The organism is Pantoea alfalfae (genome assembly GCF_019880205.1).
Lineage (GTDB): Bacteria > Pseudomonadota > Gammaproteobacteria > Enterobacterales > Enterobacteriaceae > Pantoea > Pantoea alfalfae.
On sequence record NZ_CP082292.1, the window covers coordinates 3,904,971 to 3,962,641 of the forward strand.

General features: G+C 56.5%; 41 protein-coding genes, 1 tRNA gene, 3 other RNA genes and 2 pseudogenes (2 of these 47 cut by a window edge). 15 read left to right on the forward strand and 32 right to left on the reverse strand.

Translation table 11 applies throughout. From position 1 onward, the window contains the following. From bcsA to K6R05_RS18230, 15 genes are all read right to left on the reverse strand, one after another. A protein-coding gene (bcsA, locus tag K6R05_RS18160) for a UDP-forming cellulose synthase catalytic subunit (protein WP_161734195.1) crosses the window boundary here: on the reverse strand, window positions 1-1,186 show its 5' portion. Its footprint begins 926 nt before the window's first position; only the first 1,186 of its 2,112 coding nucleotides appear in the window; the start codon lies at window positions 1,184-1,186; its stop codon lies off the left edge, out of view. A gap of 48 nt (window positions 1,187-1,234) precedes the next feature. Next, window positions 1,235-2,038 carry a cellulose biosynthesis protein BcsQ gene (gene bcsQ / locus K6R05_RS18165; RefSeq protein WP_222924773.1) on the reverse strand — a complete coding sequence of 268 codons (804 nt, stop codon included), beginning with the start codon at window positions 2,036-2,038 and terminating at the stop codon, window positions 1,235-1,237. After that, window positions 2,029-2,628 carry a cellulose biosynthesis protein BcsO gene (gene bcsO, locus K6R05_RS18170; RefSeq protein ID WP_161734191.1) on the reverse strand — a complete coding sequence of 200 codons (600 nt, stop codon included), beginning with the start codon at window positions 2,626-2,628 and terminating at the stop codon, window positions 2,029-2,031. Before bcsO ends, bcsQ begins: the two co-directional genes overlap by 10 nt. Window positions 2,629-3,310: 682 nt before the next feature. Next, window positions 3,311-4,333, reverse strand: a complete 1,023-nt coding sequence (gene dppF / locus K6R05_RS18175; protein WP_013359641.1) for a dipeptide ABC transporter ATP-binding subunit DppF — start codon at window positions 4,331-4,333, stop codon at window positions 3,311-3,313. Next, window positions 4,323-5,309 carry a dipeptide ABC transporter ATP-binding protein gene (dppD, locus tag K6R05_RS18180; protein ID WP_033784396.1) on the reverse strand — a complete coding sequence of 329 codons (987 nt, stop codon included), beginning with the start codon at window positions 5,307-5,309 and terminating at the stop codon, window positions 4,323-4,325. Before dppD ends, dppF begins: the two co-directional genes overlap by 11 nt. Window positions 5,310-5,321: 12 nt before the next feature. Then, window positions 5,322-6,224 carry a dipeptide ABC transporter permease DppC gene (gene dppC, locus K6R05_RS18185; protein WP_013359639.1) on the reverse strand — a complete coding sequence of 301 codons (903 nt, stop codon included), beginning with the start codon at window positions 6,222-6,224 and terminating at the stop codon, window positions 5,322-5,324. A 9-nt stretch (window positions 6,225-6,233) separates the two neighbouring features. Beyond that, window positions 6,234-7,253, reverse strand: a complete 1,020-nt coding sequence (gene dppB / locus K6R05_RS18190) for a dipeptide ABC transporter permease DppB (RefSeq protein ID WP_013359638.1) — start codon at window positions 7,251-7,253, stop codon at window positions 6,234-6,236. A gap of 171 nt (window positions 7,254-7,424) precedes the next feature. Beyond that, a complete protein-coding gene (gene dppA, locus K6R05_RS18195; protein WP_033734771.1) occupies window positions 7,425-9,035 on the reverse strand; it encodes a dipeptide ABC transporter periplasmic-binding protein DppA in 1,611 nt (536 codons plus the stop codon). Window positions 9,036-10,617: 1,582 nt separating this feature from the next. Further along, window positions 10,618-10,747, reverse strand: a non-coding RNA gene (locus K6R05_RS18200) — RtT sRNA. A gap of 33 nt (window positions 10,748-10,780) precedes the next feature. Continuing rightward, a non-coding RNA gene (locus K6R05_RS18205) (RtT sRNA) lies at window positions 10,781-10,910 on the reverse strand. Between the two features lie 33 nt (window positions 10,911-10,943). Beyond that, a non-coding RNA gene (locus K6R05_RS18210) (RtT sRNA) lies at window positions 10,944-11,073 on the reverse strand. Between the two features lie 33 nt (window positions 11,074-11,106). Continuing rightward, window positions 11,107-11,183 (reverse strand) — tRNA-Pro (locus K6R05_RS18215). Window positions 11,184-11,308: 125 nt separating this feature from the next. After that, the gene (gene eptB / locus K6R05_RS18220; protein WP_161734188.1) at window positions 11,309-13,000 is read right to left on the reverse strand and encodes a kdo(2)-lipid A phosphoethanolamine 7''-transferase; all 1,692 of its coding nucleotides are present in this window, start codon (window positions 12,998-13,000) and stop codon (window positions 11,309-11,311) included. 311 nt (window positions 13,001-13,311) lie between these two features. Beyond that, window positions 13,312-13,740 (reverse strand): organic hydroperoxide resistance protein, encoded by a 429-nt coding sequence (locus K6R05_RS18225; protein WP_013359635.1) that lies wholly within the window; start codon window positions 13,738-13,740, stop codon window positions 13,312-13,314. 95 nt (window positions 13,741-13,835) lie between these two features. Further along, on the reverse strand, window positions 13,836-14,300 hold the full coding sequence (locus tag K6R05_RS18230) for a MarR family winged helix-turn-helix transcriptional regulator (protein WP_161734186.1): 465 nt from the start codon (window positions 14,298-14,300) through the stop codon (window positions 13,836-13,838). A gap of 62 nt (window positions 14,301-14,362) precedes the next feature. Here K6R05_RS18230 and K6R05_RS18235 point away from each other — a divergent pair, with 62 nt between their 5' ends. Continuing rightward, window positions 14,363-14,956, forward strand: coding sequence for an HD domain-containing protein (locus K6R05_RS18235; protein ID WP_161734184.1), 594 nt, complete (start codon window positions 14,363-14,365; stop codon window positions 14,954-14,956). Between the two features lie 41 nt (window positions 14,957-14,997). Here the strand turns inward: K6R05_RS18235 and K6R05_RS18240 are convergent, their stop codons facing one another. Continuing rightward, a complete protein-coding gene (locus K6R05_RS18240) occupies window positions 14,998-15,294 on the reverse strand; it encodes an HTH-type transcriptional regulator (RefSeq protein WP_010257438.1) in 297 nt (98 codons plus the stop codon). Window positions 15,295-16,030: 736 nt separating this feature from the next. Between K6R05_RS18240 and K6R05_RS18245 the strand changes: the two genes are divergently transcribed. From K6R05_RS18245 to K6R05_RS18270, 6 genes are all read left to right on the forward strand, one after another. Next, window positions 16,031-17,629, forward strand: a complete 1,599-nt coding sequence (locus K6R05_RS18245) for a gamma-glutamyltransferase family protein (RefSeq protein WP_222924774.1) — start codon at window positions 16,031-16,033, stop codon at window positions 17,627-17,629. A 225-nt stretch (window positions 17,630-17,854) separates the two neighbouring features. Next, window positions 17,855-18,571: a DUF3053 domain-containing protein gene (locus K6R05_RS18250; protein ID WP_161734180.1), complete on the forward strand. Its 717-nt coding sequence runs from the start codon at window positions 17,855-17,857 to the stop codon at window positions 18,569-18,571. 433 nt (window positions 18,572-19,004) lie between these two features. Continuing rightward, on the forward strand, window positions 19,005-20,939 hold the full coding sequence (locus K6R05_RS18255) for a PTS mannitol transporter subunit IICBA (protein WP_033734707.1): 1,935 nt from the start codon (window positions 19,005-19,007) through the stop codon (window positions 20,937-20,939). Window positions 20,940-21,035: 96 nt separating this feature from the next. Beyond that, entirely contained in the window at window positions 21,036-22,184 is a 1,149-nt protein-coding gene (mtlD, locus tag K6R05_RS18260; RefSeq protein ID WP_222924775.1) for a mannitol-1-phosphate 5-dehydrogenase, read from the forward strand. Window positions 22,185-22,200: 16 nt separating this feature from the next. Next, on the forward strand, window positions 22,201-22,794 hold the full coding sequence (mtlR, locus tag K6R05_RS18265; protein ID WP_202604956.1) for a mannitol operon repressor MtlR: 594 nt from the start codon (window positions 22,201-22,203) through the stop codon (window positions 22,792-22,794). Window positions 22,795-22,897: 103 nt separating this feature from the next. Further along, a complete protein-coding gene (locus K6R05_RS18270) occupies window positions 22,898-23,260 on the forward strand; it encodes a YibL family ribosome-associated protein (RefSeq protein ID WP_013359626.1) in 363 nt (120 codons plus the stop codon). A gap of 8 nt (window positions 23,261-23,268) precedes the next feature. On the opposite strand, the gene K6R05_RS18275 is transcribed toward K6R05_RS18270, so the two are convergent. The 3 genes from K6R05_RS18275 to K6R05_RS18285 all read right to left on the reverse strand — a co-directional run bounded on the left by K6R05_RS18275 (window position 23,269) and on the right by K6R05_RS18285 (window position 26,679). Beyond that, complete coding sequence (locus tag K6R05_RS18275) at window positions 23,269-24,237, reverse strand: VirK/YbjX family protein (protein ID WP_161734175.1); 969 nt, start codon at window positions 24,235-24,237, stop codon at window positions 23,269-23,271. Between the two features lie 201 nt (window positions 24,238-24,438). Further along, complete coding sequence (gene sodA, locus K6R05_RS18280; protein ID WP_135910493.1) at window positions 24,439-25,056, reverse strand: superoxide dismutase [Mn]; 618 nt, start codon at window positions 25,054-25,056, stop codon at window positions 24,439-24,441. Between the two features lie 282 nt (window positions 25,057-25,338). Next, window positions 25,339-26,679 carry an aspartate aminotransferase family protein gene (locus K6R05_RS18285; RefSeq protein WP_161734173.1) on the reverse strand — a complete coding sequence of 447 codons (1,341 nt, stop codon included), beginning with the start codon at window positions 26,677-26,679 and terminating at the stop codon, window positions 25,339-25,341. Window positions 26,680-26,885: 206 nt separating this feature from the next. Here K6R05_RS18285 and K6R05_RS18290 point away from each other — a divergent pair, with 206 nt between their 5' ends. Continuing rightward, window positions 26,886-27,662: a DeoR/GlpR family DNA-binding transcription regulator gene (locus tag K6R05_RS18290; RefSeq protein WP_222924776.1), complete on the forward strand. Its 777-nt coding sequence runs from the start codon at window positions 26,886-26,888 to the stop codon at window positions 27,660-27,662. Here the strand turns inward: K6R05_RS18290 and fdhD are convergent. Beyond that, window positions 27,659-28,483, reverse strand: a complete 825-nt coding sequence (gene fdhD, locus K6R05_RS18295; protein WP_161734169.1) for a formate dehydrogenase accessory sulfurtransferase FdhD — start codon at window positions 28,481-28,483, stop codon at window positions 27,659-27,661. The genes K6R05_RS18290 and fdhD overlap by 4 nt on opposite strands. Before the next feature lie 395 nt (window positions 28,484-28,878). Here fdhD and fdnG point away from each other — a divergent pair, with 395 nt between their 5' ends. Genes fdnG through K6R05_RS18320 form a run of 5 tightly spaced genes read left to right on the forward strand, consistent with a single transcriptional unit; the run spans window position 28,879 to window position 35,038 of the window. Then, complete coding sequence (gene fdnG / locus K6R05_RS18300; RefSeq protein WP_161734167.1) at window positions 28,879-31,929, forward strand: formate dehydrogenase-N subunit alpha; 3,051 nt, start codon at window positions 28,879-28,881, stop codon at window positions 31,927-31,929. 12 nt (window positions 31,930-31,941) lie between these two features. Beyond that, the gene (gene fdxH / locus K6R05_RS18305) at window positions 31,942-32,841 is read left to right on the forward strand and encodes a formate dehydrogenase subunit beta (RefSeq protein WP_222924777.1); all 900 of its coding nucleotides are present in this window, start codon (window positions 31,942-31,944) and stop codon (window positions 32,839-32,841) included. Beyond that, on the forward strand, window positions 32,841-33,482 hold the full coding sequence (gene fdoI, locus K6R05_RS18310) for a formate dehydrogenase cytochrome b556 subunit (protein WP_150013375.1): 642 nt from the start codon (window positions 32,841-32,843) through the stop codon (window positions 33,480-33,482). The genes fdxH and fdoI overlap by 1 nt, the downstream gene beginning before the upstream one ends. After that, window positions 33,482-34,405 (forward strand): formate dehydrogenase accessory protein FdhE, encoded by a 924-nt coding sequence (fdhE, locus tag K6R05_RS18315; RefSeq protein ID WP_222924778.1) that lies wholly within the window; start codon window positions 33,482-33,484, stop codon window positions 34,403-34,405. The genes fdoI and fdhE overlap by 1 nt, the downstream gene beginning before the upstream one ends. A 21-nt stretch (window positions 34,406-34,426) precedes the next feature. After that, entirely contained in the window at window positions 34,427-35,038 is a 612-nt protein-coding gene (locus tag K6R05_RS18320) for a glutathione S-transferase (RefSeq protein WP_222924779.1), read from the forward strand. 137 nt (window positions 35,039-35,175) lie between these two features. Here K6R05_RS18320 and K6R05_RS18325 read toward each other — a convergent pair. After that, window positions 35,176-35,474: pseudogene (locus tag K6R05_RS18325) on the reverse strand (type II toxin-antitoxin system RelE/ParE family toxin). Continuing rightward, window positions 35,471-35,755 (reverse strand): damage-inducible protein J, encoded by a 285-nt coding sequence (locus K6R05_RS18330; RefSeq protein WP_222925509.1) that lies wholly within the window; start codon window positions 35,753-35,755, stop codon window positions 35,471-35,473. The pseudogene K6R05_RS18325 and the gene K6R05_RS18330 overlap by 4 nt, the downstream one beginning before the upstream one ends. A gap of 368 nt (window positions 35,756-36,123) precedes the next feature. Here K6R05_RS18330 and K6R05_RS18335 point away from each other — a divergent pair, with 368 nt between their 5' ends. Next, window positions 36,124-36,348 (forward strand): SymE family type I addiction module toxin, encoded by a 225-nt coding sequence (locus K6R05_RS18335; RefSeq protein WP_222924780.1) that lies wholly within the window; start codon window positions 36,124-36,126, stop codon window positions 36,346-36,348. Between the two features lie 375 nt (window positions 36,349-36,723). Here K6R05_RS18335 and K6R05_RS18345 read toward each other — a convergent pair whose 3' ends face one another. The 8 genes and pseudogenes from K6R05_RS18345 to glyQ form a co-directional block, all read right to left on the reverse strand. Continuing rightward, entirely contained in the window at window positions 36,724-36,963 is a 240-nt protein-coding gene (locus K6R05_RS18345; protein WP_222924781.1) for a hypothetical protein, read from the reverse strand. 4 nt (window positions 36,964-36,967) lie between these two features. Beyond that, on the reverse strand, window positions 36,968-37,375 hold the full coding sequence (locus tag K6R05_RS22505; protein WP_508618511.1) for a tRNase toxin domain-containing protein: 408 nt from the start codon (window positions 37,373-37,375) through the stop codon (window positions 36,968-36,970). Window positions 37,376-37,629: 254 nt separating this feature from the next. After that, window positions 37,630-39,082: pseudogene (locus tag K6R05_RS18350) on the reverse strand (hemagglutinin repeat-containing protein); the annotation flags it as partial. A gap of 129 nt (window positions 39,083-39,211) precedes the next feature. Further along, window positions 39,212-39,562 carry a hypothetical protein gene (locus tag K6R05_RS18355; protein ID WP_039390400.1) on the reverse strand — a complete coding sequence of 117 codons (351 nt, stop codon included), beginning with the start codon at window positions 39,560-39,562 and terminating at the stop codon, window positions 39,212-39,214. Further along, the gene (locus tag K6R05_RS18360) at window positions 39,562-49,725 is read right to left on the reverse strand and encodes a hemagglutinin repeat-containing protein (RefSeq protein WP_262390879.1); all 10,164 of its coding nucleotides are present in this window, start codon (window positions 49,723-49,725) and stop codon (window positions 39,562-39,564) included. The genes K6R05_RS18355 and K6R05_RS18360 overlap by 1 nt, the downstream gene beginning before the upstream one ends. A 58-nt stretch (window positions 49,726-49,783) precedes the next feature. Further along, window positions 49,784-51,514 carry a ShlB/FhaC/HecB family hemolysin secretion/activation protein gene (locus tag K6R05_RS18365; protein WP_222924782.1) on the reverse strand — a complete coding sequence of 577 codons (1,731 nt, stop codon included), beginning with the start codon at window positions 51,512-51,514 and terminating at the stop codon, window positions 49,784-49,786. Window positions 51,515-51,893: 379 nt separating this feature from the next. Beyond that, complete coding sequence (gene glyS / locus K6R05_RS18370; protein ID WP_222924783.1) at window positions 51,894-53,963, reverse strand: glycine--tRNA ligase subunit beta; 2,070 nt, start codon at window positions 53,961-53,963, stop codon at window positions 51,894-51,896. A gap of 9 nt (window positions 53,964-53,972) precedes the next feature. Beyond that, window positions 53,973-54,884 carry a glycine--tRNA ligase subunit alpha gene (gene glyQ, locus K6R05_RS18375; protein WP_003849680.1) on the reverse strand — a complete coding sequence of 304 codons (912 nt, stop codon included), beginning with the start codon at window positions 54,882-54,884 and terminating at the stop codon, window positions 53,973-53,975. A gap of 220 nt (window positions 54,885-55,104) precedes the next feature. Here glyQ and K6R05_RS18380 point away from each other — a divergent pair, with 220 nt between their 5' ends. Next, window positions 55,105-56,100, forward strand: coding sequence for an acyltransferase (locus tag K6R05_RS18380; RefSeq protein WP_161733202.1), 996 nt, complete (start codon window positions 55,105-55,107; stop codon window positions 56,098-56,100). Here the strand turns inward: K6R05_RS18380 and K6R05_RS18385 are convergent. Together K6R05_RS18385 and yieH are read right to left on the reverse strand one after the other, a co-directional pair. Further along, window positions 56,085-57,017, reverse strand: coding sequence for a GlxA family transcriptional regulator (locus K6R05_RS18385; RefSeq protein WP_161733204.1), 933 nt, complete (start codon window positions 57,015-57,017; stop codon window positions 56,085-56,087). The two genes, K6R05_RS18380 and K6R05_RS18385, sit on opposite strands and share 16 nt — an antisense overlap. An 11-nt stretch (window positions 57,018-57,028) precedes the next feature. Then, window positions 57,029-57,671 carry the 3' portion of a 6-phosphogluconate phosphatase gene (gene yieH, locus K6R05_RS18390; RefSeq protein WP_161733206.1) on the reverse strand. 17 nt of this gene lie beyond the right edge of the window, so only the last 643 of its 660 coding nucleotides appear in the window; the start codon falls outside the window, past its right edge — the gene reads right to left on this strand; the stop codon is at window positions 57,029-57,031.

Below are 57,671 nucleotides of genomic sequence, written 5' to 3' on the forward strand. Positions count from 1 at the left end.
TCAGGAAGGCAACGCGTGGCAGGCCAAACTGGAAATGCAGCATGGCGTTGAGGTAGCAAAGACGCTGCTGCCAGTTCAGGCCACGGCCAAACAGCGGATTATCGACGCGGAAAATCTGCGTCATGCCGCGCGCCCAGCGGGTACGCTGGATGATATGCAGACCCAGACGTTCGGTCGCCAGACCGGCCGCCAGCGGGATCGACAGGAAGGCTGAGCCCCAGCCCAGGCGCTGCATTTTCAGGGCGGTGTGTGCATCTTCGGTGACAGTTTCAACGGCAAAGCCGCCAATCTCTTCCAGCGCCGAACGACGGATCACCGCACAGGAGCCGCAGAAGAAGGTAGCATTCCAGTTGTCGTTCCCCTGCTGCACCGGGCCATAAAACAGCGCGCCTTCGTTGGGAATGCTGCGCGCAGCGCGCAGGTTACGCTCAAAGGGATCGGGCGAATAGAAGTAGTGCGGCGTCTGCAACAGCGCCAGCTTCGGATCTTTCAGAAACGGCCCCACCGTCGCCTGCAGGAAGGTGCGGGTCGCCACGTGGTCGCAGTCGAAGATGCAAATCAGCTCACCTTTGGTGATTTTCATTGCATGGTTGAGGTTACCGGCTTTGGCATGTTTGTTGTCGTCGCGGGTGATATACCCTACCCCGACATCCGCCGCAAATCGGGCAAATTCGCTGCGCTTGCCATCATCCAGCAGATAGATTTTGAGTTTGTCACGCGGGTAGTCGATACACTGCGCCGCCAGCACGGTATCGCGCACCACATCCAGACTTTCATTATAAGACGGCACATAAATATCGACCGTCGGCCACAGACGGGTATCGTCCGGCAACGGCTCAATGGTGCGCTTTAATGGCCAGGTGGTTTGCAGGAAGCCAAGAATTAAGATCAGCCAGACGTAAAGCTCCGCAAGATATAAGCCAATCCCTAATATCGCCTCGATTTCGGAATTAAAGTGCAGCGTCTCAGTGGTGCGCCACCAGATATAGCGGCTGGACATCAGGGCAGAGAGAATCACCATCACCACGGTTATTTTGCGGCTCTTGCTGAAACCCAATAAAAACATCATGCCGATGCTGATCAGACCAAAAATATACTGTTTCTGGCTGTCCATCGGCGTAATGATGATCACCGCGGCAACGGGTGCAAGCACCAGCAGCAGCAGGTAAAACCCGATTTTACTCATGATTCACCCTGAGAAGAGCTGTTTAAGTCAGTCGCCTGCAATAGCCGACTAAAAATGATTTGTGCGGATGGGAGCCTGAACTTCGCCATTTCCCACGGTGATATTCAGAATGCTGCCGACCCGTTTGGCGATCAGTTCAATATCAAATGCCGCTGCTGAGGCAGGGCTGAAATCATATACGGACTGCTGCGAAGCATTGGCTTCACCCACACTTTCATCACGGTGAACCACGCCCAGTAAATTATCGCCCAGACGCTGCTGCATAAATGCAGTGACATCGCGATTAATATTCCGGCGGTTATCGCACTGGTTCAGGATAAAATAGTGCCCCTGCTTATTATTGAGCGGTTTCCCGGTCATCCGGTTCTCTTCAATCTGCGGTAATAACGACACAGAGGCGGTATCCGCTAACATCACCACTAAATGCATATCGGCCAGCGCCGTCATTGCTTTAAGGGCCGGACCCGGACCAGGCGGAAAATCAGCGACAATCACCAGACCGGGATAATTAAGTACTGTATCCAGACCACGCTTAATAAAGTGGGGATCTTTCATCAGGTTCTCTTCGAACCGTTCGCGCTGTGGCTCGGTGACATTGCCATAGGGCAGGACAAAGATATTGCCGCCGGTGGTAAGAATCGACTGGCTCCAGTCCGCCTGCTCTTCTGAGCGCGCCACAAATCCGCGGCCATCATGCAGCGGCACGCCAAAATGAAGACGCAGTGCATTCTGCACATCGAAATCAATGGCCAGAACTTTGCTACCGGAACGCGCCAGACTCCAGGCCAGATTCGCCGCCAGCGTGGTTTTCCCCACCCCTCCCTTCGGCGAGCACACACAAACTAACGGCATAGCGCAATCTTCTCCAGTAACGGTTTGAGTAAGGTTTCTTTTGGCAGATTCGACGGTTCGCTGTTGCGCGAGCGGAACAACGCACCAAACCGTTCCGGTTCAGAATGGGGTGTAGCAGGCGTGATGGTGGGCTTTAAATCCGCCACCATGGCGGGCCGGACTGGCTCAGCATGTGATACAGCAACAGGATCAGCCGCAACCCGTTTTTGCGGTGGCGGCGGTGGCGGAAACAGTGCTGAAGGGTCACGTTCAGCGGTGCGGGCCGTGGGCAGGTTGCTGCCTGACAGACTATCGAGAATTGCGCTGCGGGCGGATGTCGTCGGTTGCGCACTGAGTGTGGCAGGCCTTGCCGGTGCCTCAGGTGGTGGTGCGGTAAATTCATCTCCACGCAGCGGCTGTGGCTGCGGCAGGTCGATACGCTGACCGCCACCCAATGAGGTCTGATGCTCCTCTTTCGCCAGTTGACGAATTAAAGCCCATTTACTGTGTTCCGCCGCTTCCTGCGCCTGGCCAGACATATCTTTAAAGTCGATGTCGAGCGTTTGCGTTTTCTCTTTAAAACGCTGCAAATCATCGTAATTATTCTTCATTGGCCGTGGCCTGCAACAAGGGAGGATTTTTCCTGGAATATAACACATCCCTTTAATGTCAGTCAGAAAAACCTGATTACAAATAAAGCATATTCAATAAAATAGTTTAATCATAAAGATTCACTTACAGCAAAATAAAGCCAATATAAGATAAGTAACCCCTATAATTAATAAGTGATGTTTAAGTTAAATTAATCTGCGATGTTTCAATAATTTTTAAGACTTAGCCGCTCTGACAACCCCTGGCACAACCAGACGTGACATGATAAACGCAATGTTAAGCCACGATCGGGCGGCCGCAGGCGCAAAAAAAACCGATCGCTGTCATAAGGGATTGAGCCTGTTTATCTTTTTTCGCTGCGAATTTCGTCAGAAGAAAAACAGATTAAATCTGATAACGGAAAAAGAGGGGAAATAACCGAAACGTGATGGCGGTCCGCCAGCGGTGCGGTTTGCAGCAGAATTGAGATAAAAAAAGGCTCCAATAAGGAGCCTTCAGCTTAAGAAATTGTACTGGCTCAGGGTGTATTGCATTACCAAATCAGAACCACAGACGGCTAACTCTCTTCAGGAGATGGGAGCATACGCCTGTAGCTAAGCATCGCGGGCCATGGATGGCGTTTTTGCGAAGAGCATATGCTCCCTGGGCCATCACTGCATTAACGGCCTGAGCTGCCAATCGTCAGCTGACCTTTTCTGCCACACCCACCGGCTGATTCTCGTCCTGATCGACCGCGAAGCAGGCAATCTCCTGGCCACCGTAGTTTTTCAGCTTCGGTTGCAGTTGCACGCAGGTGCCAAAACGTCGGTGGCAGCGCGCATTGAAGGCGCAGCCTGGCGGCGGATTGAGCGGGCTGGGCAGCTCGCCGGTCAGCTTAATGCGCTCACGACGGTCGTCAGGATTAAGCCGCGGCGTCGCTGACAGCAAAGCCTGGGTATAAGGATGGCGCGGGTTGGCGAAAATCGCCTCTTTGCTGCCTTTCTCTACGCAACGGCCGAGATACATCACCATCACCTCATCGGCAATGTGTTCCACCACCGACAGATCGTGCGAGATAAAGACGTAAGAGAGGCCCATATCCTGTTGCAGATCCATCATCAGGTTCAGCACCTGGGCGCGCACCGACACGTCGAGCGCCGAAACCGGCTCATCGGCAATCAGTACATCCGGATCGAGCATCAGCCCACGCGCAATCGCGATACGCTGACGCTGCCCGCCTGAGAACATATGCGGATAGCGGTCGTAGTGCTCGGTTTTCAGGCCGACTTTCGCCATCATCTCCAGCGTCTTCTCGCGGCGTTCCGCTTTCGTGAGCTGGGTATTGATCACTAGCGGCTCTTCCAGAATCTGGCTCACTTTCTTACGCGGATTGAGCGAGCCATAGGGGTTCTGGAAGACGATCTGGATTTTCTGGCGACGCAGCTTCTGCGCCTGGGGATCGTGTTTCAGCAGATCCTGGCCGTGCCAGTAAAGCTGGCCTTCAGTCGGGGTTTCGATCATGGTCAGCAGGCGTCCCAGGGTGGATTTGCCACAGCCTGACTCGCCGACGACCGCCAGCGTTTTGCCGCGCTCCAGATTAAAAGAGACGCCATCCAGCGCTTTGACCAGACGCTCCTGACCAAACAGACCCTTCTTCACCGGGTAGTGCTTCTTCAGATCAATCGCCTGCAGCAGGAACTGATCTTTGGTGGTTTCATGACTCATAAGTGGGTCTCCCGGCATCGTCCAGCGGATAGTGACACTTGGACTGGCGTCCTGGAATGGTGCGCAGTTCAGGTTCTTCCTGACGACAAAGGTCAGTCGCATAAGGGCAGCGTGGGTTAAGCAGACAGCCAGCCGGGCGGTCATACTTGCCCGGCACCACGCCAGGCAGTGAAGCCAGACGCGCTTTGTCGGCCGCAAACTCCGGCAGCGCGCGCAGCAACGCCTGCGTATAAGGATGGCGCGGCGCTTTGAAGATATCGGTCGCTTTACCGCTCTCCACGACCTGACCGGCATACATCACGATAATGTGGTGCGCCGCTTCTGCCACTAACGCCAGATCGTGCGTAATCAGGATCAGCGCCATGTTCTCCTGCCGCTGAAGATCCAGCAGCAGTTCAATGATCTGCGCCTGAATGGTCACGTCGAGCGCCGTTGTCGGCTCATCGGCGATCAGCAGCTTAGGCCGACAGGCGATCGCCATCGCAATCATCACACGCTGGCTCATGCCGCCCGACAGCTGGTGCGGATAGACATCGAGCCGTGACGCAGGATCGGGAATCCCGACCTGATTCAGCAGGTCAATCGCCCGCTGACGCCGGGTGCGCTTATTGCCGCCCTGATGCACCTTGATCGCTTCCATAATCTGGAAGCCCACGGTGTAGCAGGGATTCAGGCTGGTCATCGGGTCCTGAAAAATCATCGCCACTTCTGCGCCCACCAACTGGCGGCGCTCGCGTTCGGAGATGCGTTTCAGATCGCGCTGGTTGAACTCCAGCTTCTCCGCCATCACTTTGCCTGGGAAGTCGATCAGTCCCATGATCGCCAGTGAACTTACCGATTTACCGGAGCCGGACTCGCCCACGATACCCACAACCTGGCCCTGCTCAACCTGATAACTGATGCGGTCAACCGCGCGGAACGGTGCTTTATCGTCGCCGAAATGCACCGACAGTTTGTCTACATTTAATAACGCCATCTCGGTGCCTCTTTACTGCTTGAGTTTCGGGTCGAGGGCATCACGCAAACCATCGCCCATCAGGTTAAATGCCAGCACGGTAAGCAGAATGACCAATCCAGGGAAGGTCACGACCCACCAGGCACTTTGCGCATACTGCAGAACGTCGGAGAGCATGGTGCCCCACTCCGGCGTTGGCGGTTGCGCACCCATACCGAGAAAGCCCAACGCCGCCATATCAAGAATGGCGTTGGAGAAACCTAATGACGCCTGCACGATGAGCGGTGCCAGGCAATTAGGCAGAATATTCACAAACATCTGGCGCAGCATACCGGCACCGGCCACGCCGGAAGCGGTCACATAGTCGCGGTTCACTTCCACCAGCACTGCGGCGCGGGTCAGACGGATATAGTGCGGCAGCGCCACAAACGTCAGCGCGATAGAGGCATTAACGATTGAGGGACCGAAGATGGCGACCAGCACCAGCGCCAGCAGCAGACTTGGCAATGCCAGCATGATATCGACTACGCGCATGATGATGGCATCGACCACGCCACCGAGATAACCGGCCAGCAGGCCAAATATCACGCCGAAAATCAGCGACAGTACGACTACAAGACAACCCACCAGCAGCGACAGGCGCGCACCGTACATCAGACGCGATAGCACATCGCGGCCCACATCGTCGGTGCCCAGAATGTAGCTCCAGTTACCGCCTTCCTGCCAGACCGGCGGATGCAGCAGCGCATCGCGGAACTGCTCAGCAGGGGCATGCGGGGCCAGCACATCGGCAAAGATGGCGCACAGCAGCACAATGATGATGTAAACCAGACCGACGACCGCGCCTTTGTTACGTTTGAAGTAGTGCCAGAATTCCTGAAACGGGGTCATCGGCTTGGGTGCAACGGTAACGCTGCCGGGATCAACAACAGACATGATGCCCCCTTATTTCTTGTGACGTATGCGCGGGTTAACCACGCCATACAGCAGATCAACCAGCAGGTTGACCACAATAATCAGCACTGCGGTCAGCAGCACACCGCCCTGCACCACCGGATAGTCACGGCGCTGCAACGCTTCAATCAGCCAGCGACCCAGACCCGGCCACGAGAAGATGGTTTCGGTCAGAATCGCCCCGGCCAGCAACGTGCCGACCTGCAGGCCGATGACCGTAACCACCGGCAGCATGGCGTTTCGCAGCGCATGCACCACGATCACGCGCATCCGCGTCAGGCCTTTGGCACGCGCTGTACGGATGTAATCTTCACCCAGCACTTCGAGCATTGCCGATCGCGTCATACGCACAATCACCGCCAGCGGAATAGTGCCGAGCACGATGGCAGGCAGGATCATGTGCATCACCGCATCATGGAAGTCGCCTGGCTCACCCCAGAAGAAGGTATCGATCAGCATAAAGCCGGTCAGCGGCATGCTGTCATCCAGGAAGACGGTGTCGCCGACCCGCCCGGAAACCGGTGTCAGATTGAGCTGCACCGAGACCAGCATGATCAGCATGATGCCCCACCAGAAGATCGGCATGGAGTAGCCGGTCAGTGAGATGCCCACGGCGGTGTGATCGAAAATCGAACCACGCTTTACCGCCGCCAGCACACCAACCGGGATACCAATGGCAACGGCAAATATCATGGCGCAGATGCCGAGTTCCAGCGTCGCTTTGAAGCGGGGAACAAACTCATCCCAGACCGGGATGCGGCTCTTCAGTGAAATGCCCAGGTCGCCATGTAATACGCCATTAATGTAGTTCAGGTACTGTTTCCACAGCGGCTGATCCAGACCTAACAGCGCCATTAACTGAGCATGACGTTCAGGAGAAATACCGCGCTCACCGGCCATGATCAGCACCGGATCACCGGGGATCATGTGAACAAACGCGAAGGTGAGTAATGTAATACCGATAAACGTTGGGATGACAAGGCCCAGACGTCGGAGTATGAACTGCAGCATAATCCGGGTTCTCTCTTGTCCGCGCGACCGTCGCCGCGAGGGTTGTTATTGCTTACATCTGACGATCGGGTAGGCCCGACCGCGACGCAGACAGGCTGCGCCTCTACCGTTTCCAGTAAAACAGGGAGATAAAGCCGGGGCGACGCGCAGCCGCCCCGGAAAAGGCGACAATTATTCTTTAATGTCTACCTGAGCAAAGTAGTGTCCGCCCAGCGGATCCACTTTGTACCCGGAGACTTTCTTGCTGACCGGTTCGTATACCGTTGAGTGCGCGATCATCAGCGCCGGTGCCTGGTCATGCATCACAACCTGTGCCTGCTTGTAGTACTCGATGCGCTTCGCCTGATCGGCGGTGGCGCGCGCGGGCTGAATCTGATCCTCAAAGGATTTATCACACCAGCGCGAGTAGTTTGAGCCATCTTTGGCCGCTGAGCAGCTGAACAGGGTGGCCAGGAAGTTATCCGGATCCCCATTATCACCGGTCCAGCCCATCATGACGGTCTGGTGCTCGCCCGCTTTGGCGCGCTTCAGATATTCGCCCCACTCATAGGTGACGATTTTGGCTTTGACGCCAATCTTCGCCCAGTCGCTCTGAATCATCTCAGCCATGCGGCGCGCGTTCGGGTTGTACGGACGCTGAACCGGCATCGCCCACAGGTCGATGGAGAAACCGTCTGCCATGCCCGCTTCTTTCAGCAGCGCTTTGGCTTTCTCAGGATCGTAGGCGTAGTCTTTTACGTCGTCGTTATAGCCCCACATCGTTGGGGGGATCAGGTTTTTAGCAGGCTGACCTGCACCCTGATAAACGGCGTCGATAATCGCTTTTTTGTTGACCGCCATGGTCAGTGCCTGACGCACTTTCAGGTTATCCAGCGGTTTTTTCTCAACGTTGTACGACAGATAGCCGACGTTCAGGCCAGCCTGCTCATACAGGTTGATGTTTTTGTCCTGCTTCATACGCGCAATGTCAGCCGGGTTTGGATAAGGCATCACCTGACATTCGCCCTTCTGCAGCTTGGCGTAGCGCACCGACGCATCCGGGGTAATGGAGAAGACTAAGCGATCGATTTTCGGCTTGGTGCCCCAGTAATCCGGGTTAGCTTTGTAAAGGATGCGCGAATCTTTCTGGTACTGCAGCAGCTGGAACGGACCGGTCCCGACCGGGTTCAGGTCAACGTTTTGCGGGGTACCCGCTTTGAGCATGTTATCTGCGTACTCTTTCGACAGAATCGAGGCGAAGTCCATGCCGAGGTCGGCGAGGAACGGCGCTTCAGGACGCGTCAGCACAAAGCGCACGGTATTCTCGTCCACTTTTTCGATTTTGCTGATCAGCTTCGGCATGTCCATGCCTTCGAAATATTCGTAGCTGCCGCCAGAGACGCCGTGATAGGCGTTGTTTTTATCCAGCTGGCGCTCAAAGGTGAACACGACATCATCCGCATTGAAGTCGCGTGTCGGTTTGAAATCTTTGGTGGTCTGCCACTTCACACCTTTACGCAGGTGGAAGGTGTAGGTTTTACCGTCTTCACTGACATCCCACTTCTCTGCCAGCGCAGCGTGCAGTTCGGTGGTGCCGATAGTGAACTCAACCAGTCGGTTGTAGATCTGACGTGAGCTGGCATCGTAGGTGGTGCCCGAGGTGAACAACTGCGGGTTAAAGCCTTCCGGAGAACCTTCAGAACAGTAAACGAGGGTTTTTGCCTGAACACCGGCGGCGACAGTCATAGCAATCAGGCTCAGACCGACCTTCAGCATCCCGGATTTAGCCAGGGAGTTGATCATGCTTTTGCTCCATTGTGATGTGATGTTGTGTGTATTGCCCGACCTCTGATTTTTTTATGCGGTTCAGGCGTACCACCGAACAGGTGGTTAACGCGCGCTGCGTTTTTTTTGTTTTTTCTGACGCAGATTGTGCATTCAGAAAATTCCGTAACTGCGCGTTTATTGACGCATCAATTTGTCAACAGTTGCAAAGAACGTCAATACAACGGTTACTTATTTACACAGAGTGTGAGGAATAGCATGCAACGGTAATAAAAACCGTTTCTGTCTAAAAGCCATACAATGCACAGCGTAGCTGACCTGAATTCCGTGCATTGTGCTGGCTTGCTGCTCTATCGCTAGTGATTCTCACCGCTAAAAAACTTAAAACTTTTACCGGCAAATGTTGAATAACTGAACGATTCATTGTGCGTTATGACGTTCAACCAGCGGAATATGCTGGCAAAGAAGCATAAGAAATCAGCATGTTGCCGCTTTCGGTCATAAGAAGAATGTGTCGCGAATTATGATCGCATCTCTTATATGGCAAGGCCTGCCAGCGGGTAAGTGACAATAACAGGGCTGGTAAGTGGAACACGCCGCGGATGGGGGTTACTGGAACTTTCTGGAAGATAGCGAAGATGGCAAGCGGGAGTAGCGTTAAGATCGAGATTGCTTTGGGAACACGGGCAGATCGGAAAGGCGCTTAAACCCTCCCTGGACGCTCGGCCCACGCCGTCCATGGCGTGGGACGCTTTCCTCCTCTGCCCGTGTTCCCTCCGCCTTGAGTTTATGCGCTGCGGTCAGATGCACTCTGATTTGGATCTGTCAGTTGTCTGAGATGCTTCTGTAAGTACCTGATGCGTCTGACAGACGTGAAGCGAAGGTAGCATACGCCTGTAGCAAAGCATCGCGGGCCATGGACAAAAACGCCGGGAGCGTTTTTGAACAACGCAAAGCGTTGGCCCGGCTACGGGCGCACCTCAGGGATGAGGTGCGTAATCGCCCGCGCTGAGCCCGCCAGGGATGGCGGTTTTGCGTCTTTGCGGAAGGCGTATGCTCCCTGAAGCCCACTCAGCGGTAAGAATGTGAATGCTTAGCGGTCAGATCGAGACTGCTTCGGGAACACGGGCAGATCGGAAAGGCGCTTAAACCCTCCCTGGACGCTCGGCCCACGCCGTCCATGGCGTGGGACGCTTTCCTCCTCTGCCCGTGTTCCCTCCGCCTTGAGTTTATGCGCTGCGGTCAGATGCACCTGACTTTGGGTCTCCCAGCCGTCCGAAATGCTCATGTGAGTATCCGATGCGTCTGCCAGACGTGAAGCGGAGGGAGCATACGCCTGTAGCAAAGCATCGCGGGCCATGGACAAAAACGCCGGGCTACGGGCGCACCTCAGGGATGAGGTGCGTAATCGCCCGCGTTGAGCCTGTCAGGGATGGCGTTTTTGCGTCTTTGCGAAAGGCGTATGCTCCCTGAAGCCTGCTAAGCGGTAAGAATGTGAATGCTTAGCGGCCAGATCGAGACTGTTCAGGAAAAACCGTCCCTGTCGGTGGTTTTCTACAGACGAAAAAAAACCTGTCTTTTCAGACAGGTTTCTTAAATATGGTCGGCGAGAGAGGATGACTCTGCTCTGCGAGCAGCGCCCTTCGGGCCGTTGCTGAAGCAACGTTGTCTCGCTACGCTCGGCTCAAACCTCCTCTGTCGGTTCTCATCCTCTTTTCTTCAGACGAAAAAAAACCTGTCTTTTCAGACAGGTTTCTTAAATATGGTCGGCGAGAGAGGATGACTCTGCTCTGCGAGCAGCGCCCTTCGGGCCGTTGCTGAAGCAACGTTGTCTCGCTACGCTCGGCTCAAACCTCCTCTGTCGGTTCTCATCCTCTTTTCTTCAGATGAAAAAAAACCTGTCTTTTCAGACAGGTTTCTTAAATATGGTCGGCGAGAGAGGATGACTCTGCTCTGCGAGCAGCGCCCTTCGGGCCGTTGCTGAAGCAACGTTGTCTCGCTACGCTCGGCTCAAACCTCCTTCGGAGGTTCTCATCCTCTTTTCTTCAGACGAAAAAAAACCTGTCTTTTCAGACAGGTTTCTTAAATATGGTCGGCGAGAGAGGATTCGAACCTCCGACCCACTGGTCCCAAACCAGTTGCGCTACCAAGCTGCGCTACTCGCCGATGGGGGCGCATGTTACTGCTACCCCCGATCAGCGTCAACCGCTTTTTATGCTTTTGACGTCAATCGCCTGGAAAGCACGCGGTTGCCGGAAATCAATCGCCGGCATGTCCCTTTCAGGCCACTATTACAGCGCTTTAGCCTGACTTTTAGTCGGTGCCTGACACCAGTTGTTAGCCGGGTTAATGCCGCCATCTGGCGAGGTATAACCCAGACAGCCCAGAATGGTATCGAACAACTCAACGTGACGATGGGTCCGGCCCACACGTTGCTGCGCCTGCAGGCGTTCGAAGTTACTGCGGTTCTGACTGTCTTCCAGATACTTATCTGACGCCCAGACCATCATCGGTACGCGGAACTGCTCCGGCGGGGCCATCTCACGCGGCGTGCCATGCAGATGCATATTCTCGCTGATCGACTCACCGTGGTCGGCAGCATAGAAAACGATCGCCTTCTTATCACGCAGTTGATCCAGCACGCTATCCAGCATGCTATCGACATAGAGCACTGAGTTGTCATAAGCGTTGATCAGCTGCGCTTTACTGCAGGTCTCGTCGACGCCCATACACTCTGGCTGATACTTCGCGAAGCTGCGCGGATAACGCTGTGAATAAAGATAGTGTGAACCTTTAGTGTGCAACACCACCAGATGCTTACCTTTCGGGAAACGATCCAGTGACGCTTTCATCTCCGGCACCAGCAGCATGTCGTCTACCGATTTACCCTGATTACGCTTTTCTGAACCAATCTGCTCACGGAAGGCAAAGTTGTTGGCATTGATGTTGTCGTAGAACCAGACTTCGCTCTGCATCGCAAACAGCTCAGAGGTGAAGCCCAGCTCTTTCATCACCGCAAACACATTCTGCTCTTTCAGCGTGCGGCCAGGGTTATCCATGGTGCCGCCTTCGCGCACGAACATGCAGCGCAGCGACAGCTTAGTCGCGGTATCACAGGACTCGCCGCGGAACGCGACCAGATTCTTCTCTTTCGACAGCTTAGGCGTCGTGTCGCGCTCATAACCCAGCATCCCCATGTGATCCCAGCGGGTGGTTTCGCCAATCACAAACACCACATAGGTGTCATCCAGGCCGGCAGGCGCAACGTAGGTAAACTTCTTCGCCGGATCCAGCAGTTCCTCGCTTTGCAGCGACTCATCCACGCGAGTCCAGGCAAACAGACCTACAGCCGCCAGCCAGTTAGAAGGCAGATACGAGTGGGCGACCACACCGCCGTAGCTCGGCAGATCGATGTTAGTAATCTCTTCATTATGCTTCTGCAGCTTGTCGAAATAACGGATCGGCAGCCAGACCAGAGCTACACAGAGCAGCATAATCAGGGTCGGTTTCAGGCGCTGTCCTGGCGTACGCAGCTGCTCGTTCAGCGTCATGCTCAGCCTGTTGCGCCAGATCATCAGCAGCGGCAGCGCGCTGACCAGCACCATCCACAGGATGAAATGGTAGCCAACCACTTCTTTAGAAAGATCGGTATCGGTCGTCATCACCGACGCCACAATACCGTAGCCAATCACGACGTTAAAAAACGCCATGTAATAGGCGGCGGCAACAGATATCAGAACAATCAGCGTGGCCAGCACGCGATAAAACCACTTTCCGCCTAGCGACAGCAGACGCATCAGGAAGAACGTCAGCAGCACAATAGCAACCACCTCGGTAACGGCAGTGAGCCAGTTCGTTACCGTGGATTGCCTGAGAAAACCGTCAAAACGACGATAGAAAATCGGTAAGTTCAGCAAAATACCGAGGTAGAGCGCCAGCAATAGCGATAACTTCTGCTGGGTCAGGGTTTTAATATAATTCATGAAAAAAGGGGTTTCTCCGGTGTGAAGCGCTTGACCAAATCTTTTATGTGACTGCCAAAACCCGGCAGAGTTCGCTGAATAAGCGGACCGGACAAGATGAAGGAAAATTCTGAACGGATTTACTGGCTATAACGCAAGGTGGCTCAGTAAAACATGGCCGCGTTTGATAGACCAGAAAATAATCTTTGTCGACCTGATTAGCACATTTTTTGTACACAGCTGACAGTAGCTGTTGGCTGACTGACGTAGAAAACAGCAGGAGAGAGGATGTAAAAAAATGCGGGCCTGATGGTGTCAGGCCCGCAGTACGCTTAGCGAATGATGTTCAGCGTGACGTCGATATTGTTGCGGGTAGCGTTTGAATAAGGACAAACGATATGCGCCGCATCAACCAGCTTCTGTGCTTCTGCTTCATCCATCTCTGGCAGATGGATGTTCAGCGTGGCTTCGATACCAAAGCCGTCAGGGATCGGACCGATACCGACTTCACCTTCAATCCACGCATCTTTTGGCATTGCGATTTTGTCGCGGCCTGCAACAAACTTCATCGCGCCCAGGAAGCAGGCAGAGTAGCCTGCAGCAAATAGCTGCTCAGGGTTAGTCACTTCGCCGCCTGCACCGCCCATCTCTTTTGGCACGCCCAGTTTAACGTCCAGTACACCGTCAGAAGAGGTTGCGCGACCATCACGACCACCGGTTGCTTTGGCTTTGGCGCGGTAAACCACTTGTTCTAAAGACATGACATTTCTCCGTTACGCTATTTAATCGCCTGCTACTTATTTAACTGTAAGCAGGCGGTGAGGTTCAACGGATGCAGCGCATCCGTCGGCAATACTTATCGTGATCGATTCAGGTTATCTCGCAACCCATCCAGCTGTAATTTCAGCGCCAGCAGAGCGTCATCATCACAGGCTGTGGCACACTTAACCGCTTCAGGAATGGCTTCAGCCCTGGCCCGTAACGCCTGTCCAGCGTCGGTCAGCGTCACCGCAACCTGGCGTTCATCCTGACGGGTTCGCTGCCGGTTAATCAGGCCTGCACTTTCCAGCCGCTTCAGAAGTGGCGTTAATGTTGCAGAGTCTAAAAAAAGCTGCTCGCCAATCTCTGACACCGTGACATCATCTTTCTGCCACAACACCAGCATGACCAGATATTGAGGATAGGTGATGTCGAGCTGGCTCAGCAACTGACGATAGACTTTATTCATCGCCAGGTTGGCAGAATAAAGCGCAAAGCAGAGGTGCTGATCGACCAACAGTGGCATCGTTTTCACTTTTTTGTCATCTTGATCACAGTTCATGGTTAATAATATAGATAGCGCGCTAGATAATTGCAAGCAAACTTTTTGTCAGGGGGAAAGGCATGCAGGATTCACTGGAAGAACAGGCGCGTCGCTTCGCCACCGAGGCACATGCCAGTGCCGGACAGCGCCGCAAATATACCGATGAGCCTTATATTGTTCATCCGGCAGCGGTGGTGGAACTGGTGCGCAGCGTCAGCCATGACGATGCGTTGTTAGCGGCGGCCTGGCTGCACGATACCGTGGAAGATACCGCAACCACACAGAGCGATATCGAAACCCACTTTGGTACGCGCGTGGCAAGCCTGGTAGAAATGCTGACCAACAGCGCACCCGCTGGGGCAAAAAATCGGACGGCCCGTAAACTGGCGCACTTCCGCCATACAGCCAGCGCCAGTCCTGAGGCACAAACCATCAAACTGGCTGACATCATCGATAACACCCGCGCGATTGTGCGGTTTGATCCCGACTTTGCGCGGGTCTACCTGGTTGAAAAGCAAATACAGATTGCGTTGCTGAAGCAGGGAGATGCGCAGTTATGGCAGCAGGCTTCAATGATTATTGAAAGCGGACTCGCACAGTTGCGGGAGCCGCCCTATAGCGTGCCGGAGAGCTGGTTTGCCAGACAGGCGGCTAAATACAGCGAATTACGCTAATAAAAAACCCGCCAGCGGCGGGTTCTTTTCGTGATATCAGTTTATTCAAGCAACTGCCGTCCCAGATAGGGATTGGCATGTAATAACTTCATCAATTTCTGCGCCGTCGCGGAAGGACGGGTACGCCGGGCTTCCCAGCTTTTCACGGAAGAAACGCTCACGCCCATTACTTTTGCAAACTCATCAACCTGCATGCCGGTCATTTCACGCAGACGCTGCGGCTCTGGCTGGGCGGGTTGCTGACGCTGAATAAGTAACTCGGCGGCGCGATCATCACGTGTCAAAACAATCTGCTCAAGGCTGCTGAGCAATTCAAACATCGGGTCTTTTAATTCCATAGAGAACTCCTTAAAAACTCGCTATGAAGCACGTGAAAGTAGAGAGGTACGAGCCTGAAGTCAGGACTCTGAAACCGGGCCTGTTTCAGGCTGGATCCCGCAAGGGTTTATTTTTGTTATGAGAGAAACCATTACGGGACACAGCCTGCGGTGCACTGCTTTAAAGATGTCAGATCAATGCAACAAATGCCGGGAGACTAAGTATGGATAGAGACCTGACTATTTGCCGCGCAATTTATAATTATTTTTTTCACTATGGTTTGCCGGAAAAGTTCCAGCACCTCTAACCCGCTGAGGCAGTTGAATTTTGTGCCTTCGGTGTGGGCAAAAAAATCAACTGGTGTTTGCTATTTATGTGGATGCCATCAAGCTTTTTGCTGGCATATTCTCATTTCTGTGAGGCAATACACCTCTTCAGGTAGTGAGTGCAAAATATACGCCAATGGTTTACTTCCTGAACACATATATTCACTGTTCTTATTAAATTAAGAATAGTCCTGGTTGAGGCCTGAATCCTGGCGCGCGGCGGCTCACAGTGCGGTGCAGGGAAATCTTTTATTCTGAACGTCCCGGTATCGTCAGATAAATCAGCAGTCACCCTAACGAAACGGCTGACGCCTCATAACGGTGCAGCTGGCGGCTAAAAGCGAGCCCTTTGCGCGCTAAACGTGCAGCTGTTAATTAATCGCGTACTGACGACGGAAAAATTCACCCGTGAACTCTTTAAGGAAAAGCGATGCGTGAAACAGATTTTAACGTCGGATACCCTTCTCATCGTGTACCGATGATGGGTCGTAATGCCGTTGCAACCTCGCAACCGCTGGCGGCACAGGCGGGTTTACGTATGCTGCAACAGGGTGGTAACGCTGTGGATGCGGCTATCGCCACTGCCATCGCCTTAACCGTGCTGGAGCCAACCGGAAACGGCATCGGCAGCGATGCGTTTGCCATTGTCTGGGACGGCAGCGCGCTGCATGGCTTAAACGCCTCAGGCCGATCGCCAGCCGCGTGGCATCCCGAACGCTTTGCCAGTTTTAGTGCGATGCCTGAAACCGGCTGGGAATCCGTCACTGTGCCAGGGGCCGTCTCGGCGTGGGTGACGCTGGCGCAGCGCTTCGGCACCTTACCGCTGACCACCCTGGCGCAACCGGCAATTAACTATGCGCGCGACGGCTTTCCGGTTTCACCGCTGATTGGTCAGCTGTGGCAGCGCGGCTATGACAAGCTGCGGGATCAACCTGGCTTCAGCGACTGCTTTGCGCCGCAGGGTCGTCCGCCTCGTGCTGGCGAGCTATTCCGCAACCCGGCGCAGGCCCGCACCCTGCAGGAAATCGCTGAGACCAGGGGCGAAAGCTTTTACCGCGGCGCACTGGCGCAAAAGATGACAGCCTTCGCCCGTGAACATAACGCGGCGCTGACGCTGGAGGATTTGAAAAACCATCGCGCCGACTGGGTGACCCTGCTCTCGCATCCGTTTGCCGGGGGATCGGTGCAGGAGCTGCCGCCGAATGGTCAGGGGATTGCGACCTTAATTGCGCTCGGCATTCTGGAAGCGTGGGAGATCAATCGTTATGCACCTGATTCACCGCAGTGGCTGCATCTTTCTATTGAGGCGATGAAACTGGCACTGGTTGATCTGGACCGTTATGTCACCGACGAGGATCACCTCGAATTTCCGGCTGAGTTACTGCTGAGCAAAGAGTACATCCGCCAGCGGGCAGCATTAATCGACCCTGATAAAGCAGGAGATTTCCGCTTTGGATCACCGCAGCAAAGCGGCACGGTGTATGTCGCGGCAGCGGATGCCAGCGGCATGATGGTCTCTTTCATCCAGTCCAATTACATGGGCTTTGGATCCGGCGTGGTCGTACCCGATACCGGCATCAGCCTGCAGAACCGTGGCGCGGGCTTTTCACTCGACCCGGAGCATCCCAACGTTGTGGCGGGCGGTAAGCGGCCCTTCCACACCATCATTCCGGCCTTTGCGCGGGATCAGCAGGGCCAGCCGATGATGGCGTTTGGCGTGATGGGCGGCCCGATGCAGGCGCAGGGACACGTTCAGCTGGCGCTGCGGATTATGCTGCATCGGCAGAATCCACAGGCCGCAATCGATGCGCCGCGCTGGCGCGTGGTACAGGGACGCGAGGTAGTGTTCGAATCCACTCTCGATCGCAATACCCTGAGCACCCTGCGCCGTATGGGGCATAATGTGGTGCTGGAAGATCCCCTGAGCAATTACAATTTTGGTGGCGCGCAGGCAATCGTACGCGATCCGCAGGGCTTCTATATCGCCGCCAGCGAGAGTCGCAAAGATGGTCAGGCGGTGGTGTTTTAAGGCCACGCCAGGCCGCTACATGCCTCTTTAATCGTCACGCCTAAGCCAGCGATGGCAGGGATCATAGTGCGTTCTGACGTGCAGATGATCCCGTTCTTTAACCGGTGTTTCAGAAAGCGTCTGTTTCACAGGTTGTTTCACATTGTGCCGTGACGCGGGTTTGTTCTATTCTTTAGGCCATTCTTACCTGGACATCCGACAGTATCACCGACAGGAGTTGAACCCATGGTTTCAGGACTTACACGCCTTATGGCACGCGGCGGCATGATGCTCGCTGGCGCGCTGATTGTGCTGCAACTCACCGCGTGCGGTGATAAAGAAGGCGAGCAGCGCAAAGCATTTATCGATTTCCTCCAGAACACCGTCATGCGCAGCGGCGAACATCTGCCCAGCCTCAGCGAGAACCAGAAGCAGAGCTTTGGCAACTTCGCCAGCGATTACGCCATCATGTATGGCTTCTCGCAGCAGGCGAACAAGGCCGTTGAGCAGGGTATGCGTCCGGTGGTGGATGAACTTTCGGCCATTCGCGTTCCGCAGGATTATCTGAGCCGTCGTGATTCCCTGCGTCAGGCGAACAGCGCACTGGTGATCGTTACCCAGCAGATTGAAAGTGCAAAAATGCAGGCGGACAGCAGCAAAGCGGCCCTGAAGCAGCCGGATGACCTGAAAAAAGTCTATGACACCGCCTACAACAAAGTGGTGACGGTGCCCGCCAATCAGCTGATTCCGCTGCTGCCAAAACTCCAGGCGCTGAGCCAGGGTGCCGTACAGACTGGCGATTTCCTGCAAACGCAGGGAAACCGTGTCAGCTTCAATGATGGCGGCGTGCAGTTCCCGACGCAGGATCAGGCTTCACAATATAACGCGCTGATGAGCACCTTATCAGCCAATGCACAGGCGCTTCCTCAGGCCCAGGCCGCCGTCCAGGGTGGTCTGCAGTAAAATCCTTTAACGGGCAGGCGTCATTCGTCTGCCCGCCTCATTCCCCTTTTCATCACCCTTACTGTTAACTGGATAATGAAGTGTGATCTGGCGCATTTTCGACCAAAAATAGTTTGTGATCTAAGTCACATTTATATAACAAACACACTGCAGCTAAGTGTGATTCATCTCACAGATAACCTGCCCGCCCGACCAAAATCCAGGCAAAACAGGCCTTAACTCCGATAAAATTGTGATCACAGTCACGCAAATCACCCCTGTCACCACCCTTAATCCGTGATGTAGATCACACTTGCTCCATGCGCTACGCAGCGTCAAATTCGCGTGATAGAGTCCGCGTGCATACAGTAATACCACCGGCTGTGAGTCGGGGTGGCTAAACAAAAACAAGCGCGCTCTCCTATTGCAGCGCGTCTCAATAAGGGGTGGGTTTATGTCCTCATCAGTGAAGGTCAAAGTACAGAGCTTTGGTCGCTTTCTGAGTAATATGGTGATGCCGAACATCGGGGCGTTTATCGCCTGGGGTATCATCACTGCACTGTTTATTCCAACTGGCTGGATCCCTAACGAAACGCTGGCCAAACTGGTTGGCCCGATGATCACCTACCTGCTGCCTCTGCTGATCGGTTTTACCGGTGGGCGTCTGGTAGGCGGCGATCGCGGTGGCGTGGTCGGCGCGATTACGACCATGGGTGTGATTGTCGGTGCGGATATGCCGATGTTCCTCGGTGCGATGATTGCCGGTCCGCTGGGCGGCTGGGCTATTAAGTCGTTTGACCGGGCGATTGACGGCAAAATCAAAAGCGGCTTCGAGATGCTGGTTAACAACTTCTCGGCCGGTATTATCGGGATGATTCTGGCACTGCTGGCGTTCCTGGCGATTGGTCCGCTGGTTGAAGGTCTGTCACACATTCTCGCCGCGGGCGTGAATCTGATGGTGCAGAACAACCTGCTGCCACTGACGTCCATCTTCGTGGAACCGGCAAAAATCCTGTTCCTGAACAACGCCATTAACCACGGTATCTTCTCACCGCTGGGCATCCAGCAGGCGAGCGAAGCCGGCAAGTCGATCTTCTTCCTGATCGAAGCCAACCCGGGTCCGGGTATGGGCGTGCTGATGGCCTACATGTTCTTTGGCCGTGGCAGTGCTAAACAGTCTGCGGGCGGTGCAGCAATTATCCACTTCCTCGGCGGCATCCATGAAATCTACTTCCCGTATGTGCTGATGGCCCCTCGCCTGCTGCTGGCGGTTATCCTGGGCGGTATGACCGGCGTCTTCACGCTGACCGTGCTGAACGGTGGCCTGGTCTCTCCTGCCTCACCGGGTTCTATCCTGGCCGTGCTGGCAATGACACCAAAAGGTGCTTACTTCGCGAACATCGCGGCTATTGCTGCAGCCTTCGCCGTTTCCTTCGTGGTGTCCGCTATCCTGCTGAAAACCAGCAAAGTCAAAGAAGATGACGATATTGAAGCCGCGACCCAGCGCATGCATGAGATGAAAGCGCAGTCTAAAGGCCAGAGCACAGCGGGCGGCGCCGTCGCCAGCGATGCCATGAGCGTCGAGCTGCATCACGTGCGCAAAATCATCGTTGCCTGTGACGCCGGTATGGGTTCCAGCGCCATGGGTGCGGGCGTGCTGCGCAAGAAAGTGCAGGATGCCGGTCTGAGCAATGTGTCGGTAACCAACACCGCGATCAACGCCCTGCCGGGTGATGTCGATCTCGTGATTACGCATCGTGACCTGACTGAACGCGCGATTCGCCAGGCGCCACATGCGCAGCATATCTCGCTGAATAACTTCCTCGACAGCGCGCTCTACAGCACCCTGACCGAACGTCTGGTGGCGGCTAACCGCAGCGATGTGCATCGTGAAACGGTGAACACCGCGCTCTCAGACAGCTACGATGAGGGCAATGCGCACCTGTTTAAACTGGGCGCAGATAATGTCTTCCTCGGTCTGACCGCCAGCAACAAAGAGCAGGCGATTCGCTTTGCCGGCGAACAGCTGGTGAAGGGCGGTTACGTTGAACCTGAATATATTGATGCGATGCTGGCGCGTGAAAAACTGACGCCGACCTATCTGGGTGAGTCAATCGCAGTGCCACACGGCACGGTTGAAGCGAAAGATCGCGTGCTGAAAACCGGCGTGGTGTTCTGTCAGTATCCGGCAGGTGTCCTGTTCGGCGAAGAGCCGGACGATGTGGCGCGACTGGTGATTGGTATTGCCGCTCGTAACAACGAGCACATCCAGGTGATTACCAGCCTGACCAACGCGCTGGATGATGACAGCGTGATTGAGAAGCTGGCTAACACCACCAGCGTGCAGGAAGTGCTGGATCTGCTGTCAGGCAAGCCTGTAATCGCGTAATTTATAGCAATTATTTTCCCTGGGGCGGTCATGCCCGTCCCGATTTCCTGGGGCGGGTTTGCCCGCCCCATCGTCATTTGATATGGGTCAAAAATTATGAAAGCGTTACATTTCGGAGCAGGAAACATTGGTCGCGGCTTTATCGGCAAATTACTGGCTGATGCAGGTATCGAACTGGTTTTTGCTGATGTGAATCAGACGGTGCTGGATGCACTGAACGCGCGTCATGAGTATCCCGTTCATGTAGTTGGCGAGCAGGCCAAAGTGGAAACCGTTAAAGGCGTCAGTGCGGTAAACAGCACCAGCGATGAGATCATCACCCTGGTTTCAGAGGTCGATCTGGTCACCACCGCGGTGGGTCCGCAGATTCTGGAGCGTATTGCCGGCAGTGTGGCTAAAGGGCTGGCAAAACGCAGCGACAACGGCAACACCCGTCCGTTAAATATTATCGCCTGTGAAAATATGGTACGCGGCACCAGCCAGCTGAAACAGCACGTACTGAAAGCATTGCCGGAGCAGTATCACGCCTGGCTGGAGCAGCATGTCGGCTTTGTGGATTCCGCTGTCGATCGCATCGTGCCCCCGTCTGAAGCAGGCAGCACCGATCCGCTGGAAGTGACCGTTGAGACCTTCAGCGAATGGATCGTCGATAAAACTCAGTTTAAAGGCGACCTGCCGACCATTCCGGGCATGGAGCTGACTGATAATCTGATGGCCTTTGTTGAGCGTAAACTCTTTACCCTGAACACCGGTCACGCCATTACCGCCTACCTCGGCCAGCTGGCCGGTCATCAGACCATTCGTGACGCCATCCTCGACGAAAAAATCCGGGCTGTGGTGAAAGGCGCAATGGAAGAGAGCGGCGCGGTGCTGATTAAGCGTTACGGTTTCGATGCGGAGAAACATGCGGCCTACATCCGGAAGATTCTGGGTCGATTTGAAAATCCGTATCTGAAAGATGATGTGGAGCGCGTGGGCCGTCAGCCGCTGCGTAAACTCAGCGCAGGCGATCGCCTGATCAAGCCGACGCTGGGCACGCTGGAATATGGTTTACCGCACACCAGCCTGGTGCAGGGCATTGCCGCCGCGATGCACTATCGCAGCGATCAGGACCCACAGGCGCAGGAACTGGCCACACTGCTGGCCGAAAAAGGCCCACAGACGACGCTGGCTGAGATTTCAGGGCTGGATGCCGATAGCGAAGTGGTGGCTTCTGTGGTGAGCACCTGGCACGCTATGGCATAATGCGCGCGTGTTAGTGATGCAAGCCGGGCGCAGTTCGCCTGCTCCCGACGGCGGTATTAAACCCATGCAGGCAATAATGGAAGAGAAGCAGGCTTTTGAGAACCGGGTGCTAGAGCGCCTGAACGCCGGTCGTTCGGTGAGAAGCTTTCTGATCGCCGCCGTTGAGCTATTGGCTGAAGCCGTCAATCTGCTGGTGCTGCAGGTATTTCGTAAAGATGACTATGCAGTGAAATATGCGGTAGAACCGCTGCTGCTGGGCGATGGTCCTTTGGGCGAACTCTCGGTTCGCCTGAAGCTGATTTACGGACTTGGCGTGATCAGCCGACACGAATATGAAGATGGTGAACTGCTGCTGGCACTACGCGAAGAGCTGAATCACGACAGCGGCGATTATCGTTTCACCGACGATGAGATCCTCGGCCCGTTTGGTGAACTGCACTGTGTGACCGCCTGGCCACCTGCGCCGGTGTTTCACACCGACGATGCTGAGCTGCGCAGCATGCAGCAGCAGCGCTATCTGCAGATGGTGCGTTCCACCATGGTCCTGTCGCTCACCGAGCTGATCGCCCGCATCAGTATGAAGCAGGCGTTTAAAAAGTCCGGTAGCTAATCCTGTCAGGCGTCATCACGACGCCTTTTTCGTCTTAACCTGGCCGGGAATATACGTCAGATTTGGTGTATCCTTGGCCTGTTTTCCTCAACGAGTTGTTGTCATGAAAGAGCAAGAAAAGAACGAAATCAAACTTCTCAGCGATAAGCTGGACGCACTGAACCGCAAAGAGCCGCAGTTACTGGAATCAGGTGATGTCGAGAAACTGGGCGCGTTGCTGAAAGAGAAAGAAGCGCTGGTCATTGAGATTGAGCGTCTGCGCGGTCAGCGGGTTGAAAAACTGAGTGCCGAAGCGCAGAAGCTGCAGAAAATGGGCTTCAGCCGCGAAATTACCAAAAAAGAGCAGGCAAATCTGGGTGCGCTGAAGAAAAGCGTGCGCGGCCTGGTGGTGGTGCATCCAATGACCGCGCTGGGACGTGAGATGGGTCTGAAAGCGATGACGGGCTTCGCTAAAACCGCATTCTGACGGGTCGATCAGGCAGCTGCCTGATCGACATCGGCTTTGCGTTCGCCGGCGGCGGCATAAACCTGCTCCGCCAGCGCATCCAGCAGTTCATAACGGCGGCGATACTCTGCCCGCTTCTTACTGGCAATTTCCTCCAGCGTTTTACGCGGCAGACTCAGCGGCAGCGTAAACATCCCATCCCTGCGCGCTTCACCACTCAGCGACAGCCAGAATTCACTGTAGCTGGCAAAGAACTTATCCCCTTTGCTGTGGCGATAACGCAGGCTGCGGAATACATGCGTCTCATCGCCTACCGCCTGAATACTTTCCACGCCGCACTGTTTCGCCACAATAAATACCGCTTCCATTAACAAGCGTTTCGGGAAGAGACCGTGAGCCGCTTTGGTCGCCTCGCGGATCATCTCATTATTAATATGTTTTCGCGGCCCCTGTAATCCGCCAATTAATAAGGTGCGTTGGTTATTCTCGTTGAGAATCGAAAAAGAAAGTGAAGCAATAATCTCGTCGTTATAACGTAATACCAGCGTCACTTCCCCTTCACGATCAAAATAACCGGAACTGCAGGAGAGTAAAAAGGCCTCACCATTTTTTCCAGTCAGCGCGGCCAGCGGATTATCTGAAGCGCTCTGCAGCAGCTGACGCAGCATAGGATTTTCGAGATTGTTCATGAGCGTGTAGTGGTCGAGAATCGCCTGCGCACGCGCAGCAATGCTCATACCTGAACGCAGATAGGGCCGGTGCAGCTTGGCTGGCAGCAATCCCTGGGTACTCATCAGCAAAGGAAGTTGCGGCAGATGCGACAGCGCATCCAGATAATGCAGCGTGGTCAGCGGCGATATCAAGGTTCTTAACACAAATTTCAGACGGAAACGTTTACTGTTCCAGAGTTTATCCGGAATGTATTTGCCACTGATTAACTGGAAAAAAAGTGAAGCAGAGGATTCGGTCGTATTTTCGTGAGTAGTTATAATTGACATAGTCAGCGACACACAGTGAGTTAAGCAGGAATGTCACCGAACATAACATAGCCAATATCAACGAAAAGTTAATGTGGAATAACATTAAAACCGATAACTGACGATTTTCATTTCCTTTTGGCAATGCACAAAATAAGGACAAAAAAAACCGGCGAAATAGATTTCACCGGTTTATCTTCATTACGTTTACGTTTGGTTAACTTATTTAGCAGACGCGAAGCGGGCTGCCGCTTCGTCCCAGTTAACCACGTTCCAGAACGCTTTGATGTAGTCAGGGCGCTTGTTCTGATATTTCAGATAGTAAGCGTGCTCCCATACATCCAGACCGATGATCGGGAAGCCAGAAACGCCGGCAACCGCTTCGCCCATCAGTGGGTTGTCCTGGTTTGCGGTTGAAACCACAGCCAGTTTGTCGCCTTTCTTAACCAGCCATGCCCAGCCAGAACCGAAACGGGTGGCGGCGGCTTTCTCGAACTCTTCCTGGAATTTTTCCACGCTACCAAAATCTTTCTCGATAGCCGCTTTCAGGTCGCCCTGCAGCGTGGTGCCGGTTTTCAGGCCTTTCCAGAACAGGCTGTGGTTAGCGTGGCCGCCTGCGTTGTTACGCAGTGGGCCTTTTTTGTCTGCTGGCAGCTGATCCAGTTTGGTGATCAGCTCTTCTACCGGCAGATTAGCAAATTCAGTACCTTCCAGCGCCGCGTTCGCGTTGTTCACGTAGGTCTGGTGGTGTTTAGTGTGATGGATCTCCATCGTCTGCTTGTCGAAATGCGGTTCCAGTGCGTCGTATGCGTAAGGCAGGGATGGCAGTGAATAACTCATGTTCTTCCTCTCCATTTAATGTGAGCAGCACGACGAATTCGGGGCGTGCCGCGTAAGCAGTCGAATCATTATAGTTAAATTCATGTAGCGTAAAAGGGTAATCAATGCCCTATTAACCATAAGGATTTGAGAAATCCGGCAAAAGCAACCCGTTGTTTTTACAGCATGCTGCTGCTGACTCTCCCTTTTTTGCCCCATCTGACAGGGCGCGCGGCAGGCCTGAGCCAGACTGCAAGCGGGCATGCATTCCACCCGGACGCCGCATCTGCCCTGCCCTGCGCGTTACTGACCCAGCTCGCGCAGGGAGTTGTCGAGTGCACCAGCCAGCCAGTCGATGTCGCTTTCCTGGAAAGCCAATGGCGGACGCAGTTTCAGTACATTCCCATACGGGCCAGCGACCGAGGTCAGCACACGATGTTCACGCAGCTTCTCGATCAGGTTCAGCGCCAGGGTTTTGTCCGGCGTTTTGCTGTGACGATCGGTGACCAGTTCGAAGCCGATAAACAGCCCGGCACCGCGCACATCGCCCACGCACTCATAGCGATCCATCAGGGTCCGCAACTCCGCCAGCAGCTTCGCGCCGACCACGCGGCTGTGTTCCTGTAATCCCTCTTCGGTGATCACGTTCAGAACAGCCTGCGCCGCCGCCATCGCAACCGGATTGCCACCAAAGGTATTGAAATAGGGAATCGAGTCACTGAAGGCGGCCAGCACCTCGCTTTTTGCCAGCAGCCCGGACACCGGAATGCCATTGCCCATCGGCTTGCCGGTAGTAATCACATCAGGCACCACATCATGGCGGCCAAAGCCCCAGAAGGCGTCGCCGGTACGGCCAAAGCCAGGCTGCACTTCATCGGCAATAAAGATGCCGCCATTGGCATGCACCACCCCGACCGCTTTTTTCAGGAAGCCACGCGGATTGGGCAGAACTCCGTCGGAGGAGAAGATCGAGTCCGCCAGGAAACCGGCAAATTTAATGCCGTGCGCCGTCATATCATCAATCTGCTGCTGAATCTGATCAGCGAACCAGTCGCCCAGGTCCGGCGCATCCACACGATACGCATCCGGTGGCATCACCAGCCGCGTGGTAGGCGACAGCGGCTGTCCACTGCCCAGCGCCGGAGAAGCGCCGGAGGTCAGCTCGCTGGTACCGTGATAGGCCTCTTTACTGACGATAATTCCGGTACCGCCGCTGAAAGCACGCGCCACGCGGATAGCAAGGTCATTGGCTTCAGAGCCGGTGCACATATACATCGCGCGATCGATCGCCGCAGGCGTGGTCGCCAGCAGCGCTTCGCTGTAGTCGAGAATATTTTCATGCAGGTAACGGGTGTGGGTGTTCAGCATTTTCATCTGCTGCGTCACCGCTTCAATCACGGCCGGATGGCAATGGCCGATGCTCGCCACATTGTTGTAGACGTCGAGATATTTATCGCCCGCCGCATCCCACAGATATTGCCCTTCACCCCGCACCAGATGAACCGGTTTGCGATAGAACAGGCGATAGGATTCGCCAAGCACTTTGCTGCGTTTATCGGTCAGTTTGCGCGTCTCGCTGTCGAGCGCATCGGCATGTTCGGCGCGGAAACTGTTGGTATCCATAATGGTGGAACGCGTGGCCATAATGACTCCCGTGACAAGGATGAAGGAGGAAGAGCTGACCCCTGTATCATGCCTGCCTGAATCTAAAATGCAATCAAATACACAAACGCAATAAAATACACATGACGCAGGCCGATCCCCGCGCTAAGCTTGCTCCTGATTCAGACGGCATCTTTCGCGTCATTGGCGTATCATCCGTCCCCTTCGCGCTTTATAAGGAAACCTCTATGCTGCAGGAAACGCGCCTTCATCGCATCCGCGCCTTACTGACCCGGCTTAATCAGGTCAGTACCGAGCGCATTATCAGGGAGCTGGGGGTGTCTCGCGAAACCGCGCGCCGCGATATTATTGAGCTGGAAGCGCAGGGTCTGGCGCGCCGTGTTCACGGTGGCCTGGTGGCGATTGAAACGGCGGCTGAACCGCCGCTGACACAACGCCGCAGCACGCAGACCCGCGAGAAGCGCGCCATCGCCCGCGCCGCTGCGCAGTTGCTGCAGCCGGGACAGACACTGTTTCTGGATGCGGGCACCACCACCACCCTGCTGGCAGAGGAACTCCACGCCCTTTCCGGCCTGACGATCGTCACCAATAGCCTGCAGGCTGCGCTGGCGCTGAGCGCCGGAGAAGAAGATCAGCCGCTGAATAATCAGATTATTTTGCTGGGCGGGATGATGACAGCGGGTGCGCACCAGACGCGCGGCGAAATCACCGTGGGTGAGATCATCCGCTATCGCGCCGACGTCGCGCTGCTGTCACCGGTCGGCATTGAGGCGAATCGCGGTGCCAGCAGTTTTCATCCGCACGAAGCGGCTATTGCCAGAGCGATGGTTCAGCAATCTGCAGCCTGCTATCTGCTGGCCGATCACACCAAACTGGGCGTGGTCAGCCGCACGGTTTACGCGCCGCCGCAGACGATCACCATGCTGATTACCGATAGCGGCGGCGATAACGGTGCCGCCCTTGAGGCACTGCAGCAGACGTTGCCAGAGGTGATGGTCGTTTAACGCAGTCGCTGAGGATGGCTGTAGACCGTGGCGCGGCCAGGTTTACTGAACCCGACCAGCGTCAGATTGCAGCGCTCAGCCACCTCAACCGCCAGGCGGGTAGCGGCTGAAACCGCGAACAGGATCTCGACGCCGCACATGGCGGACTTCTGCACCATTTCATAGCTGGCGCGGCTGGAGACCAGCACCGCGCCCGGCCCCCACTCTGCCTGACTGCGATAGCCCAGCAGCTTATCCAGCGCCACATGGCGACCCACATCTTCACAGCCACCGGCCAGCTGACCGTCGGGCTGGATCCACGCGGCCGCATGGGTGCAGCCGGTTTTCTGTCCGACAGGCTGATAATCTTTCAGCTGACCCAGCGCCCGATCCAGCTGGTCCAGCGCGAAGGTCTGGGTAAATGGCAACGGAGAGAGCGGCTTGCCAATCTGGTCCAGCTGTTCAACACCACACACACCGCAGCCGGTCCGGCCCGCCAGCGCGCGACGCTGCGCTTTCAGCGCCATAAAGCGACGGCTGGATAGCTCGATCTGAACCTCAATGCCGTCACAGCCCGGCACGATATCCATGCCGAAAATGTCGCCCGGCGCGTCGATAATGCCCTCTGACAGCGAGAAGCCCAGCGCAAACGCCTCCAGATCTTTGGGCGTGGTCATCATCACCACGTGTGAGATGCCGTTATAGACCAGCGCCACCGGCACTTCGTCCGCCAGCCAGTCATCCTGTGCATCGGTCAGGTCTTTACGCTGCCACACCTGCGTCCTGCTGACGCCGGCCTGAATTGTTAAATCTTCGCCTGAGTCAGGCTGGATAGCTTTCAAAAAGTATGACCTGTTGTTAATAAATTATGTAATTCAGTGCCCGGGTCGGCAGAGCACTGACGCGCTCTGATTCTGCCTTTTAGCCCCTGACAGCGCAAATAAACAGCGGGACAATTCATGCGGTTTTCTCCCCCAAAAGGCGTAGCCACGCCTGCTGGCGGGCATAATGCGAATAGTTCTCTTTTACGCGTTAACATCGGTAAGCATAAAACAACAGTAATTATCTGCGCCGTCTGAAAATCTGCTTGCAGCGCAAATCCACCACCGAGGATTTTTAACAAAATTTAGAAAAAGAATTACTAATGACTAACGTGTTGACCCTGGTCAACTTACAGTCAACCAGGACTGCTATTTTGCAAGGCTTCGCAATGGAGCCAATAAAGAAGAACGATAACATGCAGATTAACAGACGGAGTTTTTTCAAAATCTGTGCTGGCGGGCTGGCAGGCACCAGCGCGGCATTACTCGGTTTTGCCCCCACCACAGCCTTAGCCAGTATCAGAGAGTTCAAACTCATTCGCGCCAGAGAGACACGTAATAACTGCACCTACTGTTCAGTCGGCTGCGGCATGCTGATTTACAGCCTGGGTGATGGCGCAAAAAATGCCCGTGCCTCGATTTACCATATCGAAGGCGACCCTGACCATCCGGTCAGTCGTGGATCGCTCTGTCCGAAAGGCGCAGGCGTGCTCGACTTTATTCACAGCGAACAGCGCCTGAAATACCCGGAGTACCGCGCACCGGGTTCCGATAAATGGCAGCGCATCAGCTGGGATGAAGCGTTTGACCGCATTGCCCGCCTGATGAAGCAGGATCGCGATGCTCATTTCCAGACGACCAACGCCGCTGGCGTGACGGTAAATCGCTGGCCGACCATGTCGATGCTCTGCTCCTCCGCCGCCAGTAATGAAACCGGCCTGCTCGATCAGAAGTTTGCCCGCGCGCTGGGTATTCTGGCGCTGGAAAACCAGGCGCGCCTGTGCCACGGCCCGACCGTGGCGGCTCTGGCCCCGAGCTTTGGTCGTGGTGCAATGACCAATAACTGGAACGACATCAAAAACGCCAATGTGGTGATGATCATGGGCGGCAACCCCGCCGAGGCGCATCCGGTTGGCTTTAAATGGGTGATTGAAGCCAAAACCCATAACAATGCGCAGGTCATCGTGGTCGATCCGCGCTTTAACCGCTCTGCGGCGGTCGCTGACTTCTATGCCCCCCTGCGTGCCGGCAGCGACGTGGTGTTCCTGATGGGGGTGATCAACTATCTGCTGCAGCACAATCAGATTCAGCAGGAGTATGTTCGCGCCTTCACCAATGCCGCCCTGATTGTCAGCGAAGGCTTCAGCTTTAGCGACGGATTATTCAGCGGCTACGATGCGGAAACCCGTCAGTACGATCGCCAGAGCTGGCACTATGAGCTGGATGAAAACGGCCATGCGCGACGCGATGAGAGCTTCAGCCATCCACGCTGTGTACTGAACCTGCTGAAAACCCACGCCAGCCGTTACACCCCGGAAATGGTGACGCGGATGTGCGGCACTTCGCAGGACGCCTTTATTACGGTGTGCAGGCAGCTCGCCTCCACCTGCGTGCCCAATCGCACCGCAACCATCCTCTATGCGCTGGGCTGGACCCACCACACCAACGGTTCGCAGATTATCCGCACGGCGGCGATGATCCAGTTGCTGTTGGGCAACATTGGTATGCCGGGTGGCGGTATTAACGCGCTGCGCGGTCACTCCAACGTTCAGGGCTACACCGATCTCGGCCTGCTGGCGCAGAGTCTGCCGGGCTATCTGCCACTGCCCTCCGAGAAGATGACCACGCTGGCGACTTACCTGCAACAGGCTACGCCGGTGGCGACGTTGCCGGACCAGGTCAACTACTGGCAGAACACCGACAAGTTTTTCGTCAGCCTGATGAAGAGTTTCTACGGCGATAATGCTACGGCGGAAAATCAGTGGGGCTACAACTGGTTGCCGAAGTGGGACAAGGCCTATGACTGCATGGCGCAGGCGGAGATGATGGAACAGGGCGCGCTGAACGGCTGTCTGATTCAGGGCTTCAACCTGCTGGCCGCCTTCCCGGACAAAAATAAAGCGGTCCGGGCACTGTCCCGCCTCAAATATATGGTGGTGATCGATCCGCTTCGCACGGAAACCGCCAGTTTCTGGCAGCATCACGACGCGTTCAACGACGTCGATCCGTCGGCCATCCAGACCGAAGTGTTCCGCCTGCCCTCCTCCTGCTTCGCGGAAGAGTCGGGTTCGGTGGCGAACTCGTCGCGCTGGCTGCAGTGGCACTGGGCAGCAGCCGAGCCGCCAGCGGAAGCGCTGCACGACGGCAAAATCCTCGGCAACCTGTTTATGCGTCTGCGCGCGCTCTACCGCCTGGAAGGTGGAGTAGCCCCTGAGCCGCTGATGGCGATGCGCTGGGACTACCGCGACCCATTCAATCCTGAGCCGGAAGAGGTGGCGCAGGAGAACAACGGTCAGGCACTGGCCGACATTTATGACGCCAGCGGCAAGCTGCTGCTGAAAAAAGGCCAGCAGCTAAACGGCTTCTCTGAGCTGCGTAACGACGGCACCACCGCCAGCGCCTGCTGGATCTACAGCGGCAGCTGGACGCCGGAGGGTAACCAGATGGCCCGACGCGACAACGCCGATCCGTCGGGACTGGGGGCGGTCTCAGGCTGGGCCTGGGCCTGGCCCGCTAACCGCCGCATTCTCTATAACCGCGCCTCCGCTGATGCGCAGGGGAAAGCCTGGGATCCGCAGCGCCGTCTGATTGAGTGGGATGGCGCACGCTGGCACGGCATCGACGTACCCGATTACCCGGTAACGCTGTCGCCGCAGAAGCAGGCCGGTCCGTTTATCATGCAGCCCGATGGTCTCGGCCACCTGTTTGCACTCGATAAAATGGCCGATGGCCCGTTCCCGGAACACTACGAACCGATGGAAAGCCCGCTCGCCGACAATCCCCTGCATCCGCAGCAGCGACACAGTCCGGTGGTTCGTCTGTTCAGCAGCGACGCCACGCAGCTGGGCGAGGCCGCCGACTATCCCTGCGTCGCCACCACCTACTCCATCACCGAGCTGTTCCGCCACTGGACCAAACATGCCCTGCTGAATGCGATTGCGCAGCCGGAGCAGTTTGTCGAGATCGGCACCGAGCTGGCTGAGGAGAAAGGCATTCAGGCCGGAGACACCGTTAAGGTCACATCACGTCGCGGCTATATCAAAGCTAAAGCGGTGGTGACGCGTCGTCTGCAGCGTCTGATGATTGACGGCAAGCCGGTTGATACCGTGGGCATTCCCTGCCACTGGGGCTTTGAAGGCACCACGCGTAAAGGCTTCCTCGCCAATACGCTGACGCCTTCGGTTGGCGATGCCAACTCGCAGACCCCGGAGTACAAGGGATTTTTAGTGAAAGTGGAAAAAGCGTAACGGCAGATGACTATGGCTTATCAATCACAAGATATTATCCGTCGCTCTGCGACCAATGGTTTTACCCCGCCGCCGCAGGCGCGCGATCACAAGATCGAAGTGGCGAAACTTATCGACGTCACCACCTGTATCGGCTGCAAAGGCTGTCAGGTCGCCTGTTCCGAGTGGAATGACATCCGCGATGAAGTCGGCCACAACATCGGGGTTTATGACAATCCTGTCGATCTGACCGCCAAATCGTGGACGGTGATGCGCTTTTCGGAAGTCGAAGAGAACGGCAGGCTGGCCTGGCTGATTCGCAAAGATGGCTGCATGCACTGCGCCGATCCCGGCTGCCTCAAAGCCTGTCCGTCGGCAGGCGCCATCATTCAGTATGCCAACGGCATCGTCGATTTTCAGTCGGAGCAGTGCATTGGCTGCGGCTACTGCATCGCAGGCTGTCCGTTCAACGTGCCACGACTCAATAAAGAAGATAACCGCGCCTATAAATGCACGCTGTGTGTGGATCGCGTCAGTGTCGGCCAGGAACCTGCCTGTGTGAAGACCTGTCCGACCGGTGCCATTCATTTCGGCAGTAAAAGCGACATGCTGACGCTGGCGGAGGAACGCGTGGCGGAGCTGAAGTCACGCGGGTTTGCGCAGGCGGGCCTCTACAACCCGGAAGGCGTGGGTGGCACCCACGTGATGTATGTGCTGCATCATGCTGATAAGCCTCAGCTCTATCACGGGCTGCCTGCTAATCCGGGCATCAGCCCGACTGTGACCTTCTGGAAGGGGATCTGGAAACCGCTGGCAGCGGTCGGTTTTGCCGCCACGTTTGCCGCGTCAATCTTCCACTATGTTGGCGTTGGCCCGAATCGCGTCACTGAAAAGCATGACGACAATGACGATCAGCCTGAGGAGCATCAATAATGAAAAAGCCCGATCATCTGGTGCGCTATCGCGCACCTGAACGCATCAATCACTGGATCGTCGCGATTTGCTTTGTCATGGCTGCGTTAAGCGGATTAGGGTTTTTCTTTCCGTCGTTTAACTGGCTGATGCAGATTTTTGGCACGCCACAACTGGCGCGTATTCTGCATCCTTTTGTTGGCGTGGTGATGTTTGCCGCTTTTATGCTGATGTTTTTACGTTACTGGAAACACAATCTGATCAATCGCGATGACCTCTACTGGGCCAGAAATATTCACCGGATTGCGCTGAACGAAGAGGTCGGCGATACCGGTAAATATAACTTTGGTCAGAAGTGTGTGTTCTGGGCTGCTATCATCAGCTTAGTATTGCTGCTTGCCAGTGGCATTGTGATCTGGCGACCCTACTTTGCTGATGCCTTTGCCATTCCGCTGATCCGTCTGGCGCTGGTTGTGCATTCGGTGTCAGCGGTTGCGCTGATCATCGTCATTATGGTGCATATTTATGCTGCATTGTGGGTCAAAGGCACACTGACCGCGATGGTGGAAGGCTGGGTCAGCTCGGAATGGGCCAGACAGCATCATCCTCGCTGGTATCGTGAGCAGCGTAATCCGCCAATAAAACAGGAAAAACGCCCCTGATGAGTATTCGCATAATCCCGCAGGACCAGCTGGAGAAAAGCGAAAAGACAACGGCGGAGATGATTCCGCCGTTACTTTTTCCACGGCTGAAAAATTTATACAGCCGTCGTGCCGCGCGACTGCGCGACCTGGCGGCGAAAAACCCACTTGGCGATTATCTGCGCTTTGCGGCGATGATCGCTGAAGCGCAGGAGATTGTGCTGTATGACCATCCGCTGCACATCGACCTGCATGCCCGACTGACGCAGGGTGCCAGCGAGGGCAAGCCGCCACTGAACATTCACACTCTGCCGCGCGATGCGCACTGGCAACGGCTGCTGCACTCGCTGATTGCCGAGCTGAAGCCGGAGATGAGTGGTCAGGCGCTGGCGGTGCTGGAGAATCTGGAAAAGGCGTCCGCCACCGAGCTGGAGACGCTGGCCAGCGCGCTGTTTACCGGCGACTATGCGCTGGTCAGCAGCGATAAAGCGCCCTTTATCTGGGCGGCGCTTTCGCTCTACTGGGCGCAGATGGCGGCCCTGATCCCAGGCAAAGCACGCGCTGAGATGGGCGATCAGCGTCAGTTCTGTCCGGTCTGTGCCAGTATGCCGGTCGCCAGCGTGGTGCATATGGGCAGTCATGAAGGCGCGCGCTATCTGCACTGCAATCTGTGCGAAAGTGAGTGGCATGTGGTACGCAGCAAATGTACTCAGTGCGAACAGTCCCGTGATCTGCACTACTGGTCGCTCGACAGCGAGCATGCGGCGGTAAAGGCGGAGAGTTGTGGCGACTGCGGCACCTACCTGAAGATGCTTTATCAGGAGAGAGATCCGGCGATTGAACCGGTGGCCGATGACCTGGCATCGCTGATACTGGATGCCAGAATGGAGCAGGAAGGCTTCGCGCGCAGTAGTCTCAATCCCTTTATGTTTCCTGGCGAATAGTCACTGAATCCGGAGAACCCGATGAAACTGATTGGCAGCTACACCAGCCCGTTTGTGCGTAAGATTTCGATTATCATGCTGGAAAAAGGCATTACGTTTGAATTCGTTAACGCATCGCCTTACAGCGATGACAGCCACGTGCCGCACTACAATCCGCTGGGCAAAGTCCCGGCGCTGGTTGCTGACGATAAGCAAATCTGGTTCGACTCCAGCATCATCGCCGAATTTCTGGAACTGCGCGGCGTGGAGCCTGCTCTGCTACCTGCCGATCCGCTTGAATCGCTTAACATCCGTCAGCTGGAGAAGCTGGCGGATGGCGTCAGCGATGCCGCGCTGGTGATCGTGCGCGAGCAAATGCGTCCGGGGGATTTGCAGTCGGAAGAGGTGCTATTGCGCAATCGTGAAAAAATTCAGCGCAGCCTCGATATGCTGGAAGCGAAGGCCGCGGAGGGCAAATGGCTTAACAACGGCCAGCTTAATCTGGCGGATATCGCCACTGGCTGCATGATCGGCTACCTCAATTTCCGCCGCGTAGTGCCGAACTGGTGTGTCGAACGACCGGCGCTGGTGAAGCTGGCGGAAACGCTGTTTGAGCGCGAGAGCTTTGCAAGGACGACGCCGCCTGCGGCGTGATGGGTGCGGCGGCTTGCAGGTGATGGGGTTAACGAGATTCGGTTTTGGGGCTAATTGTCTAATCCAGCTCTGAAGCGTGCCGTTCTGTCTGACGACGTCCTTATGCCTGACAATCTGATGCTGGATGAACAGGCTAACTATCTTTGATAGCGGCCTGATATTTTCCGGGATGTATGAAGTACCCGCAGGATGCGAACGCCATCTGTTTCGGCAACATAGATGATGATGAACGGAAAGCGTGGCACCAGCAGTTTATATTGTTTTTCTGTACCGACTTTTTTCCGGCCCGTGGGTTTTCGCTAAGCAGACTGGCCATACGGGTAAACTTATCGTCTGTTGCACTGCCTACCAGCAGGCCAGCCTCACGATACAGATAACGAAATATCGTCTCCCTGTCTGCCTGCGCCTTTTTTTCCCATTGAACGGCTGATATCACAACGTTCCCCGCGCAGCCTGCGCTTTCAGTTCTTCCATGCGGGCATTCATTTCATCGTTACTGATGAACTCACTTTCACCGGCATCATAACGACTGAATGCCGCCGTGATTTGCTCTTCCAGCCATGCATCATGTTGGCCATCCTGATATTGCCGCTCTTCGGCAGCCAGCTCTTCCGCTCGCTGACGCATAACCTCTGTCAGCGTCATCTTCTTGCGCTCTGCTGCCCGCATCGCCAGTCGTTTAACGTCGTCATCAATCCTGAAGTGGATAGTGCTCATAGCCTGACTCTCGCGTGGTGTCGTTTGTGGTGTCATCGTGCCTGTCATCCCTTTCTCTGTCATCTCCATTTCACTCTTATGCGATGCCGGAAATCGCCACACCCATATGAACAAAGGGCCGGCTGCAGATGCTGAAGAGGGTATTGGGAAGAGGATGTAAACGAAATAGTAAACGAAAAAAACAATCCGTTTTTCAGAGACGACTCGCAGTTTATTACTTAGCTTTCAGCGAGTTTACAAAGCGGGCGGTGTATATTTGAACAGGAGAAAACAGAAAGGAAGAACGTAACGAGAGATTTTTAGCGCGAGCTGAAGGTGGTGGAACACCAACAGCCCGCTGACCACAACTAACTGAACAGGAGTTAATTATGGCTAGAGCTGATTCTACGTCAGAACCCGCTGTACCCCAAGCACGCAAAAGCATCGTCGGATATCGCCCCAACGGCGGCAGACCGAATCCATTACCCCAACTCACCATCAAGGGACACTGGCTGAAACAGTTAGGATTTATTAAAGGCCAGCCGGTCAGCATCATCGCCGAACAGGGCCAGCTGATTATCCGCATAATGCACCTCACGGAGGAGAACACATGAACATCACTTTTATTCCTGAGCCAGTCCCGGAACTGGCCATCCCGGGTGGCGAGCTGGCTGCGTTCGGACTTACTACCGATCCGATTAACGCTGCGTGATAATACGCTGTCGGTAACAACCGTGACTGAAGAAGCGGAGCGGAGTGGACAGCACTGTGCGAAGCCAATCTCCAGGGGCAGGATTCAGGGGCGGACTGGGTGCGGGAGAATGGCGAGGTGATTATCGGCGGTGACTGGCTGACCGGGTTTGGTATCACGGATGCGGAACAGGTCGAAATTGTCGCAGCAGCAGATGTGTTGCGGCTGCAGCGGCGGTAAGAGGAGATTCAGGGCTTAAAGCAAAAATCCCGGCCAGTTGGCCGGGATTCATAGTCAGTTAAGATATTTTTAGTTCTTCCGTCGCTTCGGCTATTATTTGTAAAAAACTACTTAAGCTAAACTTCATTTTATCCTGTTCAGCCAATACCCTAGCATCCGAAAAAAACTCAATCTCAATATTATCAGGTCCTTTATCTTTGTTTAATTGGCAAAGTATTTGATCCTTATAAGTGATCTCGGCTGTAATTTCTTCATATTTAGAATCACTGAAGAAGGTTATTTCAAAGTCATTATTCATATTTTCATCTCGGATTTTTAGGATCTAAGAAACCAGAAAATGAACCATCTGAGTTATAGCGCACCCCTCTTCCATCAGGAAGCCTGTACTCTACACCTCCTCTGGAAAGATCTGTTTTTATAGTATTAGTACTATTCAAAACTTCGTTTACAAACTTATTTGCAGCTTCGCTTTTTTGAGCTGGGTTACCTTTTAATGGTTCAAAAACACCGCCAGGCCTGCCAGCATGTTTCTCCCATGCTCTGGCCGCTGCGGATAGACCCTGTTCGTTAATTGGCTTGTTGGCTGAAGAAACAAGATCATCTTTCTTGAAACGATCAAAATTATTGTTCTGGCTACTTTCATTGTTCCGCGCATTCTCCTCATCCTGCGGTTCCCATCCACCCGGCGCTCCCGATCCTGCACCGCCCAGCTCAGCTTTCTCCGCATCCGTCAGATCCTTCGCCACATTCGGATCGCGGGAGTTTGCAGCTTCGTCACGCGCTTCAACGATTGAAGGGCCATCAGTGATCGGCAGCGTATCCGCTTCAGTTCCTGACCCTTTCAGAGCCTTATCCAGTTCTGATGCAATGTTGTTATTCGCATCCTGAACAACTTTATCTCCCGGACTCGTCGGCAGTCCCGGAACAGGCACTGGCATGTACCTTGGCAGTAAAAGGTTGTTATTTTCAGCGACGTTTTCCCCGCCTGAGCCCCCGCCACAACATCCGTCGTGCTGTCACCCACAACGCCGCCAGCCAGACCCGCCGCTAACGTTCCCAGCGCACTTATCGTCTGTCGCTGCTCCTCAGACAGGTCTTCACGTTTAACGCCCGGATACATCTGCTGCGCGATGTACTCGCCCATCACCGCGCCCGATGCGCCCGCCAGCGCCGCGTTGCCCGCCGCGTACGAGGTTACCGCACCCAGCACCGCGTGCGCCATCAGGTTCGCCTGGACATTAACCTTACCGTTCGCGTCCGTCGTCAGTTCATGTATCTTTTCCGCCAGGTACGGTGCCGACGCGCCGCTTATCGCCTGCGCCACGTTCCCGCCCGACAGGCCCTGCACCGCCGCCGTCACTGCGCTGATGCCCTGCTGCAGCGACGAACCCGTGCCGAACGGCTTCATCGCGTTGTCATACGCCCGCTGCGATATATCGGCTTCCGTATAAGGGTTACCGCTTGCCGCCAGCTGCTCACGCGCCGCCTGAAGAGCAGCCGGATCCTGCTGCGCCTTCAGGCCCGCTATCTGGCCCTGCGTCCGGGCGATATCCCCCGCCTGAGCCCCGATTTCCCCGATAAGCTGCGCCGCCTTCAGCCGGTTCTGCTCCTTCTCCTTGTCGAAGATGACGTCCAGCCCCGGATTCGCGTTCGCTACGTCGCGGCTGAGGTCCGCCACGTTCTGCTTCTGCTTCGATGTGTCGCGGATTACGATCGTGCCTTCGCTCACCGCTGCCTTCGTGGTGGAGTCCGCGCTGCCGCTGTCGTTCAGTCCCGCCAGCATGCCGTTCGCCATGTTCCCGGCGAACTGACCGCCGATGCCGCCGCCCGTGCTCATGCCCGCACTCTGATGCTCCACCTCATATTCCGCATGGTTCTCTATATCGCCGAAGCCCAGCGTGCCGGTGTCGAGCCGGTTCTTATCGGCGGAGGCCGTTGAGCTGATGACCGCGCCGTTCAGCTGCGTGTGCTCACCCACCGTGACGTCAAAACCGCCCTTCCCGGCAAATATCCCGGTCTGCTCCGCCACGCTCTGCCAGTTGCTGTGCATCTTATCCCGGCTCACGTTCACGTTCGCCGACCCGGTCATTGAGCCGGTTGCCCGCGTCAAGCGTGGTTTCGCTGTGCGTCAGCCCGTTGCCTTTTTCGCTGCCCTTCGCCGCGTTGACGCTCGCCGACACGCTGATGCCGTAGCCGCCCGACCCCACGCCGATGCCAACACCGACGCTGCCGCCCTTGCTGCTGTTTTTACTGTCGGTGCTCTGCGTGTTCTGCGCCGACTGCAGCAGGATGTCCCGCAACGCATCCAGGCCTAGGTCGCTGCCCGCCTTCAGCTGGCTGCCCTGCACGAGAATGTCGCCCGCGCTGCCCGGCTGCGCGCCGATGGCGAGGTAATTATTGGCGGCGACTGGCTCACCGAGTCCGGCATCGTCAGCGCTGAACAACCGGAAGTAAGCGCTCCACTCTGTGTGCTAGAGTTGCAGCGGCGAGAAGTGGAGGTTTTCAAAGCGTAAAAACAAAACCCCGACCAACAAGGCCGGAATTCTTCATATAATCAAAGAACTACTACTTGCTGATATATATGGCTTTACGCGTATCACGACCTTTGTAATAACTCCATTAGCAATTATTTCAGTAAATAAATACTCCCCTGATTTATCATTTTTTATACTGAATGAACTAACTCCATCAATAGAATTATGTACAAGTTCATTTCCATCAAGTTTTATAGCGTACTGAATCCATCCTTCAACAGCACTGAAAGAGAAGTCGATAACCACCCCTTTTTCATCTTTAGCCGTATATAAATAGCTTATATTATCTCGTTCAAAAGAAACTGGCTCACTTTCAAAAAAAGAGAGTAACTCTATCTCATCAGGTTTTTTTTCTATAAACATTATTGAGTTGCTCCATTTTTCGGTATTGTAGTAATAAAACGATGCGAACCATTACTCATAACTTCAAAAGTGCTTTCAAACATTGTTGCCTTACCAGAAGGCCCCATAAAGAAAGACTCCCTCACTTCGAAACTGCCGTACTGATCAGTATATTTTTTCACAATATTACTTGGGTTTTTTGTTGCTGTCGTGAAGTGTTCAGCAAGCATTGCATGCCCACTTACATCATCAGTAACTCCTAATCTCTTCATTTCTAAAGAAAGTTGATTTGTGCGATCTAATGTATGAGGATTTCCTGTTGATCTTCCAAAAAGGTAATCAAATTTTTTCGCATCAACTACAGAATTAGATATTGTCTGTATGGCAAGAGCATCAGGTATTTTCTTGCCTGGCAGGAACAACCCCGCCAACATTCCACCCGTTGCTTCCAGAGCAAGCTGGTTACCTTGTGCAGCTTCTTTAACCTGCCCGGCAACAGCTGTCCAGGTTTCACTTTTCATCAGGGCTTTCAGCGTATCTGCCGCAGCTTGATTTTTACCCGACAGATCGCTTAACGCCTGAGTACAGTAGCTATCACCCATAGCGCAGGAGGTAAGCGCCATTGCCGCATCAGCACCGTAATCTGCCCCACCTAATGCCGCATCGCCGGTATCAGTAAGCGCATTAATAATGCCGTTGGCGATGGAAGAGGTTGTGCCCTCACCCAGCTTTTCCCTGACCTGACTCTTCAGCGATTCAGCTACCTGCTTCGCCGTTTCACGGGCTTTGTCACCACTCAGCGAGTTGAACTCCAGCGCATTTTTACCCCCCTGCGCCCCCGCCACCGCATCCGCCGTGCTGTCACCCACAACGCCGCCAGCCAGACCCGCCGCAAGCGTCCCCAGCGCGCTTATCGTCTGCCGCTGCTCTTCAGACAGGTCACTGCGCTTAACCCCCGGATACAGCTGCTGCGCGATGTACTCGCCCATCACCGCGCCCGAGGCTCCGGCCAGCGCTGTATTGCCCGCCGCGTACGAGGTTACCGCACCCAGCACCGCGTGCGCCATCAGGTTCGCCTGGACATTAACCTTACCGTTCGCGTCCGTCGTCAGTTCATGTATCTTTTCCGCCAGGTACGGTGCCGACGCGCCGCTTACCGCCTGCGCCACGTTCCCGCCCGACAGGCCCTGCATCGCCGCCGTCACCGCGCTGATGCCCTGCTGCAGTGACGAGCCGGTGCCGAACGGCTTCATCGCCGTGTCGTAAGCCTGCTTCGCTATTTCATCTGACGTCGGGTTCAGCTTCCCTTTTCCGGCCAGCTCCTCTTTCGCCGCCTGAAGAGCAGCCGGATCCTGCTGCGCCTTCAGGCCCGCTATCTGGCCCTGCGTCCTTGCAATATCACCCGCCTGACTGCCGATTTCCCCGATAAGCTGCGCCGCCTTCAGCCGGTTCTGCTCCTTCTCCTTGTCGAAGATGACCTCCAGCCCCGGATTCGCGTTAGCCACGTCGCGGCTGAGGTCCGCCACGTCCTGCGTCTGCTTCGATGTGTCGCGGATAACGACAGTGCCTTCGCTCACCGCCGACTTCGTCACCGACGAGGCGCTGTCCGAGCCGCTCAGCCCCGCCAGCACCCCGTTCGCCATGTTCCCGGCGAAGTCCCCCCCGATGCTGCCGCCGGTGCTTATCCCCGCGCTCTGATGCTCCACCTCATATTCCGCGTGGTTCTCAATGTCGCTGAACCCCAGCGTCCCGGTGTCGAGCCGGTTCTTATCGGGGGTGGCCGTCGAGCTGATGACCGCACCGTTCAGCTGTGTGTGCTCACCCACCGTCACGTCAAAGCCGCCCTGACCCGCAAAAATCCCGGTCTGCTCCGTCACGCTCTGCCAGGTGCTGTGCATTTTATCCCGGCTCACGTTCACGTTCGCCGAGCCGGTCATGGAGCCGAACGTGAAGCTGCCGCCCGCGCCGGCACTCTGCTGCCTGCTGTCGTAGCGGTCGCTGTCCTGCTCCGAGGTCAGCGTCAGGTTGCGGCCCGCGTCCACCTTCACGCTGTTGCCGCTTGCCTGCGCGCCCGTGAGCGTCGTGTCGCGCCCGCTGGTCAGGCTGAGCCGGTTGCCCGCGTCCAGCGTGGTCTCGCTGTGCGTCAGCCCGTTGCCTTTTTCGCTGCCCTTCGCCGCGTTGACGCTCGCCGACACGCTGATGCCGTAGCCGCCTGACCCGACGCCGATACCGACCCCGACGCTGCCGCCCTTGCTGCTGTTCTTACTGTCGGTGCTCTGCGTGTTCTGCGCCGACTGCAGCAGGATGTCCCGCGACGCCTCCAGGCTCAGGTCGCCGCCCGCCTTCAGCTGGCTGCCGGCGATGCTGATGTCGCCGCTCTGCGCCGTACCGTTTTTGCCGGTTGCCGTGACGGCCAGATTCCGGCCCGCCGTCAGCGTGCTGCCCTGCGACCGACTGCTCTCAGTCCGCGTTTCGCTTTTCGACGACTGGCTGCCGTACGAGGCGCTGACGCCGATGGTGTTGGTCGAGCCCGCCTGATAGCCGTCCTGCCCCGGCTTCAGGTCGCCGGCGGCATTGTGTGCGTTTGCGGCGGCAGTGTTCAGCCCGTCCATCTGAGCCGCCTGCGCCGCCTGCACACCGTTCAGCGCCGCCTGGGTGTTCTGCAGCGCGCTGACCCGCCCGTCGCCCGACTTCCTGGCCTGCTGCGCGCTGCTCACCGCCGTGTTGAGCGCGCTGCCTGCCGTGCCTGACAGGGCGATGCTCAGACCGCTCTGTTTCTGCTCGAAGGTTTCCTTACGGCTGCGTGAATCAAAGCCCGGGTCGATAGTTACGCTGTCGCCCGTCAGGTTCATGTCTTTACCCGCTACCAGGTCCGCGCCGCCGACGTGCAGCCGGTTGCCCGCCGTGACGTTCACGCTGCCCTGGCTGCTGCCGACGGTGCTGACGCTCTGGCTCTGGGTGGTGCCCTTCTCATCAATCTCATGACGGGTCGACTGCTTGCCGACGGTGAAGCCGATGCCGCCGCTGCTCAGCAGGCCGCTCTTTTTCTTCTCTTCCAGCTGGTAATGGCTCTCGGTCTCCGTCGCCGCACCAATCTCCACGTCGCGCCCGGCCCGCAGATTGACGTCCTGGTCGGCAGCCACCGCCGATCCGGTCACCGTCAGGTCGCGTCCGGCGATGACCGTGACGCTTTCGCCGCTCAGCAGGCTGCCGTTCTCACGCGTGGTGACGTCCCGCGTCACGCTGTGACCGCTGCTTTTGTTCAGCAGACCTTTATTCTCTGAGCGTTCTTCACTGTAGAGCGACTCACGTTCGGTGGCGGTGTTCAGTACCACGTCCTGTTTTGCCTGCAACCCGACCGCGCCCTGTTCGCTGTGCAGCGTACTGCCGGTGACCGTGACGTCGCCCTCGCGCCCGATCACCGTCACGCCCTGCTGCCCGCTGAAGGTGCTGCCGGTGCTGCTCTCACGTGCAGTTTCCTCTTCACGGTGAGTGCGGGTATTACCCTCGCGCTTGTTTTCGCTGTCCTGAGCTACCAGGCTGGCGCGTGCGTCTTTAATGGTAACGTTCTGCGCGCTGACGCCAATGCGGCCCTCGGTACTGTCAACCTGCGCACCTTCGGCCAGCAGGTTATTACCCGCCGCCAGCGTCACACCCTGAGCGCCGCTCAGGGTGCTGAGCAACAGACGATCTTCCTGGCGACTATTGCTGACCGACGAGGTCCGGCTGTCGGCCTCAAGATGGGTGGTATTGGTGGTGGTTTTAGCACCGATGCGAATGTCTCCGCCAGCCTGAACCCGGGCGGAGCCGGAGGCGCTGGCCTGGCTGCCGGTCAGCGTCAGGTCACGTCCGGCCGAGAGCAGAAGGTTGCCACCGGCGTTAAGCTCGCTGCCCTTTGCCTGCTGCCACTCACCGCTGACCTGCGCCATGCGCCTGCCCGCTTCTTCCATGCCGCTGCTGGTGCGGTTGCCCATCGCCCCGGAGATAACCTCCAGGCTGCCGCTGTGGCTGCTTTTTGCGGTACCGATCTCAAGGTTATTGCGTGCGCTCAGGCTGAGATTATCGGTGGCGTCCAGCTTCGCGCCCTGCAGCCGGATATCGGTACCGCTGAGGCTGATATCCCCAGCACTCATCGTCGCCTGACGCAGGGCATTCTGCAGATCGGTGCTGATCGTGAGGCTTTCCGCCTGCACATCGATGCTGCCCGCCTTAATATCGCCGCTCAGGTGCTGAAACTGCCCGCTGTCGATGGCGAGTGCCTTATCCGCAAACAGATTCCCGGCGCTGGTCATGCTGTCTGCCGAGAGCTGCAGATTACCGCCGCCAATCACCGCGCCATCACCGGTCAGGCGCAGGGTAGTCTGAGCCAGATAGACTTTCGGCACCCACACGGTCTGCGGACCCTCTGCCGTCTCCACCGTTTCGCTGACCAGCCAGACGATATCCTGCTGCAGCGCCGCAATCTGTTGCGGCGTCAGCGCCACACCCGGCACCAGATGGAAATCCTGCGCCACTTTTGAGCCGTTATTCATTAGCGCCTGATACTGCTCCATTGCATCCCAGCCGTTAACGGAAGGCCTGCCGGTCAGTTTCAGGACCTGCTCGCGCACCAGGCGCTGCTCATAAAAACCGTCGCCCAGCCGTTTATGCACCTGTGACGGGTCATAGCCCACGCGTTCGAGCAGATAGTCGCTGCTGATAAATTTGCTCTGGCTGGTGAAGCGCTCGTCAGTCACCACCAGATACGGGCTGCCCGCCGCAGTGTGCTGGCTGAACAGGCCGTTATCGGGGAGGGTTGTGGCGACTTTCTCCAGCTGTTGCAGCGCCGTCAGTGCCAGCTCAGCCGGTAACAGCGGGCGACCCGAGGAATTACCCGCCGCAAGCTCTGTGTCGCCGTCATGGTGAGCGACGCCGTCTACGGCAAAAGCCAGCGGGTTACGTTCATACTCTGCGCGTTCGGCATCCACCGCCTGCAGCGCCGCCTCAAGCTGGCTGATCTGCGCCTGATTAACGGTGGTGTTACTGATGCTCGCTCCGCTGATACTGACATTACCGTTGCCGGTAATGATGCCATCAATGGTAGCCAGGGCCGTGGTCTCATCAGAATTGAAGGTCGGGTACCAGTGATGGGTATTCTGGTCATAATGGTCGACAATCACTTCCTGGCGTCGCTCATTGACCGAATAGCCCCGGTTATCAATGCTGCCACCGCCGTCCACGGTCAGATTGCCGTTAGCCGTGATCACGCTGGCGTCATTGAGTAATGCGCCGATGATGCGTAGCACCATGTCGCCACCCGCAAGAATGCGCGCGCCGATACCTTCACTGACCAGCCGATCACGCGTCACCGTGCCGGTTACGCTACGCTCACGGAAATTGTTGTAATCAGTGACGAAAAGCGCATTGTCGATGTCGATATGCTTTTCGGGATCCCACTGCTCAAGACGTCCACTGTTGGCTTCGCGCCATACCGTGTTCTGATAAGGGGTTGGCACATTTTTTTGCCGCAACCCACGGGTTTCATAGAACGTCATGGCATAGGTGCCGTCGGCATTGGGGTTCAGCGCCAGATAGTTAACCCACAGATCGGTCAGCACGCCCTGATTGTTCATGACACGAACCTGGGCGCGTTTGCCTGCAGCGTCAATCGCCAGCAGCGTGCCGTAAGGATTATTCTGTGCCGCTGCTTCATCCTGGAAGGTCAATTGCTGAGTGGTCGACGCCATAGTGCTGAGATCCGTATTGGTCTCTCCGCCATAAGAGCGCCAGTAATAGTTATAACGATGCCAGCTGTAGTCGCTGCTCTCGGCCTCGCGCTCTATCACCAGTCCTTCGCGCAGGTTGTCGAGCCGCCGCGCCTCCAGCGTCATATCACCATCTGCTTCGATAAAACTCGCCCGGTTCTCGATCAGGTCATCGCTGTGCAATGACAGGCGATCGCCGCTGTAGAGCAATGCACCCTCTTTGTTGCTCAGCCGCTCGCTGGCCTGCAGCGTCAGGCTTTGCGTTGCGGCAATGACCGCAGTCTGTCCGTGATTATCGATAACCCGACCACGCACGGTGACCTCATCGCCTATCACGGTGGCGAGGTTATCCAGCGAGTCGACATTCAGCGTCAGGTTGTCGGCTTCAAGCCGCCCGCTGTTCAGAAGCGCACCCGTCGTGAGCTGAACGGTTTTACCCACCAGCATCGCCGGGTTGGTTATGCCTGCCGCATTCAGCACAAGATTACCTGGCAGCAGCCAGTCCACCAGGTTAGTAAACGCCCCGCTCAGCGAGAAAGTCACCGTGCCGTTACTGCTGATGGTTTCACCCGCATGGCGGGTGTAGTCCTGTTGTGCAGTCAGCGTCAGAGCTTGCAGGCCTAGCAGCGTGCCGCCCTGATTATCGAAAGAGTGTGCATGGATGTTTAATGCGCCAGCACTCTCCAGCCGTCCGCTCTGATTGAGCAGCACCAGCGGTGAATCAGTCGGTGAGAGATCACCGTTGAGGGTGAGATCGCCATTCGCCAGCACCCTTCCCTGCCGGTTGTCCAGCTGTGCAACACCGCGCAGCATGAGCGTTCCGGCGCTCTGCAGCCGTCCGCTGCTGTTATCGATGTCACGGGCAGCGATGTCGGTAAAGGTCGTACCGAGTAACAGGCCGCCGTCGCGGTTACTCAGACGATCGGCCTGCAGTGAGAGTCCCGCCTGGCTGCTGAGCACACCCTGTGTGCTGTTATCGATCGCCGTGGCCTTCAGCACGAGATCCTGAGTGGCGACCAGCTGGCCGCCCTGATTGTTCAGTTGCGCAGCGTCAAGGGAGAGCGCCGCGCCGCTGTGGACTTTGCCCTGCTGGTTGTTGAGCACATTGAGGTGATAATTTCCCGCGCCCTGACTGATCAGCGTGCCGCTGGCATTCTCCAGTTGCCCTGTTGTCAGATTAATCGCCTCACGACTGCTGAAGATGCCCTGACGGTTAGTGACCGTCGCGGCATTAACCTGCTGTTCACCGTTGCTGCGCACCGCACCGTCGCTGTTATCCATCTGTCCTGACAGCTGCAGGCTGAGCTGTTGCTGGCTGTCGATGTGGCCGCCCGCGTTGTTCAGCGTCTGCGCATCAAGCTGGAGCGCGCCGCCACTCTGCACGTTGCCCGCCCGGTTATCCAGATCCCCGGCCAGGTTCAGCCTTAACTGCCGCTGACTGTAGAGCAGACCGCCCTGGGTATTATCAATACGCGCAGCGGTAATAGTCAGCCCCTCACCAGCCAGCCACTGACCACCCGCATTGTTAATGCTACCGGTGCGGTTGCCTTCGGTCTGACCCTGAACGGTAAGCTGCTGCTGAGCAGAGACTTTACCGGCCAGGTTGTTGATATCTTGCGCAATGCGTAACGCCATGCCAGCAGCCGATTGCAACACGCCGCTGGCGTTACTTAGCCAGTTCGCCGAAAGTTCAGCCTGCTGCTGACTTTGTACGATGCCCGCCGTGTTATCGAAACCGGCAGTCGTAGCAGTCCAGCTCTCCTGGCTGCCCATCCAGCCCTGCGCATTGCTAATTTCCTGCGCCTGGAGCGTCTGGCTTAGCCGACTGAAGATGCGGCCATTACTGTTATCCAGACGGCCCGTGAACTGCATATCCAGCGCGTCCAGCGCATTGATCGCCCCCCCGGCATTCAACAGATTTGCGGCGCTGGCCTGGGTGCTGCCGTTGCTGGTCAGTGTGCCGCTTTGGTTGTCCCAGTCACCCGCCAGGTTAAGCGTCAGTGCCTGCTGGCTAAGAACCTGCCCTGACTGGCGATTGTTTAGCGCGCCACCCTGCATGAGCAGATCGCCGCCGCTTTGCAGCGACCCGCTATCGTTATCAAACAGCGTCGCGGCGGTGCCCTGGATCGCGAGAGCATTTTTCGCCGTGAGTTTGCCGCCCTGGTTGAGGATATCGCCACGACTGGTCAGCGTCAGATCACCGCCAGACTGCAACCGGCCGCTGGCGTTATTGAGTTGATCGGCCGTCGCTGTAACCTGCTCACCACCCTGCACCGTCCCACCGCTGTTCTCCCAGAATCCGCCGCTGTTGAGCGAAAGATGATGACCCGCTTCGATCCAGCCATCGCTGTTGTCCAGGCCCTGTGCCGTCATCAGGCTCAGATCCTGCAGCGCAATCACTTTGCCCTCTGAATTATCCAGCCCGTTTGCCGTCAGGCTCAGATCACGCTGGCTGGTAATCTCGCCCTGCGCATTGTTCAGATGCTGCGCGGTCAGCGACAGCTGGCCGCCGTTCAGGGTGCCCGCGTGATTATCCAGATCGCCGCCCGCGCTAAGCGTCAGCGCATTACCGGCCAGAAGATTACCCTGACTGTTGTTAACCGCGTCGCGGGCAGTGATAGCCAACGACGCCTGGGTTTTGATGGTGCCGCCCTGGTTATTCAGGCTGCCGGTCTCAAGCGTCAGATCGCCGTTGCTGCCCAGCTCGCCCGACGTGTTGTCAAACAGCCCATCAATCCGCCAGTGCTGCGCTGCGTTATCAAGCGCAACCATACGGCCACGCTGATTGTTCAGCGAGGCGGCCTGGAAACTGAGCTGCTGACTCTCAATCGAACCCTCGCTGTTGTCCAGCCCGCCAGACAACGTAAAGCGGCTTTCGCCACTGCCGGTCTGCGACCATCCCGCCTGCTGGCTGAACAGGCTGCGCCCGTCGATCTGCCAGCGTCCGGCGCTAATCTGTGCCTGCTGCGCCTCAATATCTCCAGAGGTGTTTATCACCAGCTCCGCGCCATTAATCACCGCCTGACGCACGGCAACACCCGCTTCCTGAGCAGTCAGGGTGGCGCGGCTGGCAGCGACCTGAGCGCCACTGAGATCGACGCGGCGTCCATGTGCGCTGATCTCTTTTTTGCTCAACAGGCTGCCACTGGCGCGAATGGTCTCCTGGCTCTCCAGTTGCAGACTGGCTTCCTGCACAATCTGGCTGCTGGCGTCGCTGCCTGCCAGCAGGTGTCCACTGCTCTGAATGCTGCGGGCTGCCGTCAGCCGTACGGCACCAGCCGCCGCCAGGGTGCCGGACTGGGTAATCCCGCCTTCACGGCTCTGAACCGTCAGCTGACCGCCACTGTGGAGCTTGCCCTGATAATCAACGCTATCTCTGGCCGTCAGGCTGATGTCGCCTGCGGCCTGCGTGACGCCATCCTGTGCCGTCGATTGCCAGACAAGTTTACCTTCGCTGCTCACTACCAGCGTTTTACCCGCCTGCACCTGAGCGTTCTGATTCCGCACCCCGACGCCTGCTTCGGTGCCAATCATGCGGATCTGGCCGCTGTACATGCCGCCCATCTGACCCATGTCGATCGCCAGTTCAGGTCTGGCGCTGCCGTCGTCAGCCAGCGGTATGACCGTCTGTGTGTCGGCACTGATGCGGTTACGCCCAGCCACCACCGTCAGCTCTTTTTTGGCCCAGACACCCGCATTGATCTCCACCGCGCGGGCCAGGACGTCTACGTATTCAGTATCATGACGGGAATCGCCATTAAGTCCGCCGCCTTCAATGCGCACCACGCCGCGTTCAACCTGATAACCCGCCAGGCTGCCGTCGGCGTTGCGCTGCGGTTTGCCGGTGGTCAGCGTCATCCGTCCGGCGTTGATGGTGCCGCAGCCGTTGCAGACAATTCCTGCCGGGTTGGCAACGATCACCTGCGCCCGTCCGCCCGCCACTTCCATATAACCGCGAAGCTGGCTGGGATTGTTGCTGTTCACTTCGTTGAGGATCACCCGCGCCGGTGCAGCGCCGGGCTTGAGGTTCGGGTTGCCCTGAATCATTCCGGCCAGTTGCGTGGAGGTCATCACTGCGGAGTTATTCAGGATGGCACCGTTCTGCGCGACGTCGAACTGCTGATACTGGTTGTGTGAGATTCCTGCCTGATTGGGCGCAGTAATATTGACCTGCGGCAGCCCGTTCTGAGTCACGATGACGTCCGGCCGCTGACCTGGCGTAGCGTTGCCATCCGCCACAATGCCGTTCGCCAGTGCTGGCCCGGCAAACAGCGCCAGTCCCAGCAGCCACGCCGTGCGGCGTAAAGTAACCCAGAGCCGGGGCGCGCCGTTGCCTCGGCTCTGGCCGGGTTCCGTGCTGCAACTGCGGGCAAGTTCTGACACCACCCGGAGTTCACCATGGGTGCGGCTGAAGATAATGCGATAGCAATGTTTATTCATGGGTCACATCCGTGTGAAAGTCACTGTTTCAGATAGCGGTGATCACCCGCTTTGTTGGTCAGATTTCCAGGTTAACGCTGAAACCCGCCGTCGCGCCTGAGGTATGAAAACCCTCGGGTTTACAGAGCGGCACGCCCGCAAACAGGTCATAGCTGAAGCGACCCCAGAGTGAGCCGCGTACGCCGATGGCACTGCCTGCCAGCTGATGCCCGACCAGGTCCCGCGTCGCGGGTCCGCTTACCCGGCCATAATCGGCAGCCAGATAGAGCTCATGCCCGCGTGAGAAAAGGTTCCAGCCGATTTCGTTGCGCCACAGCAGACCTTTTTCCCCCGACAACATCTGTTCACCGTCAAAGCCGCGTACCGTGTAACGCCCGGCAATCGCCATGCGCTCCTGCGGCGTCAGCGCATTCGGACTCCATTGTCCGCGCACGCTGCTATAGACCCGCCAGGGTTGCTCGCCCAGGGCGAAAGGATGGTTGATGCCGAGGTCGCCCAGCAGTATGCCGGTACGCGCACTGCCCTGATGACGCGACTCTTCTGGTGCAGGAAGCGCATTAAACGCCCCGGTACCGCGCCGCCAGGCGATACTGGCGTCCAGCGTGCTGCTACTCAGATAGCTATGCTGATTCAGGCCCAGTTCCCAGCCCGCAGTGCGCCGCTTTTGCTGCTCAATGTCGATATCGTTGACGGCGTTGGTGGAGTGTTTGCGGTAGCCACGCAGATTAAGCGTGGTTTTGTTCGACTGATCGCGGTAGAGCAATCGGGAGACCGTGAGCTGGAAATTATCGCTCTTGCCGCTGTAGCGCAGCACCTCATTGGCATTGGGGATGTTCTGGTGATAGGTGTAGTCGTTGTAGTTGGCGGAAACGGCCCAGTAGCCTATCGGGAAAAAGTAATTCAGGGTGTGCGAGCGGTTACCGAACGGCCCATGCTCAAACAGATTTTTGCCAATATTGGCGTAAAACAGATCGTTCTGCGCAAAGGGCGCATCCACTGCGAGGGTGGCGGAACCGAGATAGCGCCCGGTACTTCTGGAGCCGCTGTCATCCAGTCCCAGACTGAGCCGTACCGGTCTGCCTTCGTGCCAGTTGACCTGCAGATCGCTGGTGGCTTCCTGCTCGCCCGGCACGATTTTAATGTCAGCTCTGGCGCTGGGCACCCGCTTAAAGTTCTCCAGGCCCTGCTCAATATCCCGCAGATTCAAAATATCGCCCGATGACGCCGGAACGGCATTCCACAGCCGTCCACGCCAGGAAACAGGCTCTTCGAAGCGGATCTGGCTGATACGGCCAGGCTGCAGCGTCAGCGTCAACACGCCCTTCGTCAGATCCTGCTCCTGTGCCATGACGCGGGTGGTCACATAGCCTTTGGCGAGAATCGCATTCTGCACTTTGTTGATGACCAGCACGATGCCCTGCCCGCCCAGGCAACGGCCGGTGGCGTCTGAAGCAGCATCAAGCGCCCACTGAAAACGGCTGGCTTCGTCGCCAGTCAGGGCGATCTGATTGATGGTAAAGCAGGGCTGCTCACTGGCAGGATAACCGGGCAGACGACTATCAGGACGGGGAAGATGTTCATTCGCCTGCGGCGCATTCTGCTGTTGCAGCACGCGCTCGCGCGTCTGCTGACGCAGTTGCTCGCGGGCATCAATCACCTGGCCTTCTTCGCGGGGATTATTGGCTGGCGAGGCTGCCATCAGCGGTAAAGAGAAGCAGAACAGCGCGCCCGCGACTATGGCGAGCAGAGGCTTTGGCGGATGCCAGAGCGATAAACAAATCCTTTTCATGAAAATTCCATTTCACTAACTGTAACCGGGTGTAAATTTTGGCGAATTATCCATCAGAAAGGGACAAAAACAAGGGGGGAGGACTATTTTTGAGGCGGTTTCTTAACCTCCGGATTGATGAAAAACCTTAGAGTATTACAGGAGAAAAATTAACAATTAACCTTTTGATATATAATAATATTTATCACCTGTAGCATCACGACAGCCGATTTCTGATGACCGGCAATGGCAGTTTGAGCACTTTAGCGTATTCATTTGCATCCTAAAAAATGGCCGCTATAGCGGTCACACTCAGGTATGAGTTGAAGACATCAGGCCAGAAAAATCCCATAAAAAAAGGGACGATTGCTCGTCCCTTTTTCGTACTACGCTAAGAGAATTACTGCAGCAGCGAGATATCCGCGACCTGCAGGAACAGCTCACGCAGTTTTGACAGCAGCGTCAGGCGATTGACCCGCACTGCCTGGTCGTCGGCGTTCACCATCACTTTGTCGAAGAAGTTGTCTACCGCGGTACGCAGTTGTGCCAGTTCGACCAGCGCATCCTGATAGCGGCCTTCTGCGAAGTAAGGCTGCAGCTTGCTGCTCAGCGCAGTAACAAAGGTCGCCAGCTGGATCTCTTCGTTCTCTTTCAGCAGCGACGCCTGCACGCTCTCATTCAGCGTTTCGGTCGATTTTGCCAGAATGTTAGAGACGCGCTTGTTCGCCGCCGCCAGTGCTGCGGCGGCCTCCAGCGTACGGAAGTGCGACACCGCTTTCATGCGTGCATCAAAGTCAGCCGGACGGGTCGGACGACGCGCCAGAACTGCCTGCAGCGTATCAATGCTGTGACCCTCTTCCTGATACCAGGTGCGGAAGCGACCCAGCATAAAGTCGATCACATCATCCACCACGCGGGCGTTGCTCAGCTTGCTGCCGTACAGACGTACTGCTTCTTCAGTCAGCGTCTGCAGGTCGAGTGGCAGGTTTTTCTCAACGATGATACGCAGCACGCCCAGCGCCGCACGACGCAGTGCGAACGGATCTTTGTCGCCTTTTGGATGCTGACCAATGCCGAAAATACCGGCCAGCGTATCCATTTTATCGGCAATCGCCAGCGCACAGGCGACCGGGCTGGATGGCAGATCGTCACCGGCAAAGCGCGGCTGATACTGCTCGTTCAGCGCAACCGCCACATCTTCGGCTTCGCCGTCGTGACGCGCGTAATGCATGCCCATCACGCCCTGGGTGTCGGTGAACTCGAAGACCATGTTGGTCATCAGGTCACACTTCGACAGCAGGCCCGCGCGGGTAGCGTGATTCACATCGGCGCCGATTTTACCGGCAATCCAGCCCGCCAGGGCCTGAATGCGATCGGTTTTATCGCGCAGCGTGCCCAGCTCTTTCTGGAACAGGACGGTCTCCAGACGCGGCAGATTGTCTTCCAGACGTTTTTTGCGGTCGGTGTTAAAGAAGAACTCCGCATCGGCCAGGCGCGGACGTACCACTTTCTCGTTGCCGGAGATAATCTGGCGCGGATCGCTGGATTCGATGTTGGTGACGAAAATGAAGTTCGGCATCAGGTTACCGTCATTGTCATACACCGGGAAATACTTCTGATCGCCTTTCATGGTGTAGACCAGCGCTTCCGCTGGCACCTTGAGGAATTTCTCTTCAAAGGTCGCGGTCAGGACGACCGGCCACTCCACCAGCGACGTCACCTCTTCCAGCAGGCTGTCGCTGATATCGGCGTTGCCGCCTAAGCGGCGTGCGGCCGCTTCTGCATCGGCTTTGATCATCGCTTTGCGGACCTGATAGTCGGCAATGACCTGGCCGCGTTTTTCCAGCACATCAGGATAGTGATCGGCGTTGTCGAGCGTGATTTCGCTTTCACCCATAAAGCGGTGACCACGAATAATCCGGTCTGACGCGATGCCCAGAATGGTGCCCGGGATCAGCTCATCGCCCAGCAGCATCGTCACGGTGTGAACCGGACGGACAAACTGCACATCGCTGTTGCCCCAGCGCATCAGTTTTGGCACCGGCAGCTTGCTGAGCGCGGTAGCGATCATTGCGGGCAGCAGCGCCTGGGCCGCTTCGCCTTTGACCTGAGCGCGATAAACCAGCCATTCGCCTTTATCGGTGGCGAGGCGTTCAGCCTGATCGACAGTAATGCCGTTGCCACGCGCCCAGCCTTCAGCGGCTTTGGTCGCGTTGCCGTCAGCGTCAAACGCAGCAGAGATCGCCGGTCCGCGCTTCTCTACTTCCCGATCGGGTTGTGAGGCGCTCAGGTTGGCGACTTTCAGCGCCAGACGGCGCGGCGCAGCAAACCAGCTGACCTCACCGTGGCTCAGGTTAGCGGCATCCAGTTCAGCAGTGACCTGCGCGGCAAAGGCTTCTGCCAGGCTGCGCAGGGCTTTTGGTGGCAGCTCTTCGGTGCCGATCTCCACCAGGAAGGTTTGTTCAGTCATGGCTGCCTCTTACTTTTTGTTATTGCACATCGGGAAGCCCATTGCCTCGCGAGAGGCGTAGTAAGCTTCAGCCACGGCTTTGGTCAGGGTACGAATGCGCAGAATATAGCGCTGACGCTCTGTTACCGAGATCGCTTTGCGGGCATCCAGCAGGTTGAAGCTGTGTGCCGCTTTCAGAATGCGTTCGTAGGCGGGCAGTGGCAGCGGTTTTTCCAGCGCCAGCAGATGCTGTGCCTCTTTCTCGTACTGCTCGAAGCAGGTAAAGAGGAAGTCGACGTCGGCGTATTCGAAGTTATAGGTGGATTGCTCCACTTCGTTCTGATGGAACACGTCGCCGTAGGTGGTTTTGCCCAGCGGGCCATCGCTCCAGACCAGATCGTAAACGCTGTCGACGCCCTGGATATACATCGCCAGACGTTCCAGGCCGTAGGTGATCTCACCGGTTACCGGCTTACACTCCAGGCCGCCAACCTGCTGGAAGTAGGTGAACTGCGTCACTTCCATGCCGTTGAGCCAGACTTCCCAGCCGAGTCCCCAGGCGCCCAGCGTCGGGTTTTCCCAGTTATCTTCTACAAAGCGAATGTCATGCACCGTCGGATCCATTCCCAGCTCTTTTAACGAACCAAGATACAGCTCCTGAATGTTGTCGGGTGACGGTTTGATGATGACCTGGAACTGGTAATAGTGCTGAAGACGGTTCGGGTTTTCACCGTAGCGGCCATCGGTAGGACGACGGGATGGCTGCACGTAGGCGGCGGCGATCGGCTCCGGGCCGAGTGCACGCAGGCAGGTCATCGGGTGTGAAGTGCCAGCGCCCACTTCCATGTCCAGCGGTTGGACAATGGTGCAGCCCTGACGCGCCCAGTAATCCTGCAAGGTCAGGATCAGCCCCTGAAAGGTTTTGGTATCAAACTTTTGCATGTTGAGTGTGCACGCGCTTCGGTTAGATTAAAAAAAGAGGCCGACAGTATACCCTTTGACCGCGCGATGTGCAGCCGTAAATCCCAGGCACTACCGGCGCGTTTTCGCGGTAATTACGGGCGCTGGCATACAGATGGCTCCGAATCCTGCTGGCGGCAGTTGTTGCTCTGGTCGCATTTGACTACCCTTTTGCGCACGGAGCTATGCGCAAGAGGACGCCATGTCGCAGAAGATTTACTGGATCGATAATTTACGCGCGGTTGCCTGCCTGATGGTGATCGTGATTCACACCACCACCTGGTATATCACCGGGCCGATGGCGGTAACCGGCACGACCTGGGATGTGGCGAATCTGCTGAACTCGGCATCACGCGTCTGTGTTCCACTGTTCTTTATGATCTCCGGCTATCTGTTTTTCGGCGAACGTAGCGCCCAGCCGCGTCATATGCTCCGGCTGGTGCTCTGTCTGCTGTTCTACAGCGCGGTCTCGCTGGCCTATATCACCTGGCTGACGCCGATCAGCGAAGGACGTTCGATCCTGAAGATGCTGCAGAAGCCCGTGTTCTATCACCTGTGGTTCTTCTTTGCGCTGATTGGCATCTATCTGATGTCGCCGCTGATCCAGGTGAAAACCGTGCAGGCACGCTATGTAGCGCTGCTGGTGCTGGTGCTGGCGGTACTCGCCAACCCGAATACGGTCAGCCAGTCGCTGGGCCCGTTCCATTTTCTGCCGGTTAACCTCTATGTCAGCGGTGACAGCATTTACTACCTGCTCTATGCGCTGCTTGGACGGGCGATCGGCACCATGGACACGACCCGGCGCGGCCTGACCCCGCTGGCCGCCGGGCTGTTTATCGCCTGTGTGATTGGCATTACGTTAGGGACGAAAAAGGCGCTGATCGTCAACGGGGCGTTTAACGATACCTGGTATCTCTACTGCGGACCGCTGGTATTTATCGCGGCGATCAGCCTGCTCATCGTGTTTAAAAACAGCCTGAATCAGCGCACGCTGCCCGGTTTTACCGTGATTGCGCGCTATTCACTGCCGATCTACGGCTTTCATGCGCTGTTCATTCACTATCTGCGCACGCATCACTACGATGATATGTCGCGTCCGTGGCTCGATCTGCCCTGGGTGTTCGGACTGACGCTGGGTGGCAGTCTGCTGCTGGGGATGGCGCTGAAACGGGTCGATACCCGTCACTTTGTCAGCTGATCGGTTTCCCGCTGGCGGGCGCGTCGCAGCTGGCGCGCCGATGAAAATCCCGCCGCCAGCGCTGCTTTCTCAGCGGATTCACCCTGCTGCTGACGCTGGCGCGCCACGCCAACCCGCAGCTGCTCATGGTATTCCCGCACGCTGATCCCCAGATGCTGACGAAACAGCCGCGCCAGATGACGGCTGCTGACGTGGGCGCGCCCGGCCAGCTCGGTCAGCGTCCAGCCATGCTCAGGATGCGCAATCATCAGGTCCTGCGCCCGATGAATGGCCGGATGCAGGTGATTGCGGTAACGCAGCCAGGGTGAAAGCTGCGGGTCGTCACCGGCGCGGCGGAACCAGACCACCATTTCCCGCGCCACGGCCAGCGCTGTTGGCGTATCGCAGAGCTGATTCACCAGATGCAGCGCCAGGTCGATCCCCGCCGTGATGCCCGCGCTGGTCCAGATATTCTCATGCCCGACAAATACCCGGTTCTCCTGCACCTGAGCGCGCGGGGCGACCGCTTTCAGACGGGCAATGACATCATGATGGGTGGTGCAGGGCACGTCATCGAGCATGCCCGCTTGCGCTGCCAGCAACGCACCTGAGCAGACGCAGACCAGCATAAAGGTCTGCGCGCGCAGCGCGGCGTGCTGCCGCATCAGCCAGTCGCGTGCTTCTGTGGCCTGGGGTGTGGAATAACAGATCTGCGAGTCATAGACGCCCGGCACCACCAGCAGGCTCCCGGCGGGCAACTGTTCTGGCAAGGGTTCGATGCCGCCAATGGTCATACCGGTGGAACAGACCACCTCCGGCTGCGGGCCAATGTAGCGCAGCGAAAAGCGATCCCCCGCCAGCTTCAGCGTTTCGGCAGGGCCGGTCAGATCCAGTACCATGACGCCAGGCAGGGTTAAAAACCAGACGGTATGTGTCATGCTGGCCTGCGCTACACCAGATCCCAGCCACGGGCGCGCCACAACGCAGGCAGCTGCGCCATGTCGTCGAAGCGCGTCACCAGCGGATGATCCAGTTCAGGATTGTGCGGATCAGCACAGTAGTAGTAGACCGGGATCCCGGCGGCAATACCGGCGCGGGCGCCCGCTTCGGAGTCATCCACCAGAATGCAGCGCTCAATCGGCACCTGCATCTGTTCCGCCGCGTGGTACATCAGCTCCGGATCGGGCTTCCAGTGCAGAATGTCATAACCGCTATAGAGGTGTTCGGCAAACAGCGGCAGCATGCCGGTTAAGCCCAGCGAGTGCTGCATCTTTTTTACCGTCCCGTTTGAGACCACGCACATCGGCACTTTGATCTGCTCCACTAGCGCTTTCGCACCCGGAATTGGCTGCAGTTGCTGATCGAACAGTCGCGCGACTTCCGCGCGATAAGCTGTCTCCACCTCTTCCATCGGCAGCGACACCTGATGCGCGTCGCCCACGTCACGAATGATGTCGTAGAGTTTGACGCCCTTATACTTTTCAAACATCTGCTGCAGCGACAGCGCCAGACCGTAACGGGCAAACGTGTTGACGTAGGCCTGGGTGCAGAGCAACTCACTGTCCACCAGCGTGCCATCGCAATCAAAAAAG

Coding starts and splice junctions, on each gene's coding strand:
- bcsQ (WP_222924773.1), bottom strand. CDS start 2,038: ATGCCGTTAGTTTGTGTGTGCTCGCCGAAGGGAGGGGTGGGGAAAACC.
- bcsO (WP_161734191.1), bottom strand. CDS start 2,628: ATGAAGAATAATTACGATGATTTGCAGCGTTTTAAAGAGAAAACGCAA.
- dppF (WP_013359641.1), bottom strand. CDS start 4,333: ATGAGTCATGAAACCACCAAAGATCAGTTCCTGCTGCAGGCGATTGAT.
- dppD (WP_033784396.1), bottom strand. CDS start 5,309: ATGGCGTTATTAAATGTAGACAAACTGTCGGTGCATTTCGGCGACGAT.
- dppC (WP_013359639.1), bottom strand. CDS start 6,224: ATGTCTGTTGTTGATCCCGGCAGCGTTACCGTTGCACCCAAGCCGATG.
- dppB (WP_013359638.1), bottom strand. CDS start 7,253: ATGCTGCAGTTCATACTCCGACGTCTGGGCCTTGTCATCCCAACGTTT.
- dppA (WP_033734771.1), bottom strand. CDS start 9,035: ATGATCAACTCCCTGGCTAAATCCGGGATGCTGAAGGTCGGTCTGAGC.
- eptB (WP_161734188.1), bottom strand. CDS start 13,000: ATGAATTATATTAAAACCCTGACCCAGCAGAAGTTATCGCTATTGCTG.
- K6R05_RS18225 (WP_013359635.1), bottom strand. CDS start 13,740: ATGTCTTTAGAACAAGTGGTTTACCGCGCCAAAGCCAAAGCAACCGGT.
- K6R05_RS18230 (WP_161734186.1), bottom strand. CDS start 14,300: ATGAACTGTGATCAAGATGACAAAAAAGTGAAAACGATGCCACTGTTG.
- K6R05_RS18235 (WP_161734184.1), top strand. CDS start 14,363: ATGCAGGATTCACTGGAAGAACAGGCGCGTCGCTTCGCCACCGAGGCA.
- K6R05_RS18240 (WP_010257438.1), bottom strand. CDS start 15,294: ATGGAATTAAAAGACCCGATGTTTGAATTGCTCAGCAGCCTTGAGCAG.
- K6R05_RS18245 (WP_222924774.1), top strand. CDS start 16,031: ATGCGTGAAACAGATTTTAACGTCGGATACCCTTCTCATCGTGTACCG.
- K6R05_RS18250 (WP_161734180.1), top strand. CDS start 17,855: ATGGTTTCAGGACTTACACGCCTTATGGCACGCGGCGGCATGATGCTC.
- K6R05_RS18255 (WP_033734707.1), top strand. CDS start 19,005: ATGTCCTCATCAGTGAAGGTCAAAGTACAGAGCTTTGGTCGCTTTCTG.
- mtlD (WP_222924775.1), top strand. CDS start 21,036: ATGAAAGCGTTACATTTCGGAGCAGGAAACATTGGTCGCGGCTTTATC.
- mtlR (WP_202604956.1), top strand. CDS start 22,201: ATGCAAGCCGGGCGCAGTTCGCCTGCTCCCGACGGCGGTATTAAACCC.
- K6R05_RS18270 (WP_013359626.1), top strand. CDS start 22,898: ATGAAAGAGCAAGAAAAGAACGAAATCAAACTTCTCAGCGATAAGCTG.
- K6R05_RS18275 (WP_161734175.1), bottom strand. CDS start 24,237: ATGTCAATTATAACTACTCACGAAAATACGACCGAATCCTCTGCTTCA.
- sodA (WP_135910493.1), bottom strand. CDS start 25,056: ATGAGTTATTCACTGCCATCCCTGCCTTACGCATACGACGCACTGGAA.
- K6R05_RS18285 (WP_161734173.1), bottom strand. CDS start 26,679: ATGGCCACGCGTTCCACCATTATGGATACCAACAGTTTCCGCGCCGAA.
- K6R05_RS18290 (WP_222924776.1), top strand. CDS start 26,886: ATGCTGCAGGAAACGCGCCTTCATCGCATCCGCGCCTTACTGACCCGG.
- fdnG (WP_161734167.1), top strand. CDS start 28,879: ATGCAGATTAACAGACGGAGTTTTTTCAAAATCTGTGCTGGCGGGCTG.
- fdxH (WP_222924777.1), top strand. CDS start 31,942: ATGGCTTATCAATCACAAGATATTATCCGTCGCTCTGCGACCAATGGT.
- fdoI (WP_150013375.1), top strand. CDS start 32,841: ATGAAAAAGCCCGATCATCTGGTGCGCTATCGCGCACCTGAACGCATC.
- fdhE (WP_222924778.1), top strand. CDS start 33,482: ATGAGTATTCGCATAATCCCGCAGGACCAGCTGGAGAAAAGCGAAAAG.
- K6R05_RS18320 (WP_222924779.1), top strand. CDS start 34,427: ATGAAACTGATTGGCAGCTACACCAGCCCGTTTGTGCGTAAGATTTCG.
- K6R05_RS18330 (WP_222925509.1), bottom strand. CDS start 35,755: ATGAGCACTATCCACTTCAGGATTGATGACGACGTTAAACGACTGGCG.
- K6R05_RS18335 (WP_222924780.1), top strand. CDS start 36,124: ATGGCTAGAGCTGATTCTACGTCAGAACCCGCTGTACCCCAAGCACGC.
- K6R05_RS18345 (WP_222924781.1), bottom strand. CDS start 36,963: ATGAATAATGACTTTGAAATAACCTTCTTCAGTGATTCTAAATATGAA.
- K6R05_RS18355 (WP_039390400.1), bottom strand. CDS start 39,562: ATGTTTATAGAAAAAAAACCTGATGAGATAGAGTTACTCTCTTTTTTT.
- K6R05_RS18360 (WP_262390879.1), bottom strand. CDS start 49,725: ATGAATAAACATTGCTATCGCATTATCTTCAGCCGCACCCATGGTGAA.
- K6R05_RS18365 (WP_222924782.1), bottom strand. CDS start 51,514: ATGAAAAGGATTTGTTTATCGCTCTGGCATCCGCCAAAGCCTCTGCTC.
- glyS (WP_222924783.1), bottom strand. CDS start 53,963: ATGACTGAACAAACCTTCCTGGTGGAGATCGGCACCGAAGAGCTGCCA.
- glyQ (WP_003849680.1), bottom strand. CDS start 54,884: ATGCAAAAGTTTGATACCAAAACCTTTCAGGGGCTGATCCTGACCTTG.
- K6R05_RS18380 (WP_161733202.1), top strand. CDS start 55,105: ATGTCGCAGAAGATTTACTGGATCGATAATTTACGCGCGGTTGCCTGC.
- K6R05_RS18385 (WP_161733204.1), bottom strand. CDS start 57,017: ATGACACATACCGTCTGGTTTTTAACCCTGCCTGGCGTCATGGTACTG.